This window comes from Steroidobacteraceae bacterium (genome assembly GCA_041395505.1).
Taxonomy (GTDB): domain Bacteria; phylum Pseudomonadota; class Gammaproteobacteria; order Steroidobacterales; family Steroidobacteraceae; genus JAWLAG01.
The window spans coordinates 2,647,551-2,704,626 of sequence record JAWLAG010000001.1; the positions used below are offsets into that span (position 1 = coordinate 2,647,551).

General features: G+C 62.6%; 56 protein-coding genes (2 of these 56 only partly in view). 14 read left to right on the top strand and 42 right to left on the bottom strand.

Translation table 11 applies throughout. The features are described 5' to 3' along the window. The 4 genes from R3E77_12300 to R3E77_12315 all read right to left on the bottom strand — a co-directional run. A protein-coding gene (locus R3E77_12300; GenBank protein ID MEZ5500195.1) for an exonuclease domain-containing protein crosses the window boundary here: on the bottom strand, positions 1-97 show its 5' portion. The gene continues 1,382 nt to the left of window position 1, outside the view; the window shows 97 of its 1,479 coding nt (coding positions 1-97); the start codon lies at positions 95-97; its stop codon lies beyond the left edge, outside the window. Continuing rightward, on the bottom strand, positions 94-795 hold the full coding sequence (locus R3E77_12305; GenBank protein MEZ5500196.1) for a TorF family putative porin: 702 nt from the start codon (positions 793-795) through the stop codon (positions 94-96). The genes R3E77_12300 and R3E77_12305 overlap by 4 nt, the downstream gene beginning before the upstream one ends. 149 nt (positions 796-944) lie before the next feature. Next, positions 945-1,310: a cupin domain-containing protein gene (locus tag R3E77_12310; protein MEZ5500197.1), complete on the bottom strand. Its 366-nt coding sequence runs from the start codon at positions 1,308-1,310 to the stop codon at positions 945-947. Continuing rightward, the gene (locus R3E77_12315; protein MEZ5500198.1) at positions 1,307-2,815 is read right to left on the bottom strand and encodes an aldehyde dehydrogenase; all 1,509 of its coding nucleotides are present in this window, start codon (positions 2,813-2,815) and stop codon (positions 1,307-1,309) included. Before R3E77_12315 ends, R3E77_12310 begins: the two co-directional genes overlap by 4 nt. Before the next feature lie 71 nt (positions 2,816-2,886). Between R3E77_12315 and R3E77_12320 the strand changes: the two genes are divergently transcribed. Further along, positions 2,887-4,200, top strand: a complete 1,314-nt coding sequence (locus tag R3E77_12320; GenBank protein ID MEZ5500199.1) for an aspartate aminotransferase family protein — start codon at positions 2,887-2,889, stop codon at positions 4,198-4,200. Positions 4,201-4,247: 47 nt separating this feature from the next. Here the strand turns inward: R3E77_12320 and R3E77_12325 are convergent, their stop codons facing one another. From R3E77_12325 to R3E77_12365, 9 genes are all read right to left on the bottom strand, one after another. Continuing rightward, a complete protein-coding gene (locus R3E77_12325) occupies positions 4,248-4,952 on the bottom strand; it encodes an OmpA family protein (protein MEZ5500200.1) in 705 nt (234 codons plus the stop codon). A gap of 156 nt (positions 4,953-5,108) precedes the next feature. Further along, complete coding sequence (locus R3E77_12330; protein ID MEZ5500201.1) at positions 5,109-6,386, bottom strand: copper oxidase; 1,278 nt, start codon at positions 6,384-6,386, stop codon at positions 5,109-5,111. Beyond that, positions 6,383-7,738, bottom strand: coding sequence for a TolC family protein (locus tag R3E77_12335; protein ID MEZ5500202.1), 1,356 nt, complete (start codon positions 7,736-7,738; stop codon positions 6,383-6,385). The genes R3E77_12330 and R3E77_12335 overlap by 4 nt, the downstream gene beginning before the upstream one ends. A 41-nt stretch (positions 7,739-7,779) precedes the next feature. Further along, positions 7,780-8,451: a hypothetical protein gene (locus tag R3E77_12340; protein MEZ5500203.1), complete on the bottom strand. Its 672-nt coding sequence runs from the start codon at positions 8,449-8,451 to the stop codon at positions 7,780-7,782. 97 nt (positions 8,452-8,548) lie between these two features. Continuing rightward, positions 8,549-9,949 carry a hypothetical protein gene (locus R3E77_12345; protein ID MEZ5500204.1) on the bottom strand — a complete coding sequence of 467 codons (1,401 nt, stop codon included), beginning with the start codon at positions 9,947-9,949 and terminating at the stop codon, positions 8,549-8,551. Beyond that, complete coding sequence (gene nhaA, locus R3E77_12350; GenBank protein MEZ5500205.1) at positions 9,946-11,130, bottom strand: Na+/H+ antiporter NhaA; 1,185 nt, start codon at positions 11,128-11,130, stop codon at positions 9,946-9,948. The genes R3E77_12345 and nhaA overlap by 4 nt, the downstream gene beginning before the upstream one ends. Before the next feature lie 80 nt (positions 11,131-11,210). Then, positions 11,211-11,759, bottom strand: a complete 549-nt coding sequence (locus R3E77_12355) for a DUF2799 domain-containing protein (protein ID MEZ5500206.1) — start codon at positions 11,757-11,759, stop codon at positions 11,211-11,213. A 93-nt stretch (positions 11,760-11,852) separates the two neighbouring features. Then, complete coding sequence (locus R3E77_12360) at positions 11,853-13,154, bottom strand: cystathionine gamma-synthase family protein (GenBank protein MEZ5500207.1); 1,302 nt, start codon at positions 13,152-13,154, stop codon at positions 11,853-11,855. Between the two features lie 65 nt (positions 13,155-13,219). Continuing rightward, a complete protein-coding gene (locus R3E77_12365) occupies positions 13,220-14,164 on the bottom strand; it encodes an NADPH:quinone oxidoreductase family protein (GenBank protein ID MEZ5500208.1) in 945 nt (314 codons plus the stop codon). Between the two features lie 160 nt (positions 14,165-14,324). On the opposite strand from R3E77_12365, the gene R3E77_12370 reads away from it, so the two are divergent. The 3 genes from R3E77_12370 to R3E77_12380 are packed head-to-tail and all read left to right on the top strand — an operon-like array spanning position 14,325 to position 16,817. Continuing rightward, entirely contained in the window at positions 14,325-15,437 is a 1,113-nt protein-coding gene (locus R3E77_12370) for a hypothetical protein (protein ID MEZ5500209.1), read from the top strand. Beyond that, positions 15,427-15,699, top strand: coding sequence for a MoaD/ThiS family protein (locus R3E77_12375; protein ID MEZ5500210.1), 273 nt, complete (start codon positions 15,427-15,429; stop codon positions 15,697-15,699). The genes R3E77_12370 and R3E77_12375 overlap by 11 nt, the downstream gene beginning before the upstream one ends. Positions 15,700-15,701: 2 nt before the next feature. Beyond that, positions 15,702-16,817 (top strand): HesA/MoeB/ThiF family protein, encoded by a 1,116-nt coding sequence (locus R3E77_12380; GenBank protein MEZ5500211.1) that lies wholly within the window; start codon positions 15,702-15,704, stop codon positions 16,815-16,817. Between the two features lie 3 nt (positions 16,818-16,820). Here R3E77_12380 and R3E77_12385 read toward each other — a convergent pair whose 3' ends face one another. From R3E77_12385 to R3E77_12395, 3 genes are read right to left on the bottom strand one after another with little or no spacing between them, the layout of a single operon-like run. Beyond that, positions 16,821-17,438 (bottom strand): ChuX/HutX family heme-like substrate-binding protein, encoded by a 618-nt coding sequence (locus R3E77_12385; protein MEZ5500212.1) that lies wholly within the window; start codon positions 17,436-17,438, stop codon positions 16,821-16,823. Positions 17,439-17,464: 26 nt separating this feature from the next. Then, entirely contained in the window at positions 17,465-17,881 is a 417-nt protein-coding gene (locus R3E77_12390; GenBank protein MEZ5500213.1) for a pyridoxamine 5'-phosphate oxidase family protein, read from the bottom strand. A 58-nt stretch (positions 17,882-17,939) separates the two neighbouring features. Beyond that, on the bottom strand, positions 17,940-21,356 hold the full coding sequence (locus tag R3E77_12395) for an indolepyruvate ferredoxin oxidoreductase family protein (GenBank protein ID MEZ5500214.1): 3,417 nt from the start codon (positions 21,354-21,356) through the stop codon (positions 17,940-17,942). 124 nt (positions 21,357-21,480) lie between these two features. Between R3E77_12395 and R3E77_12400 the strand changes: the two genes are divergently transcribed. Next, positions 21,481-21,960: an Lrp/AsnC family transcriptional regulator gene (locus R3E77_12400; GenBank protein MEZ5500215.1), complete on the top strand. Its 480-nt coding sequence runs from the start codon at positions 21,481-21,483 to the stop codon at positions 21,958-21,960. A gap of 12 nt (positions 21,961-21,972) precedes the next feature. On the opposite strand, the gene paaZ is transcribed toward R3E77_12400, so the two are convergent. Genes paaZ through paaA form a run of 9 tightly spaced genes read right to left on the bottom strand, consistent with a single transcriptional unit; the run spans position 21,973 to position 30,208 of the window. Continuing rightward, positions 21,973-24,054: a phenylacetic acid degradation bifunctional protein PaaZ gene (gene paaZ / locus R3E77_12405; protein MEZ5500216.1), complete on the bottom strand. Its 2,082-nt coding sequence runs from the start codon at positions 24,052-24,054 to the stop codon at positions 21,973-21,975. A gap of 18 nt (positions 24,055-24,072) precedes the next feature. After that, positions 24,073-25,275 carry a 3-oxoadipyl-CoA thiolase gene (gene pcaF / locus R3E77_12410; GenBank protein ID MEZ5500217.1) on the bottom strand — a complete coding sequence of 401 codons (1,203 nt, stop codon included), beginning with the start codon at positions 25,273-25,275 and terminating at the stop codon, positions 24,073-24,075. Positions 25,276-25,293: 18 nt separating this feature from the next. Further along, entirely contained in the window at positions 25,294-25,737 is a 444-nt protein-coding gene (paaI, locus tag R3E77_12415) for a hydroxyphenylacetyl-CoA thioesterase PaaI (GenBank protein MEZ5500218.1), read from the bottom strand. A 14-nt stretch (positions 25,738-25,751) separates the two neighbouring features. Then, positions 25,752-26,540, bottom strand: a complete 789-nt coding sequence (paaG, locus tag R3E77_12420; protein MEZ5500219.1) for a 2-(1,2-epoxy-1,2-dihydrophenyl)acetyl-CoA isomerase PaaG — start codon at positions 26,538-26,540, stop codon at positions 25,752-25,754. A 6-nt stretch (positions 26,541-26,546) separates the two neighbouring features. Continuing rightward, entirely contained in the window at positions 26,547-27,626 is a 1,080-nt protein-coding gene (locus tag R3E77_12425; protein MEZ5500220.1) for a 2Fe-2S iron-sulfur cluster-binding protein, read from the bottom strand. An 18-nt stretch (positions 27,627-27,644) separates the two neighbouring features. Beyond that, on the bottom strand, positions 27,645-28,160 hold the full coding sequence (paaD, locus tag R3E77_12430) for a 1,2-phenylacetyl-CoA epoxidase subunit PaaD (protein MEZ5500221.1): 516 nt from the start codon (positions 28,158-28,160) through the stop codon (positions 27,645-27,647). Further along, the gene (paaC, locus tag R3E77_12435) at positions 28,147-28,911 is read right to left on the bottom strand and encodes a 1,2-phenylacetyl-CoA epoxidase subunit PaaC (GenBank protein MEZ5500222.1); all 765 of its coding nucleotides are present in this window, start codon (positions 28,909-28,911) and stop codon (positions 28,147-28,149) included. Before paaC ends, paaD begins: the two co-directional genes overlap by 14 nt. Then, on the bottom strand, positions 28,908-29,195 hold the full coding sequence (gene paaB / locus R3E77_12440) for a 1,2-phenylacetyl-CoA epoxidase subunit PaaB (protein ID MEZ5500223.1): 288 nt from the start codon (positions 29,193-29,195) through the stop codon (positions 28,908-28,910). Before paaB ends, paaC begins: the two co-directional genes overlap by 4 nt. A gap of 17 nt (positions 29,196-29,212) precedes the next feature. Beyond that, on the bottom strand, positions 29,213-30,208 hold the full coding sequence (gene paaA / locus R3E77_12445) for a 1,2-phenylacetyl-CoA epoxidase subunit PaaA (GenBank protein ID MEZ5500224.1): 996 nt from the start codon (positions 30,206-30,208) through the stop codon (positions 29,213-29,215). A 109-nt stretch (positions 30,209-30,317) separates the two neighbouring features. On the opposite strand from paaA, the gene paaX reads away from it, so the two are divergent. Continuing rightward, positions 30,318-31,232: a phenylacetic acid degradation operon negative regulatory protein PaaX gene (gene paaX / locus R3E77_12450; GenBank protein MEZ5500225.1), complete on the top strand. Its 915-nt coding sequence runs from the start codon at positions 30,318-30,320 to the stop codon at positions 31,230-31,232. Here paaX and R3E77_12455 read toward each other — a convergent pair. Continuing rightward, positions 31,176-32,276: an AraC family transcriptional regulator ligand-binding domain-containing protein gene (locus R3E77_12455; GenBank protein MEZ5500226.1), complete on the bottom strand. Its 1,101-nt coding sequence runs from the start codon at positions 32,274-32,276 to the stop codon at positions 31,176-31,178. The two genes, paaX and R3E77_12455, sit on opposite strands and share 57 nt — an antisense overlap. A gap of 121 nt (positions 32,277-32,397) precedes the next feature. Between R3E77_12455 and R3E77_12460 the strand changes: the two genes are divergently transcribed. The 4 genes from R3E77_12460 to R3E77_12475 are packed head-to-tail and all read left to right on the top strand — an operon-like array spanning position 32,398 to position 40,629. After that, positions 32,398-33,735, top strand: a complete 1,338-nt coding sequence (locus tag R3E77_12460; GenBank protein MEZ5500227.1) for an aminotransferase class III-fold pyridoxal phosphate-dependent enzyme — start codon at positions 32,398-32,400, stop codon at positions 33,733-33,735. 40 nt (positions 33,736-33,775) lie between these two features. Further along, entirely contained in the window at positions 33,776-34,954 is a 1,179-nt protein-coding gene (locus R3E77_12465; GenBank protein MEZ5500228.1) for an MFS transporter, read from the top strand. 52 nt (positions 34,955-35,006) lie between these two features. After that, entirely contained in the window at positions 35,007-37,325 is a 2,319-nt protein-coding gene (locus R3E77_12470) for a TonB-dependent receptor (GenBank protein MEZ5500229.1), read from the top strand. 43 nt (positions 37,326-37,368) lie between these two features. Continuing rightward, positions 37,369-40,629, top strand: coding sequence for an amidohydrolase family protein (locus R3E77_12475; GenBank protein ID MEZ5500230.1), 3,261 nt, complete (start codon positions 37,369-37,371; stop codon positions 40,627-40,629). Here R3E77_12475 and R3E77_12480 read toward each other — a convergent pair. From R3E77_12480 to R3E77_12535, 12 genes are all read right to left on the bottom strand, one after another. Further along, positions 40,623-41,651, bottom strand: a complete 1,029-nt coding sequence (locus tag R3E77_12480; protein MEZ5500231.1) for a phosphotransferase — start codon at positions 41,649-41,651, stop codon at positions 40,623-40,625. The two genes, R3E77_12475 and R3E77_12480, sit on opposite strands and share 7 nt — an antisense overlap. A gap of 22 nt (positions 41,652-41,673) precedes the next feature. Next, positions 41,674-42,954 carry an aminotransferase class III-fold pyridoxal phosphate-dependent enzyme gene (locus R3E77_12485; protein MEZ5500232.1) on the bottom strand — a complete coding sequence of 427 codons (1,281 nt, stop codon included), beginning with the start codon at positions 42,952-42,954 and terminating at the stop codon, positions 41,674-41,676. 43 nt (positions 42,955-42,997) lie between these two features. After that, positions 42,998-43,813: an SDR family oxidoreductase gene (locus tag R3E77_12490; GenBank protein ID MEZ5500233.1), complete on the bottom strand. Its 816-nt coding sequence runs from the start codon at positions 43,811-43,813 to the stop codon at positions 42,998-43,000. A gap of 8 nt (positions 43,814-43,821) precedes the next feature. Continuing rightward, on the bottom strand, positions 43,822-46,101 hold the full coding sequence (locus R3E77_12495; GenBank protein ID MEZ5500234.1) for a TonB-dependent receptor: 2,280 nt from the start codon (positions 46,099-46,101) through the stop codon (positions 43,822-43,824). A gap of 148 nt (positions 46,102-46,249) precedes the next feature. Continuing rightward, a complete protein-coding gene (locus R3E77_12500; GenBank protein MEZ5500235.1) occupies positions 46,250-47,476 on the bottom strand; it encodes a cytochrome P450 in 1,227 nt (408 codons plus the stop codon). After that, complete coding sequence (locus R3E77_12505; GenBank protein ID MEZ5500236.1) at positions 47,469-48,404, bottom strand: phytanoyl-CoA dioxygenase family protein; 936 nt, start codon at positions 48,402-48,404, stop codon at positions 47,469-47,471. The genes R3E77_12500 and R3E77_12505 overlap by 8 nt, the downstream gene beginning before the upstream one ends. Continuing rightward, positions 48,308-48,736: a PaaI family thioesterase gene (locus R3E77_12510; GenBank protein MEZ5500237.1), complete on the bottom strand. Its 429-nt coding sequence runs from the start codon at positions 48,734-48,736 to the stop codon at positions 48,308-48,310. Before R3E77_12510 ends, R3E77_12505 begins: the two co-directional genes overlap by 97 nt. After that, positions 48,733-49,554 (bottom strand): hypothetical protein, encoded by an 822-nt coding sequence (locus R3E77_12515; protein ID MEZ5500238.1) that lies wholly within the window; start codon positions 49,552-49,554, stop codon positions 48,733-48,735. The genes R3E77_12510 and R3E77_12515 overlap by 4 nt, the downstream gene beginning before the upstream one ends. Further along, entirely contained in the window at positions 49,554-49,868 is a 315-nt protein-coding gene (locus tag R3E77_12520; GenBank protein MEZ5500239.1) for a hypothetical protein, read from the bottom strand. Before R3E77_12520 ends, R3E77_12515 begins: the two co-directional genes overlap by 1 nt. After that, entirely contained in the window at positions 49,868-51,394 is a 1,527-nt protein-coding gene (gene hpaE, locus R3E77_12525; protein MEZ5500240.1) for a 5-carboxymethyl-2-hydroxymuconate semialdehyde dehydrogenase, read from the bottom strand. The genes R3E77_12520 and hpaE overlap by 1 nt, the downstream gene beginning before the upstream one ends. Continuing rightward, positions 51,394-51,876, bottom strand: coding sequence for a homoprotocatechuate degradation operon regulator HpaR (gene hpaR / locus R3E77_12530; protein ID MEZ5500241.1), 483 nt, complete (start codon positions 51,874-51,876; stop codon positions 51,394-51,396). The genes hpaE and hpaR overlap by 1 nt, the downstream gene beginning before the upstream one ends. Next, a complete protein-coding gene (locus tag R3E77_12535) occupies positions 51,851-52,273 on the bottom strand; it encodes a 5-carboxymethyl-2-hydroxymuconate Delta-isomerase (protein MEZ5500242.1) in 423 nt (140 codons plus the stop codon). Before R3E77_12535 ends, hpaR begins: the two co-directional genes overlap by 26 nt. Before the next feature lie 85 nt (positions 52,274-52,358). Here R3E77_12535 and dapA point away from each other — a divergent pair, with 85 nt between their 5' ends. From dapA to mauD, 4 genes are read left to right on the top strand one after another with little or no spacing between them, the layout of a single operon-like run. Next, positions 52,359-53,258 carry a 4-hydroxy-tetrahydrodipicolinate synthase gene (gene dapA, locus R3E77_12540; protein MEZ5500243.1) on the top strand — a complete coding sequence of 300 codons (900 nt, stop codon included), beginning with the start codon at positions 52,359-52,361 and terminating at the stop codon, positions 53,256-53,258. 3 nt (positions 53,259-53,261) lie between these two features. Further along, positions 53,262-54,128: a fumarylacetoacetate hydrolase family protein gene (locus R3E77_12545; GenBank protein MEZ5500244.1), complete on the top strand. Its 867-nt coding sequence runs from the start codon at positions 53,262-53,264 to the stop codon at positions 54,126-54,128. Further along, entirely contained in the window at positions 54,125-54,664 is a 540-nt protein-coding gene (locus R3E77_12550) for a MauE/DoxX family redox-associated membrane protein (GenBank protein ID MEZ5500245.1), read from the top strand. Before R3E77_12545 ends, R3E77_12550 begins: the two co-directional genes overlap by 4 nt. Next, positions 54,657-55,250, top strand: a complete 594-nt coding sequence (mauD, locus tag R3E77_12555; protein ID MEZ5500246.1) for a methylamine dehydrogenase accessory protein MauD — start codon at positions 54,657-54,659, stop codon at positions 55,248-55,250. The genes R3E77_12550 and mauD overlap by 8 nt, the downstream gene beginning before the upstream one ends. On the opposite strand, the gene R3E77_12560 is transcribed toward mauD, so the two are convergent. The 4 genes in view from R3E77_12560 to R3E77_12575 are tightly spaced (at most 20 nt apart) and all read right to left on the bottom strand, a layout consistent with a single transcriptional unit that may run on beyond the window. Next, on the bottom strand, positions 55,247-55,717 hold the full coding sequence (locus R3E77_12560; protein MEZ5500247.1) for a hypothetical protein: 471 nt from the start codon (positions 55,715-55,717) through the stop codon (positions 55,247-55,249). The two genes, mauD and R3E77_12560, sit on opposite strands and share 4 nt — an antisense overlap. After that, positions 55,705-56,214: a hypothetical protein gene (locus R3E77_12565; GenBank protein MEZ5500248.1), complete on the bottom strand. Its 510-nt coding sequence runs from the start codon at positions 56,212-56,214 to the stop codon at positions 55,705-55,707. The genes R3E77_12560 and R3E77_12565 overlap by 13 nt, the downstream gene beginning before the upstream one ends. Next, positions 56,211-56,717 (bottom strand): methylamine dehydrogenase light chain, encoded by a 507-nt coding sequence (locus R3E77_12570; GenBank protein MEZ5500249.1) that lies wholly within the window; start codon positions 56,715-56,717, stop codon positions 56,211-56,213. Before R3E77_12570 ends, R3E77_12565 begins: the two co-directional genes overlap by 4 nt. A 20-nt stretch (positions 56,718-56,737) precedes the next feature. Beyond that, on the bottom strand, positions 56,738-57,076 hold the final stretch of the coding sequence (locus R3E77_12575; GenBank protein ID MEZ5500250.1) for an amine dehydrogenase large subunit. The gene runs 807 nt beyond the window's last position; the window shows 339 of its 1,146 coding nt (coding positions 808-1,146); the start codon falls outside the window, past its right edge; it ends in the stop codon at positions 56,738-56,740.

Sequence of the window (57,076 nt, forward strand, 5' to 3'; positions counted from 1 at the left end):
CGCCCGTCGTTTCGACATCGACGAAAACAATGTCCGCATCAGCGAGCGATGCCGCCTGTTCGACGGCAGCGCTGCTGATGTCCGACCGCGAGGTTATTCGTCTTTACCCCAGGGCAGCGTGGTCGACACAGCGACAATCACGCGACCGTCGGTCGAGAAAAGGTCCTCACCGGACGGTGGCAGGTCGATGGAATCGACCCACTTGATGCTGAAATCGAACTTGCCAAAACTGCGGGCGACGCCGACAGACCAGTCTTCGTACTCGCCGCCATTGGCGTCATCCCAGAACGGCCCGGTGCTGACGCCGGCATGCACCTGCAGGCTCCAGTCCTGCGGCAACGGGAATTCGCCATTGGCTTCGAGGTACCACGCGCTCTGGTCGGCCGCGACGTAGTCCCAGGAATACCAGAGTTTCGCGCTGAACCAGCCTCGCGACAGTCCGACCCAGGCCTCCGGGTAATTGAAGTCGCTCTCGCCAGGATAGGTGTACCAGACAAGCCCCGAGTCCCAGGAAATACCATTGGCCAGTTCCTGGCCATAGCCGATGGCCAGGTCGAGCTCGACGTCGCTGTTTGAATCGGGGCCAAAATCGATCTTGCTGCCCCAGGCATATGCGTAGAAACCCGAATCGTGGGCGTAATCGAGACTCAACTGCGGCGCGAAATCCTTGGCAGACTGACTCACGCCACGAAAATCGTAGTCATTTGTCAGTGTCGGAGTCACGGAGAACTCCGCGTGAGCAGCCGTGGCAACCAGCGCCGCCGATAGCAGGAATCCAAGCGAAAATTTGCGCATCACACACTCCTGTGGTCAGAACGACACGGCCTGCGACCGGAATTCGCCGGGGCTCAGGGCCGATGCCCGAAGTCTAGCAGCAGAGCCTTTTGGCAACCATAGGGCCATCGCTGGCGGGACCCGCCAGTGCCCGATGTTGTGTCGATGCATCACCGGCTTTGGGTGGACTCATCGAAAATCGCATAGAGTTTTTCGCAAGGTTCGAGCACCTCGAAAATGCCGTTGAATCCCGCCGGGACCACGAAGCTCTCGCCGGCGCCGAACTCCTGCACCTTGCCCGCCGCATCGTACAAACGCACCCGCCCGCCAAGGAGGTGGCAGAACTCATGCTCGGTATAGCTGACCCGCCACTTGCCCGCCGTACTTCGCCATCGGCCGACGTGGAACTGCTGGCTCGCATCGCTGTAGTAGTTGGCGACCGACTGCAGGGGCTGCCCCGCCAGCAAGCGCTCCGGCGCCGGTCGCGTTTCCTCCTCCGCAACCGGCTCGGACAATGAGATCACGGCCCGTTTCATGACAGGTCGATCCAGGTGGTCTTGAGTTCCGTGTACTTGTCGAACGCGTGCAATGACTTGTCACGCCCGATACCCGATTGCTTGAAACCGCCGAACGGTACGGTGATGTCGTCGGCATCGTAGCAATTGACATAGACCGTACCGGCGCGCAGCGCGCGCGCCACACGATGCGCCCTCGTGACATCGCGGGTCCAGACGGCAGCGGCCAGGCCGTAGATGACATCGTTCGCGATACTGACCGCCTCGTCCACCGAGCGGAAACTGATGGTCGACAACACGGGTCCGAAAATTTCCTCGCGCGCGATCTTCATGTCGGGCATCACCCGGTCGAAGACCGTCGGCTCGACAAAATAGCCGCCGCTCTCCGCGCGCGTGCGATTACCGCCGAAAGCCACGGTCGCGCCGTCCTTGCGGCCGGCGTCGATGTATTCGAGCACCCGTCGCATCTGCATATCGTCGACGATCGCGCCAAGACGGGTGCGTTCGTCCAGCGGGTCACCCGGTTGCAATTTGGCGCCGACCTTGCGGATGGCATCGAGCATCGGCTCGCGAATCGATTCCTCGACCAGCAGGCGCGAGCCTGCCGAACACATCTCACCCTGGTTGAAGAAAATGGCGAAAGCCGCCGCAGTCGCGGCTTTTTCGAGATCGTCATAGTCGGCCATCACGATATTGGGCGACTTGCCGCCGCATTCCAGCGAGACGCGTTTGAGATTCGACTGCCCGGCATATTGCATGACCTGCCGGCCGGTCGCCGTCGAACCCGTGAACGCAATGGCATCGACATCCATATGAAGTGCCAGCGCCTTGCCGGCGGTCGCACCGAAACCGGGCACGACATTGAATACTCCGGGCGGAATGCCCGCCTCGACGGCGAGCGCGGCGACGCGAATTGCCGTCAGCGGTGACTTTTCCGACGGCTTCAGCACCAGCGAGTTGCCCGCAGCAAGCGCCGGGCCAATTTTCCAGGCAGCCATGAGCAGCGGAAAATTCCATGGCACGATCGCACCGACGACGCCCATCGGTTCGCGCGTGATCGTTGCCAGTGCGCCGGGGCCGGTGGGCGCGATTTCGTCGTAGATCTTGTCGATTGCCTCGGCATACCAGCCAATGGCGTTGGCCGATGCCGGGATATCGACGGCCAGACTGTCCCTGATCGGCTTGCCGACGTCGAGCGTCTCGAGCAATGCCAGTTCTTCGCGATTCGCCAGCAGCAGCTCGGCAAAGCCGCGCAGGATGCGCTTGCGCTTGGCCGGGGGCAGGTCTGACCAGGCGCCGCTCGCAAACGCGCGACGTGCGCTTGCGACTGCCAGGTCGACATCCGGTTGATCGCAGGCAGCGACCTGGGTGAGATTCCTGCCACTCGCGGGATCAATGCAATCGAAGACCGCGCCAGCGCTCGCGTGGCGGTACTGCCCATCGATGAAAGCCCGCCCTTCGAATTTGACTTCTGCGGCGCGCGCGCGCCAGTCGATGGCGGCCTGTTGCGGTTTTGGTGGGGTCATCGTGCTTTACTCCTTGCGGATCAGCGTATCATTACGGCGCTGACAATCTCAAAACATCGGCTCGCGAAGCAATGCAAACCCATCAACTCGACAACTACTGGATGCCGTTCACGGCGAATCGTCAATTCAAAAAGGATCCGCGACTCGTCGCCCGCGCCGAAGGCATGCACTATTACACCACCGACGGCAGGAAAATTCTGGATGCTGTCGCCGGTTTGTGGTGCGTCAACGCCGGCCATGCGCGCCCCGAAATCCGCGCTGCGATTGCAGCGCAGCTCGAAACCCTCGATTATGCGCCGGCCTTCCAGGTCGGTCACGAGGCGGCGTTTAGTCTCGCGACACGACTCGCTGGTCTCGCGCCCGGGGACCTCAACCGCGTGTTTTTCGTCAACTCGGGTTCCGAAGCAGTCGATACGGCACTCAAGATCGCACTTGCCTACCACCGGGTACGGGGCGATGCTGGACGCACGCGCCTCATCGGACGCGAGCGCGGCTATCACGGCGTTGGTTTTGGCGGGATATCCGTCGGTGGCATTTCACCCAATCGCCGGATGTGGTCGAACAGCCTCATCCCGGGCGTCGATCATCTGCCGCACACGCACGATCCAAAACGCAATGCGTTCTCGCGCGGGCTGCCAAAGCACGGTGCGGAATTGGCAGAGGAGCTCGAGCGTATCGTCAGCCTGCACGATGCGTCTACGGTCGCGGCCGTGATCGTCGAGCCGATTGCCGGCTCGACCGGCGTACTCCTGCCGCCCGTCGGTTACCTGGCCCGCTTGCGCGAGATTTGCGATCGCCACGGCATCCTGCTCATATTCGATGAAGTCATTACGGGTTTTGGCCGCACCGGTGCGCCATTCGCCGCCGAGGAGTTCGGCGTGACGCCCGATATCATCACCATGGCGAAAGGCCTGACCAACGGCGTCGTACCCATGGGCGCGGTCATCGCGCGTCAGTCGATCCACGATGCCTTCATGCAGGGCCCGGAGTCCGCGATCGAATTGTTCCATGGCTACACGTATTCGGCGCATCCGCTGGCTTGCGCTGCTGCCCATGCCAGCCTCGATATCTACGAGCGGGACAATTTGTTTCGCCGGGCGCGCGATCTGTCTGCCAGCTGGGAACGCTCGGTGCATGCGCTACGCGACCTGCCCCATGTCATCGATATCCGAAACTACGGCCTGGTGGCAGGGATCGAGCTCGCACCGATCGCCGGTCAGCCGGGCAGTCGCGCGTTCTCGATTTACCGCGAGTGTTTTCGCCGCGGCCTGTTGGTGCGACAGACCGCAGATATCATCGCCCTGTCGCCGCCACTCATAATCAGCGACGAGCAAATAGCGCAGATTTTCGCCGTGCTCGGCGAAGTCCTCGCAGCCGCCCGTTAGTAGCGACGGCCCGGACGCCTGGCCGCGCCGGACCGTCGCTCGATCGCTCAATCGACCCGCATCGCCACTCGCGGCGCCGACGCGGTATCGCCGGCCGGCAGATGCAGAGTCACTTGCACCCGGCGCTCCAAAGCCAGGCCGTCGGCATCGCCTTCCGGGCTCACACTGGCCGACTCACCGTGGGCAGCGATGCGAATGCGCTCGCGCTCGACGCCGGCCAGAGCGAGTTCGTCGGCAACCGACTGGGCTCGCGCCCGTGACAGCTCCAGGTTGTAATGCTCATCGCCGCGCGCATCGGCGAAGCCATCGATGTCTACAGTTGCGTCCGGGAGCACGGCAACCAGGGCCCCCAGTCTGCGCATGGCCATCGCTTGCTCGTCACGCAGCTCGAAGGAACCGGTGCGGAATCCGAGTTGCGTCGTCAATTGGTCGGCTGTTTGCATCGCCTGGCCGAGATCTCTCACACGGGCCTCGCTTGCATCCAGTCGGGTCTCATTGCCGGCCAACTTGACTGCCAATTGCTGCGCGGACTCGTGGCTGCGATTGAAGCGATCGCCGAGCCATGCACCCGTTGCAGCGCCCAGGACCGCGCCAAATGGACCAGCCGCTGCGGCCCCTACCACCATCCCGGAAACCACTCCGGTCGACTCCGGTCTGGACGCCTTGCTCGCAGGTTCGCCTGCCAGCACATGCGGTGCACAAATCGTGGCGGCAACGGCCAGCGCTATCGTGTTTCGAACTGTTGCTTTCATCGCTCTATCCTCCGGTGGGCCGCGAAGCACTGCGCTTCGCACGATGTGAGCTTGAACGGAGGGCGGGCGCCGCTCAGGGCAGGATGCTGGCGTGGCCGCTGCAGAAAATGGCAAAAAATGTATCGGTGGCTCGCTACGACATGCCGCAGCCATGCGTCAGGGCTTGAAGTCGGGATCGGTGCTGATGCGCCGCGCCGTGGTGCCGGCCGGCGCCTTGTACCAACCAGGATCATCATAACTTGCGAGCTGATCGCGAACTTTCATGACCGTGAACATCCCGCCCATCTCGAGATTTCCGTAGGGTCCGCGACCCATCATCATCGGCAAGGTGTTCGGCGGTCCCGGGTGGTGACCCATGTCGGTATGGTCCTGGTGCTCGGCCATCCCGCTCTCGCCCATGGACATATAGCCCGGCAGGTGCTTGCGAATTTCGTCATCGAGGTCGCGCTGCTGAACGCCCAGCGGATTCGGCAGGTCGTGGCCCATGGTATTCATCGTGTGGTGCGATTTGTGGCAGTGAAACACCCAGTCACCCGCCAGCGTGGGCGTGAATTCCATGTCGATCGCGCCGCCCACGGGCACCAGCGCTGTCGTCGTGCGAATCTGCGCAGCACGTGCGATCGGCCCGGCGTCGGTTCCTGCGACGCGAAAATGGACGCCATGCAAGTGCATGGGATGATCGTGCATCGACAGATTGCCAACGCGTATGCGCACCTTCTGTCCGGTGCGCGCGATGAGCGGATCGATGGCCGGGAAAACCTTGCTGTTCATGGTCCACAGGTCGAATTCCGTCATCACGGCCGGATCCGGGCGGTAGGTACCGGGATGCACCGCCCAATTGTGCAGCAGGATGGCGAAATCGCGGTCGACCTGGCTCGCGGCATCGCGCCCATGAATGATGAACATGCCCATCATGCCCATGGCGAGCTGGGTGTTCTCGTCGGCATGCGGGTGATACATGCGCGTGCCCTGCTCACGCAGCGTGAATTCATAGACATAGGTCTCGCCGGGCAGGATATGCGGTTGATTGAGTCCGCCCACGCCATCCATGCCATTCGGCAACAGAATGCCATGCCAGTGCATGGAGGTATGTTCCGGCAAGCGATTGGTCACGAACAGGCGTACCCGATCGCCTTCATCGACTTCGATGGTCGGGCCCGGGGTCGTGCCGTTGTAGCCCCAGGCCTTGATCTTCTGGCCCGGTGCGAATTCGTGCTCGATGGGCTCGGCGACCAGATGAAACTCCTTGGCGCCCCGGCGCTGCCTGTAGGGCAGCGACCAGCCGTTCGGCGTCACGATGCGTCCCCTGCGGCCATGTGCCGCATCAGCAGCCGCCGCCGTACCGGTCACGGCATTGCCCGCGAGGAGTCCGCCGGCGGCCAGGGTCAACAAGTCGCGCCGGCGAATGACGGCGGGCAGGTCACCGGCGTTCACGGCGCGCCCAGCATCGCTTCGCAATTGCCGCACAATGCGGCCAATTGTGCACGGGCTGCCCAATAGGCACCCACCTCGGCGATGAATTGCTCATAGCCTTCGAGCTCGAGCTGGCGCGCTGCGAGCGGCGCGAACGGACCCTCCAGCATGAAGAACTGGCGTCGTTGCTCGCTGTCGCGCAGCCGCTCGCGCGCAGGCAGCAGCTCATCGCGCAGCATGACGACATTGCGGCGATGTTCGACGAGCCGCGCAAATGCCAACTCGAGTTGTTCACGCAAATTGAGTGCTGCCGCCTCGGCCTCGCGCATTGCCAGGCGCGCCACCGCATCGCCCCGTGCGACCTCGGCCTGACGTTGGGAGAACAATGGCAGGGGGAACTCCACATCCGGGCCCGTGAGACGGGTGCCGTCGGGATCCTGTTCGGTACTCACGCCGACCGACAATTCATCGAGCCAGCGCGTACGACGTATCGCCTGGCGGCCCGCCGTGCGCGCATCGACCTCGCGCCGATAGGCGTCGATCTGCAGATTCTGCTCGAGCGCGCGGGCCAGCAACGGCGCGAACTCGGGATCCTGCGCCGGCACCGGCGCGAGTCGGTCGGACAGCTCGACATCCGCGATCGACAGTCCGCCGAGCAAGCGCTCCAACACCGCGGTCGCAGCCGCAAGTTCGCGTTGCGCCGCGGCCTGCGCGTGGCGGCTCGCAACCGCTGCGTCGCGTTGCTCTTCGCGCTCGGCCGCCGCAATGTTGCCGGCCGTGTAATAGCGTTCGGCCAGCTCCAGGCGCAAACGGCCGGCGTCGGCATGCTGATCGTGCAGTCTGGCGAGCCGTCGCTTGGCCGCAAGTTCGTAGTAGGCAACCCGGGTATTTGCGGCGAGCGCGATCACGGCGTTGGCCATGTGGAGCTTGGCCGCCTGCAGTTCGAAACTCGCAACGCGGCGCTCGATGGGCAGACGGACCAATGCCAGGATGTTTTGCACCAGGCCATACTCTGTCTGGTGGCCATCGCCATCCTCGACGCGACGCCGCGATGCAAACACGACCGGATTGGGCAAGGTGATAGCGTCGATATATTCCGCCCGGGCAATTCCAAGCCGCTCGAATTCGATCTGCAGATCGGGATTCGCGAGAAGAGCTACCTGGACGGCCTCTTCGAGACCCAGGCCATCGGCGAGCAATGCCTTGGCCTTCTCGAGCGCCACACGCTGCGCGTCGGCATCGCGGTGCCAGCTCGCCTCGACATCGGCGCGCGTGCGCACGATCTGCCGGACATCCCTTTCGAGCCGCTCGTCCGGAATGTAGGCGCAGCTTGCGATTGCAGTGGTCGCGAGGAGTATCGCCAGGTACTTCATGAGCTCAGGATAACAAAGCCAGGTGGCGCGCGTCCCGCAAGTCAGTCCTCCGGCGGCTCGGCCAGTTGCTGCGCCCGCGTGAACAACACGAACGCGAGTGCCACTGCCCACAGGAACACCAGAATGTAGCAAAGCGGGTAGTACGCCTGGCTGCGAAACAGGTTCAGGTTCGCAAGCCCGGTAATCAACCCGAACAGCGTGAACAGGTATGGCACTCGGGTACGCTTGCGAAGTGCCCAGCCGAGCTGCACGATGAACCAGCCAAGCAGTATTGCGCCCAGTGTCGTCACGGCGTAGTTCACGATGACCAGCGTGCCGACAAATGCGGCGTCATTGCCGGGATTGGCGGCGGCGAAAGCGCCCGGCAACAGTGCGCCCGGACCTGAAAGTATCGCGACGAGCATCGTCGTGCCGCCGCACAAGCCGCCTGCGACGGCAGTCAGACCGGCGCCAACGGGCCGGCGTTCCCGCACCAGTTGCGCGACGACCTGACCCAGGAATATGAACGCAAAGCCGGCCAGCAGTTGCCCCCAGGCGTTCAGCTGCCAGGCAGTCGACGTCAACGCCGGTTGAAGTTTCGCGGTATCGAAAAAATCTCCGACCGTCGCGAATCCCATGCGTGGCTCGAAATAGAACATGTTGGCCAGCTGCAGTGCATACGCCGCAGCCACGATCAACGCCGCAAAGCCGGCGCGTCGAATCAATCCCGCCATGGCAACCTCCAGATGACTACCACACCATTATGGCCTGCCGGTGCACCGCCAAACGCCACCGCGATGCAACGGCGCCCGACGGGCGGTTGCCGGCCGCCTACTGCTGCCGTGCATCGTCGTGGAGCCGCTGCAGAAACCTGCGTACGGCACTTTCAGCCTCCTGCGCGCCAAGCAGTCGCTGCTCGGTGAGCAACTGCGCCATGTCGCGCAATGAGCGCCGGCCATCGATCAACGACATGAGGTGCGCCTGAACACGAGTCGCCACGACGATGTGCCTCAGCTCCTCGCCATAGGGTACCGGTAAGGTCGCATCGACGAGCCAAGGCGGTGCATGCGAGTGTTCGACAGGCTCGCCCGCCGTGGCACGTTTGCGTGCAAGCCAGCTGACAGCACGTTCGCGTCGCGCGTGCCGGCTGAGCGGCGAGCGCATATAGTCGATTTCGTCCTCGTCGCATCGCTCGATCTCGAAACCTTTCGCGCCGAGTATTTCGCGTGCCTCCTCGAGTGAAATACGTTCGGCAAGAGGTCCAGCCGTGTAGGTCAATGACCCGAAATTGATCCAGACAGCGTCGTCGGCCAGAAGATGGTTGACGCGTGTCGCGAAGTCGCTGAGGCGCTCACCGACCACATCGACCAGCCACGGCGTGACGACAGCGCCCATGCTGCCGGGAGCCACCGGCGGTCGCAGCGCGTCGCCGGCGATGGCATGTAACCCGGCGCGTGACTCCGCCGGAGAGCGTAGTCGCTGCGTGACGGCATGATTCTGGATGCTGCTCGGGGCAATTGGAAATTCCATGAGTTCGAGTTCGCGTCCCGCAAACATTTCGCGCGCCACGAACAGCAGCATCGGATTGAAATCGAGCGCGAGCGTATACCGCGGATTGAGCGCCTGGTGCAGATCGTAGGCAAGCCGCCCGGCACCAGCGCCGAGAACCAGTACGTCGCGATCCTCCAGGCAATTGCCAAGCCCGCGGCTCACGATGTCGATTGCGGCTCGATTTTCCGCATCGCCCCAGCACCAGTCGCGATGCAGGTTGGCGTAGTAATTCGTGAGGCCTTGATCGGCCGGCAATTGCGTGCGCAATGCGAGCAACGTCTCGTAGGCCGCGGTCTGCTGCGTCAGCTGCAGCGGCTCGAGCAAAGCGAGGAGCTGCCGCGCGTGCGCGAGCTGCGCATCCGCAAGGAGCTGCAGCCGGCGCGCGGTTGCACTGCCCGCGACGGCGTTCTCGCCTGCGATACGGGCCGCATGGGATCGCCTTTCGATGTCCGCCAGCAGCAGACGCAGGCGCGCCTGCCACTCGCTCAACGCTGCCTGTGGCTCGGCGAACAGCCAGGGAATGCCGCCAAGCATCGGGAAACCGCTGCCGCAGGCTTCGCATATCAAGCCCTCGTTGCGCATACGCAGACCGCCGCGCCGGCAGCGCGTGCAATGCAACGGCGGCGGCGCCAGTTCCGGCTGGGCCTTCGGCGGCACCTCGGACCGTCCGGATCCGCTCATCGCCGTGGCAGTGCCCAATGCAGCAGGAGCGCGCCGAGCGCGCCAGCGAGCAGCGATCCCGCGAGTACACCCGCCTTGGCAGCCTCGAAATACTGCGCAGGCGCAGTTTCGAAGGCGAGGCTCGCAATAAAAAGACTCATCGTGAAGCCGATCCCGGCAACGGCACTCAGCGCCAGCAATTGCAGTACCGGAATCGCGCTGCGCTTCGTGACAGGCATGAGCGCGTTGACGATGATCAAAGCGAGAAAGATCCCGAGCGACTTGCCGACGACCAGTCCGGTCGCGGCGCCCGTGGCAACACCGGCTGGCAACTCGGCACTCTGTAATGCGCCAAGATCAAGGCCAGCGTTGGCCAGCGCAAACAGGGGCAATACACCATAGGCCACCCAGGGATGCAGCAGGTCTTCGATCAGGCTGGCGGGCGCGGGCGCGCTGCCCTTGTCCGGACGCAGCGGCAGCGCGAAGGCGGTTATCACGCCGGCGAGTGTCGCGTGAACGCCCGACTTGAGCACCGACACCCACAGCACGACGCCGAGCAGCAAATAGGCACCGGGCCGCATCACCGACGCGCGATTGAGAATCAACATGACGAGCACGACGATGGCTGCAACCGCGAGCATTCGCGCAGACAAGTCTTCGGTATAGAAAAGGGCGATGATCACGATCGCCGCGAGATCGTCGATCACTGCGATAGCGGTCAGCAGGACCTTGAGTGCAAGCGGCACCCGGGCGGCAAAAAGCGCCAACACCGCCAGCGAGAACGCAATATCGGTCGCCGCCGGAATGGCCCAGCCGCGCAACGCAATTGGATCGGCGCCGGTCCAATAGCTATACACCAGGGCCGGCAGCACGATCCCGCCCACGGCACCGGCAAATGGCAGAATGCGCTGCTGGAGGCTCGCTAGCTCGCCGGTCAGGAACTCGCGCTTGATTTCGAGGCCCACTAGCAGGAAGAACACGGCCATCAGGCCGTCGTTGACCCACATCAGCAAGGGTTTGACGAGCTGGAAGTCGGCAAAAACAAAACCAACCCGCGTGCGCCAGAAGTCGTCGTAGATCGCGCCCAGCGGCGAATTGCTCACCAAAAGCGCCAACGCGGCGGCGCCCATGACCAGGAGTCCGGCGGAAGACTCCAGTTTGAGAAATTTGTTGAGCGCGCCTTGCAAGACCATGGCACGCATGGTACCGCGAATATGCGGCAGGATGCCCGGGATCAGGGACTGGCTGCTTGAATCCCTCGTGCCACCTGTGCAGAGCTTGCCTAGATGCTCTGCGCCTGGTATTCGAGTTCCTCGAGTTGACGCGCGGCAATCACGCGATCACGAGTCAGCTCGATGCGCCGCAGCACTGCGACGGCGCGTTCCTTGTCGCTGGATTCCTTGTCAGCGATCACGCCATCGACAGATCCCAGTTCGTGGTCGATCTGATTGAGTCGGTAGCGGGCGCGGTAGAGCGCCTGGCCAAGCGCGTAGGTCGCATGAAAACCGTTATCCGGGTCGTCGTCGCATACACCGTAGTAGCGCGAGCCTGAATTGCCGACCGCGAAACCGTTTTGCGCCGTGCAATAGGCCCCGAGCCCTGCGGCTCGTCCATCCAGATAGCGTGTGCGATCGGGTGCTACGCCGTGTTCGCCACAGGCCTTGGCGTGCGTGACGAGCCGGTCACCTGGAAATCCCTGCCGGCCATCGCGGTAGCCGATGTCGTACCAGTCGGCATAGCGACACTCGTCCTTGGACAGACTTGCACAACCTGTCTGCAGCAGCGTCGCGGACAGGACCAACAGACCCAACATGGATTTGATGTTTCGCATGGGGCATAGCTTGCTACCGCTGCAATGAATGGTCAGTGAACCGCAGCGGCTCAACCACGGTCCAACCGTGCCTGCGTCACAGCTTGGCGTCGTTCAGATTTTACTTAAACCGAGCTCGAGGTCCGCGATCAGGTCGTCCGCGTTTTCGATGCCTACCGAAATGCGAATCAGCGCATCCGTGACCCCCAACCGATCTCGCGTCTCCTTCGGCACGCCGGAGTGAGTCGTCGACGCCGGGTGAGAGATGAGTGTTTCCGTGCCACCCAGGCTCACTGCGAGCTTCATGACCGAGAGCGAGTCCAGGAACTGAAATGCCTCGCGTTCTCCGCCTCGAACAGTGAACGAGAAGGTTGATCCGGCGCTCTGGCATTGCCGCTCGAATACCTTGCGCCGTGGATCGTCGGCGGCGAGAAATCCGAGGTAATTCACCGCAGCGATCTTCGCATGATTGCGCAGATATCCGGCAACCTGCTGTGCATTGTCGGCCGATTTGTGCATGCGCAGCGCAAGCGTTTCCATCGAACGCATGATCATCCACGCGGTGTTCGGATCGAGCTGAGTGCCAAAACTCGAACGCAGCGCCCGGATCGGCCCGAGCGCCGCTTTCGAACCCACCACCCCACCTGCCACCAGATCTGAATGACCACCAACATATTTGGTGAGTGAATAAATCACGATATCGGCGCCATGCTCGAGCGGGCGCTGGTAAACAGGCCCGAGAAACGTATTGTCGACCGCGAGCATCGGACGCTCCCCGCCCTGCTCGGCCTGCAGCCAGTCTGCGCTCTCACGCCACAATGCCAGGTCCACCAGGCCATTGGTCGGATTCGCAGGCGTTTCGGTCATAAGCAGGCTCACGCGACCACCGTTGTTGCGAGCCATGGCGAGTGCCTTTTCGGCGCCGCGTCGCACGGCCTTTGCATCGCAACCGTCACTCACGCTGACGCTGTGGATTCGATAATTGGGCAGCGTCTTCTCGAGCAAGGTCTCCGTGCCACCATACAAGGGTTGACTGCACAGCAGAACATCACCCGGCCGCGCATAGCTCCAGATCGTCGTCGAGATCGCGGACATGCCGCTGGACAACACCATGGCCGTCTCACCGCCCTCCCACAACGCCAACCTGTCTTCGAGCACCTCCAGGTTGGGATTGTTGAAACGCGAGTAGACCAGCCCTGCTTCCTTGCCCGGCGGTGGCTGGCGCCGGCCGGACGTGTAGTCGAAGAAATCCTTGCCATCCTGCGCACTGCGGAACACGAAGGTGGAAGTCAGGAAAATGGGCGGCTTGAGCGCGCCTTCGGACAGGTTGGGGTCGTAACCGAAACCCATCATCTGGGTCTCGGGCGCCAGCGTGCGTTCGCCGACCTTGCGCTTGTGGTAGCTATCGTATGCCATGCGATCCTCGCTCAAATAAGGTTGGTCGTGTAATCGACCGATACCTCATTGTCGCGCAATGGGGATCAGATCGTCACGACGATCTTGCCGATGGCGCGTCGCTCGGAAAGCTGCGCAATTGCATCACCGCCGCGCGCGAGCGGGAATCGCGCTTGAATGCGCGGTCGGATGCGGCCATCTCGATACAACTCGAGCAGCTCATCCACCAATCGTGCCGCGGCCTGCCGTTCACGCTGCAACCAGGCGCCGAAGGCGACCCCGACGATCTGACAGCTTTTGAGCAAGGGCAGATTCAGCGGTATGGCCGGGATGCCGGCTGGAAAGCCCATGACCAGAAAACGACCGCCCCAGTTGAGGCAACGCAGCGCGGGCTCCGAATAGCTGCCACCGACGTTGTCCGCCACCAGGTCGCAACCGCCGCCTGTGGCCAGTTTGAATTGCGCCGCGAGTTCGCGTTGTGCATTGCGATCGAGCGGGCCCGCCGGATAGATCAGTACCTCGTCAACTCCGAGATCGCGAACGAAATCCGCCTTGGGCATCGATGAAACAGCGCCGATGATGCCGGCACCGTGGGCCCTGGCAATTTCGATGCTTGCAACTCCGAGCCCCCCGGCAGCACCCAGCACGAGCACGGATTCTCCCCGGCGTAGCTGACCGCGCCGCGTCAACGCATAGTGAGCTGTGCCGTAGGTCATCAGCAGGGACGCGGCCTCATCCATCGGCATGCCCGGGGGCACATGCAGGCACTCCGCTGCGGGCAGACGGAGGCGCTCGGCCAGAGCGCCGCTCACGCACCACCCGAAGACCCGATCGCCGGCTTTGAACTTCTGTACGCCCGCACCTACTGCTACGACTGTGCCTGCGAACTCGCCGCCGGGCGCGAACGGCCGGGCAGGCCGACGCTGGTAGCGATCCGCGATGATCAGCACATCGGGGAAGTTGATGCCGACGGCCTCCACGGCTACGAGAACCTCGAGTACATCTGGCGCACCCGGGTCGGGTATGTCCATTAGGCGCAAAGTCTTGGGACCTCCGGGAGTCGTTGACATGAGTGCGCGCATTCGCTCATTAAATCGCCTGCGTTGCGCCCGCGCCACCCCAATTTGCCGTCGCATGCGGGAAGTGACGAACGGGATTGACAGCCATTCGCACGAGGCAGATTCTCCGCGCATGACTCAAACACTCTGGATAGGCACGCGCAAAGGCGTATTCACCTTGCGTCCGGATGCGCGCCGCCGCAGCTGGCGACTCGCTGGCCCGCAATTCTTAGGCCATGTCATCCACCACGTCGTCCAGGATCCACGCGAACCCAGGCGTCTGGTGATCGGCGCGCGCACGGGCCACCTGGGTCCAACGGTTTATCACTCGGCCGATCGCGGCCGCAGCTGGAAAGAATCCGCTGCACCCCCGGCTTTTCGCAAAGCGGGTGATGGCGAAGCCGGCCGCGCGGTGCAGCGTGTTTTCTGGTTGACACCGGGCCACGCGGACGAACCGGGGGTCTGGTATGCCGGCAGTTCGCCGGCCGGCTTGTTCCGCTCGGCCGACCATGGGGATCATTGGGAACCCGTAACCGGATTCAACGATCACCCGATGCTCGCGCAATGGGCACCAGGCTCCGGTACACCAGACGGAGAGTTCCTGCACTCGATCCTGGTCGACCCACGCGACCCCGCACACCTATATATAGGGATCTCGGTCGGCGGCGTGTTCGAGTCGACGACGGCCGGCCGCGACTGGATGCCTCTCAATCTCGGTTGCGACGCCGACTGGCTGCCGAGCCCCGATACGGAGTTCGGTCACGACCCGCATTGTGTCGTGCAGCACCCGAAGCATCCGGACCGGTTGTACCAGCAAAACCATTGCGGCATCTATCGGCTGGATAGACCGCAACAGCGCTGGCAGCGAATCGGCCGCGCCATGCCGAAGAAGATCGGCGATATTGGGTTTCCCATCGTTTTGCACCGCGATGATCCGGATACTGCCTGGGTCGTGCCGATGGATGGCACGACCGTGTGGCCACGCACCTCCATCGCTGGCCGACCTGCTGTCTACATGACGCGCAATGGCGGTCGGAGCTGGCAGCGCCAGGATCGCGGCCTGCCGCGCTCGAAAGCATGGTTGACCGTGCTGCGACAGGCCATGTGCCGCGACGACCACGATAACACCGGACTCTATTTCGGCACGACCAGCGGCGAGATCTGGGCGAGCACCAATGCCGGCAGGAACTGGCGCTGTATTGCCCGTCACCTGCCGAGCGTGTTTTCAGTCACGCATGGGCGCTGAGTGCAAGGTCAACATCCCTAGTCCGTTGCGATCGTACACCCACGATGCAGCAACCGTCGCGGCGCGCGGCGATAATGTCGATGCGATATTGCGTGATCTCGATGCCCGCTACAGTGGACTTCGCTTTCGCATCATCGATGAGCAGGACGCGATTCGCCCCCATATTCGCATCTATGTGAACGAGACGGTTGCATCTGACATCGGCATGTCGGTTCGACCGGGCGCTACGCTACACCTGATCTGCGCGCTGTCGGGCGGTTGACCGTGGCGCTGTCGACGGATGACCTTGCGCGCTATCAGCGCCATCTGTCACTCCCGGAGATTGGCGCCGAAGGACAGGAGCGGCTCGGTAACGCGCTGGTCGGCATCGTCGGCATGGGCGGCCTGGGCTCCCCCGCGGCGCTCTACCTCGCGGCTGCCGGCATCGGGCGATTGCGGCTCATCGACCACGATGCAGTTGACCTCAGCAATCTGCAGCGTCAGGTTCTCTACGCAACCGCAGATATTGGCGCGGCCAAGGTCGAGTGCGCCCGTGCACGCCTGCAGGCGCTGAATCCTGCCATCGAGGTCACGGCATGCAACGAGGCCGTGGGCGCGCTGAATGCCGGGCGACTGCTCGGCGACTGCGACGTGGTCGTCGACGGCACGGATCGCCTTGCCGCACGCTACCTCGTCAATGATGCCTGCGTGCTGTTGGGGCGTACGCTGGTGAGCGCGGCGATTCATCGCTTCGAAGGCCAGATGCTGACGGTCGTTCCGGGAAAGGGACCCTGTTACCGCTGCCTTTTTGCGGAATCAGCCGACGGCCTGGTACCGAACTGCGCCGATGCGGGTGTGCTCGGCGTATTACCCGGGGTCATGGGATGCCTGCAGGCAACCGAGGTCATCAAGCTCATCACCGCAATTGGTGAGCCGCTGGTCGGTCGGCTGCTGGTTTTCGATGCACTGGCCATGAGTTTCAGGCGATTTGCCGTCGAGCGACGGGTCGATTGTGCCGTCTGCGGCGATTCGCCGAGCATACGCACGCTCCGTTCCCATGCCGCTGCGACAGTTTCGCGCATGTCAGCGAGTGAGTTGTCACGATCCGCCGAACGGATCAGGCGCGGTGATCTCGCCGTCGTCGATGTTCGCGAAGAGCATGAATTCGTCGCAGGACATCTGCCAGGCGCGATCAATATCCCACTGGCGCAACTGCCGACGCGATTGCACGAATTGCCGGTCTGCGAAGCGTTGGTGATGCTGTGCCGCAGCGGCGGCCGCAGCGAAGAGGCCTGTCAGGCCGCCTTGCGCGCCGGCGTGAACGGCGTATTCAATCTCGATGGAGGCTTGCTCGCCTGGGCCCGCGACATCGACCCCTCGCTGCGCGTTGTCGATCCCTAGAAACTACGGTCCGGTCGCGCAGAGCCTCGGCATTTCCGCGATCCTGTTCCAGGTCAGATCGAATTGGGCGATGGCCGCCTCGTCGGGTTCCTCGCCCTCGCCGCGCAGGAACACGGCGAAAACGCCTTCTCCAGCCTGGTCGAAAAACTGCACCCCGCGCACCGTTCCCTCGCGACCTTTCAGACGAACGGCGTAAATCGCGCCGAGCAGGTCGGGCCGGAGGTGACCGCTGAAATTGGCATGGCCGAGGTTGAAGTACTTGCTCTTGCTCGATGGCTCGCCCGCGACGATATCACTGCTGATCTCGAATACGTTGCCTGCTTTGATGATAAGCACCAGCGCGTGGTCCCAACCTGCCAGCGACGACCAGACGTCGGCGAAGTGCTCGCCCGCCACGCCGACGCTCATGCCCGGCGGCATGCCCGCGGCGACCTGTGCTTCGGACAGCTTCAACTGCGGCGCCGCGGCAAATGTCATGGGCGCCGGGCCGTCACCGTAAACAGCGGCTACTCGTGTCCTGTCGCCAGGCGATGGACACAGCGCGTCGGCCGCAGACTGCGCAAACAACGGGCTCGAGGCAATGACGCCAACTGACATGATGCAGGCAATGCTGATTCGCATGTTTATCTCCCCCGACCGGCTGTTGATCAATTGCGTTCCTCGATACCGTAAATACGCCAATGTCGAGGTGTCAGCAAGCCAAGCTGCGTGCCCTCGGCGGACAGGCCGCGCTGGCGCTGTTCGAGACCGGCATCACCGAAGGCATTGCGTATCATTTCGTCCCACAGAACCTGCGCTTCGGCATCATGGCGCACTGCGACCGTGCCCCAGACGATGACGTGCGCCATGGATCCGGGTCTGGCCATTGACACGCAGGCACGAGGATCACGCTCGAGATTGCGCACCTTCTGCTTGCCGGTGAGACTGAACAGCAGGTGATCGGTCGACAGCCCCATCATCAGCGGCGTGACATGCGGCGCGCCATCCCGGCCGATGGTGGCGAAATGAACCCAATCGGCCGGCGCATGAATTGCCTCGATGGCCTTGCGTAACTTGCTGTCCAAATCCGCAACTCCTGTCGTAATCCCATGTGCGCCGCATCAACCGCGGCGCTGTCGAGCATCAGGATTGTAGCGTGGCGAGCAATTGATCGCTCTGCGAGCGCACCTGCGCTGCAGCCTGCGCCTTGACCTGGCCGTAGCCGCGGATCTCCATCGGCAGCGCCAGCAGCCGCATCCAACCGTCGCGAGTGGCAAGCGTCGCCTCGGCAGCGCAGTGGCCCAGCAGCTTTTCGTACCAGTCGATCAGCGCACGCTCCATCCGTCGCTCCACGGTATGGCCGAACGGGTCGAACACCGTGCCGCGAAGTCGCTTCATTGGCGCGAGCAGGCGAAATGCCATGCGCATCCAGCCGCCGAACTCCCGCTTCAGCGGGCGACCACGCGCGTCCTTGCCACGAGCGAATAATGGCGGCGCCAGGTGATGTCGAATCCTGAACCCGGGGGCAAATTGCGAGCCGAGCTGCCCACGAAAGCCCGCATCGAGATGCAATCTCGCCACTTCGTATTCGTCCTTGTACGCCATCAGCTTGAACAGGGACCTGGCAGCCACTGCGGCCAGGTCATTGGCCAGCTCGCCGGGTAAGCGCGTGTACAGGTCATCGATCCGCGAACGGAAGCGCAGCGCGTAGCTCCCGCTCTGGTATTTCGCGAGAAATTGTGCGCGCTTGTCGACGAGCTCTGCGACCGTCGGGACCGATGTCGTTGGCAATTCGGCCACAGGCGCAAGTGAGGGATGATTCGCCGCGATGAGCCGCCCGGCCGCGAAGGCCGCGCGATTGGCTGCCACCGCTACCGCGTTCAATTCGATCGCGCGCTCGATGGCATCGAGCGGCACGGGCACGAGGCCCTGTTGCCAGGCGAAACCGAGCATCAGAACGTTGGCAAAAACACTGTCGCCGAACAATTTTTCCGAAATCTGGTTCGCATCGATCGATCGGAGGCAGTCCTGCCCGACCGCAGCGGCAATTGCCTGTTCGCGTTCGGCGACGCGCAACATTGCATCGCGGTGGCGCACCAGGTCGCCGGTGGGCATCTCGGCGAGATTCAACGCGATTCGGGTACCGGATCGGTAGCAGCAGGATGCTTTGGGCGAGGATGATACGACGATGTCGCAACCAATGACGGCATTGGCCTGACCCGGATCGATGCGCACCTGATTGAGCAGGTCGGTGCTTGATGCAATGCGGATATAGCTCAGTACCGGGCCAAACTTCTGCGCGAAACCGGTGAAATCGAGCACGCTGACCGAATTGCCCGAAATATGCGCGGCCATGGCGATCAATGCGCCGACTGTAATAACACCCGTGCCGCCGACGCCGGTCACCAGCAGATTGTATGGCTCATCGATATCTGCCAGGGCAGGTTGCACCAGCGTCGCCGCGATCGATTGAAAGTCCTGCGCAATCGCGCGGCGCGCCAGACGCTCGCCCTCGATGGTGACGAAACTCGGACAGAATCCGTCCAGGCAACTGTAGTCCTTGTTGCAGGTGGACAGGTTGACGCGTCGTTTGGTGCCGAACTCGGTCGCAATGGGTTCGACACTCAGACAATTCGACGCCACCGAGCAGTCGCCGCAGCCTTCACAGACCAGCTCATTGATGACGACATGACGCTGCGGGTCTGGGACCAGAGCTCGTTTGCGGCGGCGCCGTTTCTCCGTGGCACAGGTCTGCTCGTAGATGAGGATGCTGACGCCCCTGCACTCGCGCAGTTCGCGCTGCAGCGCATCGAGCTCACGTCGATGATGCAGCGTGGTGCCGGACGGAAAATCAGCGAGAGTAAACTTGCCTGGCTCATCCGATACCACTGCAATGCGTTGCGCACCCTCTGCGCGCGATATGCTCGCAATGGCCTGGACCGAGACCGGACCATCGACGGGTTGCCCTCCGGTCATGGCAACCGCGTCGTTGAAGAGTATCTTGTAGGTGATGTTGGCGCCGGCTGCGATCGCCTGGCGAATTGCCATCGAACCTGAGTGATACCAGGTTCCTTCGCCGAGATTCTGGAATACGTGCCCGCGACCGGTGAATCGCGACGAGGCTGCCCAGTTGACGCCCTCTCCGCCCATCTGGATCAGCGAAGTGGTATTGCGATCCATCCAACTCGCCATGAAATGGCATCCAATGCCCGCGAGCGCCTGCGATCCTTCGGGAACACGCGTCGAAGTATTGTGTGGACATCCCGAGCAGAAATATGCCGTGCGCGTCGCGCCGGGGATCTGCAGGGTGATCGCGTGTTCCGGCATGGCACGTTTGGCGCGCGCAGGGAACCCTTCATCCGGAAAGAGCCTGTCGAGCCTGCGGGCGACGATAGGCAGGAGCATCTGCGGCGTCAGTTCACCGACCCAGGGCACGAGCCGCGACAGGGACTCATCGTTCTTGCCGACCATGCGCTTCGGCTTGTCCCCTGGCCAGTCATAGAAATACTCCTTCAGCTGACTCTCGATGATGCCGCGCTTCTCCTCGACGACCAGCACCTCCTCCTTGCCGCGAACGAAGTCGAGCGCCGGACGTCGCGGCAGAGGCCAGACCAATCCCACCTTGTAAATGTCGATTCCAAGGCGGCGACACTCGCAGCCATCGAGGCCAAGGAGTCGCAACGCTTCCATCAGGTCCAGATGCGCCTTGCCGGTCGTGACGATACCGAAGCGGGCGTTCGACACGTCGTAGATGGAACGATCGATCGGATTGGCCTCGGTGAACGCGTAAACAGCGTTCTTCTTCGCTTCCAGTCGTTCCTCGATCTGCGGACCCGGCAGGTCCGGCCACCGGTAATGCAATCCGTCCGGTGGCGGCTGGAACTGCGGGGCAATGAACCTTCGATCCGCTGCGAGCTCGACCGATTGCCCGGACTCGACGGTCTCGGCAATCGCCTTGAAACCGACCCACATCCCGGAGAAGCGCGACAAGGCATATCCGTACTCGCCGAAAGCAAGGTACTCGGCAACGTTGGCGGGATTCAGCGTCGGCATGAACCAGCTCATGAAGGCGACATCGGATTGATGCGGCATCGACGAGGAAACGCAACCATGGTCATCGCCCGCCACAACCAGAACACCACCGTGGGGCGACGAGCCATAGGCGTTGCCGTGCTTCAACGCATCGCCGGACCGATCTACGCCCGGACCCTTGCCATACCACATGGCAAATGCACCGCGTACCCTGGCGCGAGGATTCGTCTCTACCTGCTGAGTGCCGAGGATGGCGGTCGCCGCCAGGTCCTCGTTCACGGCAGGGAGGAATTCAATGTGTTGCGCGCGCAGTTCATCGGAAACGCGCCACAGCTCCAGATCGAGCGCGCCGAGGGGCGAGCCGCGATACCCGGAAACGAAACCGCCTGTTGCGAGGCCCGCCTCGCGATCGCGGCGGGCCTGATCGAGCAACACCCGCACCAGCGCCTGGGTGCCCGTCAGGAAGACGCGGCCATCCCTGCGCGTGTAGCGATCCTCGAGACAGTATGCGGGCAGCGCAAGCGACATTCAGGGCCTCGGTGAGCAGGAAGGAAAATGGATATTCTGCCCGGCTCAGTACAAATATTCTGTCTAACTCACCTTTCTATTGGCTATGATTGGTCATATATTTCATCGAATATAGGTTTTCTGGATGAAACCACCGAACGCCCCCCTGGTGCTCGAGGCCCAGGACAAACGCATCCTGGAGATGCTGCAAAGAGACGGGCGTATGTCCAACGCCGACCTTGCCGAAGCGACCGGCATGTCGGCCTCCGCCTGTTGGCGCCGCGTGCGCCAACTCGAGGCTGTCGGGGCGATTCGCGGCTATCGCGCCGAGATTGACCCGCGCGTGTGCGGCCTCGGCTTTCAGGCCATCGTGCATGTGCAGCTCACCCGACACGATCCGGACCGGCTGGCCGAATTCATCAGCGCAGTCCAACACCGACCCGAAGTGCTCGAGTGCTTCGCCACTACGGGCGATGCGGACTATCACCTGCGAGTCGTCAGCGCGGACATCGACGCCTACAACCGCTTTCTCGATGAATTTCTGTTCCGTGTTCCCGGTGTCGCCAGTGCGCGCACGAACGTGATCCTCAAGGAACTGAAGCATCACTCGGCACTGCCATTGTGAGCGGTCAGCGCCTCAGGACGCTCGTGACTCACCGCCCTGCTCGACCACGGAATCCGGCACTTCGCGCACACTCACCATAGTCAGGACATCGTACGAAGCAACTGTTTCGTTGTCCTGGTTGGTGATCTCGGTGTCCCAGGCAACTTCTCCCCAGCCCTTGTCGGCGCGCAGACGCTTCGATTTGCAGGTCAGTCGCACCTTGATGCGATCGCCCGGCTTGGCGGGTTTTACGAAACGCAGGTTGTCCAGCCCATAGTTGCCGAGCACCGGACCGTAGTCCGGATCGACAAACAATCCTGCCGCCGCGGAAATCAGAAAATAACCATGCGCCACGCGTCCGCCAAATAGCGGATTGCGTGCGGCCTGCTGCTCGTCCATGTGGGCATAGAAATTATCGCCAGACAGCGCGGCAAAAGCCTCGATGTCATCGATCGTGACTACGCGTTCACGCGAATTGAAACTGTCTCCGATGCGTAGCTCCGTGAGGGGTTTGCGAAACGGATGCCTGCCCGGATCGAGCTCGCGGCTCCCTCTCACCCATCGGCCGCCTACCGCAGTCAGCGTGTCCGGACCACCCTGTACCGCGGTGCGCTGCATGTAGTGCAGCACGCCGCGTATGCCGCCCATTTCCTCGCCGCCGCCCGCACGCCCTGGCCCGCCATGCACCAGATGCGCAAGTGGCGAACCGTGGCCGGTCGACTCCTTGGCGCAGTTCCGGTCGATGACCAGAAGTCGGCCGTGATAAGGCGCGAGCCCAAGCACCAACTCACTGGCGATTTCTGCATCCCCGGTGAATACGGAGCCGGCCAGGCTTCCCGCGCCCAGCCGCGCAATCTCGATCGCCTCCGCGTTCGAATCGAAGGGCAACAGCGTCGCAACCGGCCCGAAGGCCTCAACGCTGTGCACCAGACGCGCCGAGCGTGCGTCCCGGCACTGAAGGAGTATGGGGAACACGAATGCGCCGCGACCGTGATCGGCATCGATGAGCTCGCCCTCCTGGCCATCGCCATGAATCACCGCTGCCTCGCTGCGCAGCTGCTCGACGCAGGAGAGCACTTCGCGCCGCTGGTCGAGCGTCGCGAGTGGACCCATGCGCACGCTCTTGCTGCGTGGATCGCCGACCACGATCTTGCGGAGCGCCGCCTGCAGGGCACCCGCAACCGCAGCGAGCTGTTCGCGCGGCACGATCGCCTTGCGGATGGCGGTGCATTTCTGCCCGGCCTTGGCGGTCATCTCGCGGACGACTTCACGCACGAACAAGTCGAATTCCGCCGTGCCTTCGCGCGCGTCGGCCCCGAGTATCGAGGAGTTGAGCGAATCCGTTTCGGCGATGAATCGCACCGCATTCGCCACCACGACCGGATGGGTGCGCAACTTCTGCGCCGTCGCGGCCGAACCGGTGAATGACACGATGTCCTGGCAAGTCAGATGATCGAACAGGTTGCCAAGGCTGCCGCAGACGAGCTGCAGCGAGCCCTCGGGCAGCAGTCCCGTCTCGATGATGCGGCGCACGACACGTTCGGTCAGAAACGCCGTTGCCGTTGCCGGCTTGACGACGACCGGCACACCGGCGAGCAGCGCAGGCGCCAGCTTCTCGAGCATCCCCCAAACAGGGAAATTGAAGGCATTGATATGGACAGCGGCACCCTCCAGCGGCACGCAGATGTGCTGACCCAGGAAGGTTCCGCCGCGCGAGAGGATCTCGGTTGCGCCATCGAGGAAGACGTTGCTGTCAGGTAGTTCGCGAGCGCCCTTGCTCGCGAAAACGAGCATCGTGCCGATGCCACCCTCGATATCCGGCCAGGAATCGGCACGCGTCGCCCCGGTGGCATATGAGGCTTCGTAGAATTCCTCCTTGAAATCCATCAATCGCTTGCCGAGTGCCTTCAACATCGATGCGCGCTCGCGGCAGGTCATCGCGCGCAACGCGGGCCCGCCCACGCCGCGGGCATGAGCCAGAATAGCGGCAAAATCGAGGCCTTCCGACGAGGACAGCGCGATGATGTCGCCGGTCGTGGCGTCTCGCAGCGCCACACCTTCGCCGCGTCCTGTGCGCCACTGCCCCGTAACGAAACTTGCAAGTCTTGTTGTCATCTCGACCTCTGCTCTGCTTCAGACACGTTCGATAATCATTGCGATTCCCTGACCGACACCAATACACATCGTGCACAACGCCAATCGTGCATTACGCTTCTCGAGCTCCAGCGTCGCCGTCGTGACCAAACGCGCGCCGCTCATGCCAAGTGGATGGCCAAGCGCGATCGCGCCACCATTCGGATTGACATGCTCGGCGTCGTCGGCAATGCCAAGCTCGCGCAAGACGGCCAGCGCCTGCGCCGCGAACGCCTCGTTCAGTTCGATGACGTCTAGCTGGTTGATCTTGATTCCCGTTCGGGCCAGGAGCTTGCGGGTCGCGGGTACGGGACCCAGCCCCATGACGCTGGGTTCGACGCCCGCCACGGCAGCACTGCGCACGCGTGCGCGCGGCCGAAGCCCATGGCGTTTTGCCGCGGCTTCGCTTGCGATGATCAGCGCGCAGGCGCCATCGTTGACCCCGGACGCATTGCCCGCCGTCACCGTTCCATCCTTGCGAAACGGCGTGCCGAGGCGGGCCAAAGACTCCAGGGTCGTGGCACGCGGATGTTCGTCCTCGCTTACAACCCGAGGATCGCCCTTGCGCTGCGCGATGCTGACCGGAACGATCTCCTCGGCCAGGCGCCCGGCCGCCTGCGCTGCCAACGCACGCTGCTGGCTGCGCAGGGCGAACGCGTCCTGATCGGCTCGCGATATTGCGGCACGCGCGGCGACGTTCTCGGCCGTCTCCGGCATTGAATCCGTGCCATATTGCTTCGCGAGCGCCTGGTTGATGAACCGCCAGCCGATGGTGGTATCGAAGATCTGCTGCTCGCGACCAAAAGCGTTTTCGGCTTTGGACAACACATAAGGCGCCCTGGTCATGCTCTCGACGCCGCCCGCGACCACCATGTCGGCATCGCCCGTGGCGATCTGCCGCGCCGCCATGGCAACCGCGTCGAGCCCCGAGCCGCATAATCGATTGACGGTGACACCCGCCACGGTCTGCGGTAATCCCGCCAACAGCGCCGCCATGCGCGCGACATTACGATTATCCTCGCCTGCCTGATTCGCGCAACCGAGTATCACATCGTCGAGCGCCTGCCAATCGACGCCCGTGTTGCGGGCCACCAGCGCACGCAGCGGGACCGCCGCAAGATCGTCAGTTCGCACGGCTGCCAGCGCGCCACCGTGGCGCCCGATAGGCGTACGCACCGCGTCGCAAATGAATGCATCAGCCATTGATCGAGACCCCCTGTTTCAATCGTCGATGATTTTCTCTTCGCGCGCACGGGAACGGCCGCGGAACATGGCGACGGTGCGCTCATCGCCATTCGTAACTCGCACGTCGTAGATGCCGTTGCGACCGTCGTGGGTTTTCTCGACGGCCTCGGCGGTGAGCACATCGCCTTCACGCGCCGGTGAAACAAAATCGATACTGCAGGCCGCCGCAACGGCAACGCGGTTGTGCGAATTGCAGGCGAAGGCAAAAGCGCTGTCGGCCAGCGAGAACACCATCCCGCCGTGGCAGATGCGGTGACCATTGACCATGTCCGCCCGCACCAACATCCGCACACGCGCGAAACCCGGCCGCACCTCTTCGATGACCATCTGCAGTGCCCGCGAAGCGCTGTCGCGTTCGAACATTGCAGCAGCGACGCGCGATGCGAGAGACTGATCTGCTGCCTTTTGCGTGGGGGTCATCGTGAAGCGGCCGATCAGCGGCCGCGAAAATTTGGGCTGCGCTTTTGCGCAAATGCGGCAACGCCTTCGGCATAGTCCTCGGATGCGCCAAGCTCGCGCTGCCAATCGCGCTCGCGATCCAGTTGCTGGCGAAAATCATGATTCCACGACTGGTAGATCGCCTGCTTGGTGCGCGCGAGCCCCAGCGTGGGTGCCGCTGCGAGCTCGGCAGCCAGCTCATCGACTGCTCCTGACAATTCGCTGTCCTCGACGCAGCGCCAGATGAGGCCCCACTCGGCTGCACGCTCGGCCGTGAGCTTCTCACCCAGCAATGCGAGCCCCATCGCGCGCGCATTGCCAAGCAGCCGGGGCAGGATCCAGGTGCCACCCGAATCGGGCACGAGCCCGAGTCGGCAGAACGCCTGCACGAAACTCGCCGAGCGCGCGGCGATGACCAGGTCGCAGGCGAGTGCGACGTTCGCCCCGGCACCTGCTGCAACGCCGTTGACCGCTGCGATGACCGGCATTGGCAACTCTCGCAGGGCGAGCACGAGCGGATTGTAGTTGCGCTCGATCGACTCGCCGAGATCGACGCGGGGTCCGCCGGGCGCAACAGCGCGATCACCCAGATCCTGGCCGGCACAGAATCCCCTCCCGGCGCCGGTGATGACCAGTACGCGCGCCGCCGATTCCTGCAAGGAATGCAAAGCGCTGCGGATTTCCGCATGCATCGCCGTCGTGAAGCTGTTAAGGCGCTCAGGGCGATTGAAGGTCAGGCGCGCAATGGCCCCTTGAATCTCGAACAGGATGTTCTCGAATCGCATCACTGTTCACTTCTCGTCATAGCTGATGACTACACGTGGACTCGTTGGGCGCGCCTGGCAACAGAGCACGAAACCGGCTTCGACCTCCCAATCCTCCAGGGCGAGGTTGCGCTCCATGCGCACGCTCCCCTCGACGACCCGTGTGCGACAGGTCGAGCATATGCCGTCACGACAGGAAAATGGCAGCTCGAGACCCGCCTGCTCGGCCGCTTCGAGCAGGGTCGCGTCCTGGCGCAACATGCGAAAGGTGCGCCGGCGTCCATCCTGTTGCACGATGACTTCGGCGCCCGCGCCTGCCGCGGCTTTCGCCGCCGATGGACTCACCGCGACGCCTTGTCCCGTGCCTGTCGTGCCATTCGCCATGGTGAATCGTTCGACATGGATCTGGCCCTGGACACCCTGCGCCTTCAGCGCTGCCTTGACCGTGTCGATCATGCCTCCCGGGCCGCAAATGAAGAATTCGTCGACGATGGAGAAATCGACGACCCGATCCGCAAGGTCCTTGATCTTCTCCGAGTTCAGCCGGCCGTTGAAGATATCGGCATCCTGCGGCTCGGCAGTCATCAGAAAGTGAAGCGAGAATCGTTGCAGGTAGCGATTCTTGAGGGACAGCAGTTCATTGACGAACATGCTGCGCGCGCTGTCGCGATTCAGATAGAAGATGGTGAAATCGCAATCGGGGTTGCGCGCCAGGCACGTGGAAGCGATCGACAGTATCGGTGTAATACCGCTACCAGCCGCGAACGCCACATAGCGCCTGCCGGGTTCGGCACCTTCACGCGGACGAAACCTTCCGCCGGGAGTCATTACATCGAGTGTGCCTCCGATGCGCAGTTCCTCGGCAAGAAAGCGCGACATTTCGCCTTGTACGCGCACTCCGATCCGCAAACCATCCCCCTCTTCGGCAGCCGCCGAATAGGTCCGGCGCAATTCACGGCCGGAAACTGTTGCCCGCACCGCGAAGTGCTGGCCGCAACGGAATGCGTACTCGTCGCGCAATTCGGCCGGGACATCGAAAGTCAATGCGACCGCGTCGGCTGCGATGGTTTCACGATTTTTCAGAACCAGCGGATGAAATTGGAGCATGGCGCGAACTTTATGAGTTTAGAAGCATTTGAAATATTCGAAGGGTTCACGGCAATCTTCACAGCGGTACAGCGCTTTGCACGGGGTCGAGCCGAATTCGCTGATGCGGCTGGTGTGTACCGATTCGCAACGCGGACAGGCGATTGCCGCCTGCGGGTGCAACAATGCCCGCGTACTGCCAACCGGCCGCTGCGGCGGCGCGATTCCATAGGCTCGTAGCTTGTCGCGCCCTGCCTCGCTGATCCAATCGCTGCTCCAGGGCGGTGACAAAACGCTGCGTACCTGCACCGGCGAATATCCTGCCTCCTGCAGGGCTTCCTCGATACTCGCATGAATCACGGCTGTCGCCGGACAACCCGAATAGGTCGGACTGACGGCGACCCGCAGACCGTGATCGCCCTGCGGCTCAATCGAGCGGATGATGCCAAGATCGACGACGGTGAGCACAGGGATTTCCGGATCGGGCACGGTGGCGACGACGCACCAGGCGCGCTCGAGTCGCTCATCCGATTGGGCCCGGTTACCAGCTTGCACCAGGATAACTTCGCTGCATGAACTGCATTTGCGCAAGCAGATGTCCCAGGTGCTCGCCATGTTCGCCGCGCTTGCCCATCAGGGCGGGTCGGGTATCGGGCGGCTGGGCGAGCGTCGCTTGAGAAAGTACATCATCCACGCATCGCTGCCACGCCGCCCGCAGCGTGCGTGGATCGGGACCGATGCCGGCGGCAAGAACGGCCTCGTCGAGCTCATCGGCAACGAACAACTCGCCGACGTGGCGCCACAGGAAGTTCAGTGCCCTCTGGACCCGGTCGTGACTCTCGTCGGTTCCGTCACCGAGACGAACCAGCCAGCCACCGCTGTAGCGAAGGTGGTAGCGCGACTCCTTGAGTGATTTTGCCGCTATCTCCGCAAGACGCGTGTCGCTCGATTGGCAGAGGGCCTGATACAGCTCGCACTGCCAGGCATCGAGCAGGAATTGGCGCACGATTGTGACGCCGAAATCATCGTTGGGCTGCTCGGCAAGAATTACATTGCTGTACTCGTGCTCGGCGCGCAGAAACGCGAGTTCGTCTTCCCCGCGCCCGGCGCCTTCGAGTTCACCGGCATAGGCCAGAAACAGTCGGGCCTGCCCAAGCAGATCGAGCGACAGATTCGCGAGGCCAAGATCTTCCTCGATGGCCGGCGCGTGCCCGACCCATTCGCCAAGCCGCTGGCCAAGCACCAGGCTGGTGTCGCCCAGGCGCAGCACATAGCGGAAGTGATCCTGATTTGCCAATGGTTTCAAAGTGTTTCGACCTCGTCCGGGATCTGGTAGAAAGTCGGGTGCCGATAGATCTTGTCACGCGCCGGCTCGAACAATGCGTCGGCTTCGGCGGGATCGGATGCGGTGATCTGCGCAGACGGAACCACCCAGACGCTGACTCCTTCGAGGCGCCGCGTATACACATCGCGCGCATGCTCGATCGCCATCTGCGGATCGGTGGCATGCACGCTGCCGACATGCTTGTGATCGAGACCACCGCGGGCCCTGATGAATATTTCGTAAAGAGGCCAGTCCTGTTTTGCCACGAGTGTCGCTCCGTAATTCACGCCGCGCGCGCGGCGGCGCGTTCGCGCTGTTTGGCTGAAAAGGCGCTGGCCGCCTCGCGAACCCAGCGGCCCTGTTCATGTTTGGCGCGTTGCGCCGCCATTCGCTCGGCGTTGCATGGCCCGAAGCCCTTGAGCACCTGCTTGAACTCTGCCCAGTCGATCGCGCCGAAGCGGTAGCATTTCGCCGCCTCGTTCCATTGCAGATCGGGATCGGGCACGGACAGGCCAAGGAACTTTGCCTGCGGCACGGTGAAGTCGACGAACTTCTGACGAAGTTCATCGTTGGTGAATCGCTTTATCTTCCAGCGCACTGACTGCGCCGTGTGTTGCGAGTCGGCATCGGAAGGACCGAACATCATCAACGATGGCCACCACCAGCGATTGAGCGCACCCTGCGCCATGTGTTTCTGTTCGGCAGTGCCGCGAGCGAGCCGAAGCATGATTTCATAGCCCTGCCGCTGGTGAAAACTCTCCTCCTTGCAGATGCGGATCATGGCGCGCGCATAGGGTCCGTAGGAGCAACGACACAATGGAATCTGGTTCATGATCGCCGCACCGTCCACCAACCAGCCGATCGCGCCAATGTCAGCCCAGGTCGGCGTCGGGTAGTTGAAGATGCTCGAGTACTTGGCGCTGCCGTCCAGCAGCTGTTCGATGAGCTCATCCCTGGACACTCCCAGGGTCTCCGCCGCGCTGTAGAGGTAGGCGCCATGCCCGCCTTCGTCCTGAACCTTGGCGGTGAGGATGCACTTGCGCAAGAGAGTGGGTGCGCGGGTTATCCAGTTGCCCTCGGGCAGCATGCCGACGATTTCCGAATGTGCGTGCTGGGAAATCTGCCGGATCAGGGTCTGCCGGTAGGCGGCCGGCATCCAGTCCTTGGGTTCGATCTTCTCCTCGGCGTCGATACGCGCCTGGAAGCGGGCTTCGAGCTCTGCAGGCTCGGCTGTGCCGCCCTGCCCCGATCCGGCCTGGTCCAAACCCTGGGTATACATGAGCTCGCCCTCGGTCCAAGAACCGGATCATTCTGACACGTAAAATTTTGCTCTACAATATTTTTGTGTCACGATAGTTTTTTTCAACTCCATCAGGCCCAATCCTGCGATGACAACCACCGTCGAGTCGACGACCCGCAGCCTGGTGAGGAATTTCGGCCGGCAGCGGCCCCTGCGCGCCGGCTCGCTGTTGGTCACGATTTTTGGTGACAGCATTGCGCCGCGCGGCGGCGTCATCACGCTTCGAAGCCTGATCGAACTGGCGGCGCCTTTTGGCCTTACCGAGCGCCTGGTGCGCACCTCGGTGAGCCGCCTGGCGGACGACGGCTGGCTCACAAGCCGGCGCCGCGGCCGCCTCAGCGAATATCGCCTGGCCCGCACCGGAGCGGACCGGTTCGCCCGCGCGACCTCGCGCATCTACGCAGCACCGCGTCGACAATGGGACGGCCGCTTGACGGTCGCCATCGCGCACCGCGAACGCCGCGGCGTCAATGCGCAACTGGCGCAATCCCTGTCGTGGGAAGGATTCGCCCAGATCGCGCGCGGCGTGCTCGTGAGCGCGGCGCACGATGCATCAGCAACCCGCCAGATCATCGCGAGGGCCGGCCTTGCGGGCGATGTGCATGTCCTGACGGCATGCGACGAGCGCTCGCAGGAACTCGCGCAAATCGTTCGCAGTGGCTGGAACCTCGACGAACTGGCCGCGCGTTATCGCAGTTTTCTGAAGCGCTTTGCACCGCTTGCACGCACCGTCGCGCATGAGCGGTCCGTCGACCCGCGCTGTGCATTCGTGCTGCGCACCTTGTTGATACACGAATTTCGCAAAGTCGAATTGCGCGATCCGCTCCTGCCCGCTGCTCTCCTGCCCGACGATTGGGCCGGACACGATGCCTACGCGCTGTGCCGGCGAGTCTATCGGTGGGCACTTGCTCCCGCGGAACGATTTCTGTCTGCGACCGCGTGCCGCCTAGACGGAAGCTTGCCACCCGCCGACCCTGCCCTGTTCCGGCGCTTCCAGCGTTGAGCGCAACACGAACCGTCGGTATCGACGGGGCGTCATGCCAAACCATCGCCTGAAGGCCCGCGTCAGGCAAGCGGACTCGGCGTAACCCAAACGGCGAGCGATGGTCGCGATACTGATGCTTGGCTGGCGTATCCAGCGGCCGGCAAGATCCTTCGCGGCCTCGTCCTGCAGTCGTTTGAAGCTGGTCCGCTCGTTGCGCAATCGCCTTTGCAGGGTGGATTCCGACAGCCCCAGCTGGCGCGCGATGTCCGGCGCGCGCGCGCCGCCTTGCATCTTGTCTTCGGAGAGGCAGCTGCGCACCTGCCACGTGAAACTGTCCGCATGGCCATACTTCGCCGCATGTTCGCGTACGTGCGCTTCGAGAATCGGAAACAGGTGCGGATCGAGGCGGCGGGACGGGGTACGCAAAGCGTTGCGGTGGATATAGAGGCGATTGGCAGGTTGCCCGAACAGGACAGGCGCCTCGAAAATGCGTCCATAGGCAGCAACCCCGAGCGCAGGCTTTTCCTGCTCGAAGTCGACGCGCGCCAACGGACAGCTCCGTGAAGAGAACAACTGCACCAGACGCCACACAAAACCGATCGAGAACTCGACGTCCTGGCGACGGGGTTCGAGCTGCTGGTCGGCAATTCGATACGTAAATTGCAGATGATCATCGACGATGTCGACGTCATGCACCGAGGCGTCCTGGATCGCGCTGGTGTAACGCGCGAGATTGCGCAGGGCAACCTGCAGATTGACGGCACTGAGAAACAGGTAGCCCACTGCACCCATCATTTCCGCGCCCACCCGTTGCGACAACTCCAGTCCGAGCAATGGCTGGCGCAGCTCCTGCGCCAGCCAATCGAACCAGGCGAGATAATTCTTCATCGGTACGCGTTGCACGCTCACGCCGCGCGCCGGCATCTGTGCTGGATGCGGTATGGCGAATTTCTCCAGCCCTTTGTTCACCATGGGCGAGTGCGACTGCAGGGCATCGCACAGGGATCTCACCACCGAGAGTTCGATCGTCGGGACGGGGGCCGCGAGGCTGCTGGCTGGCATGTTGAAACGGCCTTGGTGCCTTGATTTATCAATATTATGCCTGTTTTTGTCAATAATGCGGCCATCCTGGGAGCCATACTCATTAGATAGGCCCATGGCACGGGTCACCTGGATGCAATCGATGACCAACCCATACGCGAAGTCGTTCTGGCACCCGATGATCCACCCGGCGGAGGCGCGCGCCCGCGAGCCGATCCACATCACCCAGGGTGATGGCGTCTACGTACGTGATGATCATGGCAAGACGCTGCTCGATGGTGTCGCGGGACTGTGGTGCGTCAATGTCGGCCACAACCGCACCGAAGTGAAGGACGCCATCAAGCAACAGCTCGATACGCTCGAGTACTTCCAGCTGTTCGACGGCGTCTCCCACCCGCGGGTCGTTGAGATGGCGGAGCTGGTACTCGATTTCACTGCCGAAGAACGTATGCGCCGGGTGGTGTTCAACTCCGGCGGATCCGATGCAATCGAAACCGCGCTCAAATTGGCGCGCCAGTACCATCGCCTTGCAGGCCAGCCGGAACGAACCAAGTTCATCGCCCTGAAGCAGGGCTATCACGGCACCCACTTCGGCGGCGCATCGGTCAATGGCAATTCCGTATTCCGCCGCAACTACGAACCGCTGTTGCCGGGCTGCTTCCACGTCGACTCGCCATGGCTTTATCGCAACCCATGGACCGACGACCCGGTCAGGCTCGGCGAGATCTGTGCCGAACAGCTCGATCGTGAAATCCAGTTCCAGGTTCCCGACACCGTCGCTGCCTTCATTGCCGAACCTGTGCAAGGTGCGGGCGGCGTCATCGTGCCGCCGCCGAATTACTGGCCGCTGGTACGTGAGGTCTGCGACAAGCACGGCGTATTGCTCATCGCGGACGAAGTCGTCACCGGCTTTGGGCGTTCGGGCTCGATGTTTGGCGCGCGCGGCTGGGGCGTCAAGCCCGACATCATGTGTTTCGCCAAGGGAATTTCCTCGGGCTACATTCCCTTGGGCGCCACCGTCGTCAACGACAGGATCGAACGCGCCTTCGAGGATAACCAGACCTTCGATGGCGCCATCATGCACGGTTATACCTACGCGGGCCATCCGGTCGCCTGCGCGGCCGGCATCGCCGCGCTAGGCATCGTGCGCCGCGAGAATTTGCCGGACAATGCCCGCGTGCAGGGCGAGTACCTGCTGGGTGCGCTCAAGTCATTGGAAAAGTCCAGGTCCGTCGGCGATGTTCGCGGCAAGGGCCTGATGATCGGTATCGACCTGGTGGTCGACAAGAAGACCCGCCAGCCAGTTGATCCGCAGGATCCGCTTGCCGCCAGGCTGGCTGCGGTTGCGCGGCGCGAAGGTGTGCTGGTGAGACCCGTGGGCACCAAGATCATCATCTCGCCGCCTCTGGTGTTCCAGCGCGAACATTGCGACCAGATGATTGCAGCGCTCAACACGGCATTCAAAGAAATCGACAAGTAGCCGGACAGGCTCGCTGAAATAAAGGGGGAACTGCCTGCGTATGGCCCAAGCGCCGAGCAAAATTGCGGCACCGCCGATCGATCTGAACAGCCGCCGAACACTGGCGGCCATCCTCTACCTGTCGGTCATCGGCCCTTGTGTATTCATTTTGCAGCCGGGATTCGTCCAGGGACTGGTCGAACAACTCGGCATGACCGAACAACAGGCCGGGTATGTCGCCTCCGCGGAGATGTGGGGCATCGCCGTGACGACCCTGGCGCTCATATTTGCCGCACACCACTACTCCTGGCGCCGGTTGATTGGCGCGTTCGCCGTGCTGTCCGGCGTCGGCAACCTCCTGTGCATCGGGCAGAGCGACCTGCAGGTCCTGATGTTGTTGCGATTCATCGTCGGCATCGGCTCGGGCGGCATTATTTCGCTCACCTTTTCGCTCGCGGGACTCACCGCGAATCCCGACCGGAATTTCGGTTACATCATCGTCTGGGTACTGACCTATGGCGCGCTGGGTCTGGTCGTCATGCCGACCGCCTATGCACATATAGGCATGGCCGGAGTCCTCGTTTTCTTCGGTCTTTTCTGCCTCTCGGGCCTGTGGTTCGTGGGCGCCCTGCCGCACTCCGGCCTCGAACATGCTGACACGTCAGGCCACTACGAATATGCGAAATGGCTCAGCCATGCAACGCTCATCGCCATCCTGATCTACAACGTCGCGGTCGGCATCATCTGGGCCTACTTGTTCCTGGTTGGCACCAACGCCGGGATGCCAGAGCAGCAGGTCGCCAACGTATTGATGGTGTCGCAGATCGCGGGAATCGCGGGCGCATTCGTGGTCGTCGTGTTCGAGAAGCGATTCGGCCGGTTGCTGCCGCTCGCCGTCGGCGTGCTGGGCAGCGCCGCAAGCGCCTATCTGCTGGTGGGTCAGATCGGCGCCCGGGAATACTGGCTTGGGGTCTGCGGCTTCAACCTGCTTTGGAACCTGAGCATGCCCTATATGCTCGCCACCGCCGGCGACTTCGATGCGAAGAAACACACCGTCGTATTCGCCATCGCAATGCAAATGCTGGGTCTCGCGGTGGGCCCGATGATCGCAGCGCGCCTGCTCGGCGAGGCGAACTACGACGCGGTCAACAGGACCGCCGCCATCGTTTTTGTTCTTTCTGCGTTCGTGATGCTGCCAGGTGTGCTGGCACAGCGGCGCGCACATGGCCATTCACAGTAGACCGCGACGTATCGACAAACCTAATCAGGGGGATAAACAAATGAGTTGCCCGGTGAAAAACGCACGAATCTGGTGGCGATGCAGCTTGGCACTGGCCGCGGCCTCGCTGGTCGCGAACTCGGCGCTGGCGCAAACGCTGGAAGAAGTAGTCGTTACCGCGCAAAAGCGCGCGGAATCGCAGCAGGATGTACCCATTGCGATCGATGCCTTCACGGGCGAGCAGCTGTCGCGCCTGGGCGTTCACTCAGCACAACAGATCCTCTCGCTCGTACCAAACGCAATGGTTGTCGATCAGGGTGGTGGTAAGCAGAATTTCTTCGTTCGCGGCGTCGGCACAGCTGATTTTCATCTCAATGTCGTGGGTGCAGTCGGGGTCTTCCTCGATGATGCCGCGCTCAACTCGCCCTTTGCCGTCTCGTTCGCCACTTTCGACATGGAGCGTGTCGAATTGCTGCGTGGACCGCAAAACACCTTGTTCGGCAAGAACACGACCGGAGGTGCCGTCAATTACATAAGCCACAAACCGAATGTCGCCGATGGCCTCAACGGCTATCTGCAAGCCGGGTTCGGCCGCTACTCCCAGGTCGACCTCGAGGGTGCTGTCGGTTTCCCGCTGGGCGAGCGCGCCGCCGTGCGCTTGGCCGCGGTCAGCAATACACGCGACGGCGTGTTTCACAACGTCACGCTCGGGCAGGATGTCGGCGAGATTGATCGCCAGGCGGCGCGGATCCAACTGCTGGTAGATGCGACCGAGAACTTCACCTTGCTTGCCAATATCCATGGCGGCCAGTCGGGCGGCGATCCGCAGCCATTCAAGGGAGTCGGATTTCTCGACCCGACCGATCAGACACTGCCCTGCGCCGTACCGCTCGATCAAATCATTCCGCAGAATAATCCGAACTGCGCCAACGGTGCCGGATTCGTCTACCCGAACGAGAAATGGGAAAACGTCTATGGCAACCTCAAGCACCGCCAGGATCTCGATACGCACGGCGCGGGCCTCAACATGGAGTGGCGCCTGGCCTCGATGACGATCACGTCGACGACGACCTGGGAGACCCTCAAGGTCGACTACAACGAGGATGCCGATGCCTCGCCGACGACGATCTTCCAGTTCTACCAGGGCGGCGACTACGATCAGTGGTCGCAGGAGCTGCGCGCAGCCTCGACGAGCGAGGCGAGCCCGCGCTGGATTGCAGGTCTTTACTACTACAGCGAGGACGCGAGCTATACGACAGCGGTACGCCGCACGCCAGATCCGCTCGCGCCTTCAGGTCCTGACCAGTTCAACGTAACGCCGAACACCATGGTCGACCAGGAGGACCGTTCCTTCTCGGCCTTTGGCCAGCTGGAATTCGATCTGCAGGATGACCTCACATTGACCACCGGGTTTCGCTGGACCAACGAGACCAAGAAAGGCCAGAACGCTGTTTCGGTGCGCTGCGTGGGTCCAAACGGTGGTCCGCCATTTTGCCCATCGCTCCCGGACAGCGCCTTCCTCAGCCGGAGCCTGCTGTTGAGCCTGCCGGTGCTCGCCGAGCCACCCGTCGAAACACTCGATGGTGACTGGAGCGAATGGGGCGCGCGCGTCGCGCTCGATTACAAGGTCTCGGATTCCGCAATGCTCTATGCCAGTGTTTCGCGTGGCTTCAAGGGTGGCGGTTTCAGCATCGCGGCGCTCCAGGCGCTGCTCGGCCTCGCTGCCCAGGACGTCGAACCGGAAATCCTCTGGGCCTATGAGTTCGGCATCAAATCCGACTGGGCCGATGAGACCGTGCGGCTCAATGCGGCCATGTTCTACTATGATTGGAAGGGCCTGCAGTCGTTTCAGCCTTTGATCGTTCCGGGCACGGGCACGGCAGTACCGCAGCTGCTGAACGTACCCAAATCGAGCCTGCAGGGCTTCGAGGCCGAACTCACCTGGTTGCCAAGCCCCGGTTGGTATCTGCAGGCCGGAATCGGCCTGAATGATTCACGCATCGAAGATGCCGGTCTGATCGCGGGTATATCCGCTGGCAACAAGCTGCCGAATGTTCCGGATGTCACGTTCACCGGCATGGTGCGACGCGAGATTCCCATGGCGTCGGGGACGCTTGCCCTGCAGGCGAATATCCGCTACCAGGGCGATGTGACCTACGACCTCGCCAATGCCCGCAACCTGAGCCAGGATGCCTACTGGACAGCCTCGGCGCGGGGCAGCTATCGCTTTGGCGAGCGGCAGCAATTCGAAGTCGGTGTCTGGGGCGAGAATCTCACCGGAGAGAAATACTGCAATGGCATGACCAGCCTCGCCGGTCTTTCTGAGTCGAATCTTTGCGTGGCGGCGCTTTCGGAGCCGACCTACGGAATCAATGCCACGATTCGCTTTTGAACCTGCTGCAAGTCGTCGCAGAGCGCCGCAAACTGCCAGCACGATGCTGAACCGACTCGGCATCGTGCTGGTGGCCGCGCTCATCGCAGGCGATGGTGGTGCGGGGACACCGCCTGCGGCCGAAGCCATCTACGTCAATGGCGCGGTCTACACCGTTGACGACAATCGCCCATGGGCCGAGGCACTGGCCGTCAGTGGCGGCAAACTGATCGCTGTCGGCAGCAACGAGGAGGTCACGAAACTGCGGGTTGCTGGCACGCAGGTCGTGGATCTCGGCGGTCGCATGGTCATGCCCGGCATTCATGACATGCATGTGCATCCGCTCGATGCCGCCATACCGGCTTTGTTCGAATGCAGCTTTCCATTCTCATTGACGTTGGAACTGATTCTCGGGCAAGTCGCCCGGTGCGCGGCCGAGGCGCCGGCAGGAGCCTGGGTGCGCGGCGGCCAATGGCCGACCTCGCTGCTCGATGCGCCAACGCCGCCAACCCGCCAGATGCTGGACGCGGTGAGCGGCGATCATCCCGTATTCCTCATGGACTGGGCGGTGCACAACGCCTGGGTCAATACCCGCGGCCTGCAGGCACTCGGCATCGTTGCCGAAACGGCGACCGGCATCCTGCTCGATGACGCGGCCTATCGCGCACAGCGACAGCTTCCCGCCTACAGCCCGGGGCAATACCAACAGGCAGCAGGCTGGGCAATCGAGCAGATGCTCGCCGTGGGCATCACGTCGTTCAAGGATGCAATGACGACCGACGACAACCTCGCTGCGTATCACGAACTCGGGCGCAGCGGGGCACTCAATGCGAGAGCGCATACTTGTCTCGCCTGGAAGAGTGCGTGGTCGAAATCGCGCGCCACCGAGGTGAAAACGCTCGCGCGGCGCGGCGCGCTCAGCGGGCCGATGTTGCGCACCGACTGCGCGAAGATCATGCTCGATGGCATTCCCGTTGCGCGCACTTCGGCATTGCTCGAGCCCTATCTTCCCGATGCCAAACACGGTGACGACTACCGCGGCACGCTCAATTTCGAGCCTGCCGAACTTGCCCGGGACGTGATAAAGCTCGACCGCATGGGGCTGACGGTGAAAATCCATGCGACGGGCGATCGATCCGCGCGCGTGGCACTGGACGCCTTTGCGGCTGCACGCCAGCGCAATCCAGGCGGGCGCGCCATCCACGAGGTATCGCACGCGGAACTCATCAGCGACGCCGACCTGCCCCGCTTCAAGGCATTGAACGTCGCCGCCGAGATGTGCCCGGTCCTTTGGTATCCCGGTCCGTCCGATGCGGCGCGCATCGCCGCGATTGGCGCGGAACGCGCGGGTCGATTCTGGCCGACACGCAACCTGCTCGACAGCGGCGCACTCGTGTTCTATGGCTCGGACTGGCCGGCCGTCGCGCCGAATCCGAGTCCATGGCCGGGTCTCGAAGCCATGGTGACGCGACGCAATCCCTACGGCGCGATGCCGGGTCGGCAGTGGCCGGAACAGGCCATCGATCTGGCGCAGGCAATTCGCATTTTCACGATCAATGGCGCGATCGCCGGCAGGAGCGAGGAGCTCACCGGCTCGCTGACGCCGGGCAAGGCGGCGGATTTCATCGTGCTCGATCGCAATCTTTTCAAGATTCCGGCCGATGAAATCAGCGACACGCGGGTACTGAAAACCGTCGTTGCCGGCAAGCTCGTACACGATGAGCCGGCCGCGGCAGCGCAGACCCGACGGCCGAACGTGCTGCTCATCGTCGTTGATGACATGGGCAATGCGGATCTTGGCGCATTCGGCGGTGAAATCGACACACCCAATCTTGATGCGCTTGCCATGCAGGGTCTGCGACTGACGAATCTGCATACGGCCTCCATGTGCTCGCCGAGCCGCGCCATGCTGCTCACCGGCGTCGACAGTCATCGCGCCGGACTCGGCAACATGCTCGAGGAGCTATCGCCCAACCAGAAGGGACAACCCGGCTACGAGGGGTATTTGAACGATCGCGTCGTTACGCTGGCCACTTTGCTGAAGAACGCCGGTTACAGGACCTACATGACCGGCAAATGGCATCTGGGCGCGGCGGAACACGGCCCGGCTTACCGGGGTTTCATGCGCTCATTCACGCTCGATGCGGGCGGTGCCAGCCACTTTGCCGACATGCGACCAGCCTATGCACCCTCGCCGGACGTCAAGGCGAGCTATCGCGAGGATGGCGTGGCCTTGCAGTCGCTCCCGGAGAATTTTCACTACTCGTCACAGTTCTATGTCGACCGGCTGATCGACTATCTCGAGGAGGGCCGCGGTTCGGACAAACCATTCTTCGCCTATCTGGCATTCACGGCACCCCACTGGCCGCTGCAGGCACCGGATGCAGCGATTCAGAAGTATGCGCACCGCTATGACGCTGGATACGACGTGATTGCGGCGAAGCGTCTCGCGCGACAAAAAGCGCTCGGGCTCATTCCCCGATCGGCGCAGCTGGCGCAACGAGCGCCGAAGGGAAAGCCATGGAACACTCTGTCCGCCGCAGAGCAGAAAGTCGAGGCCCGCGCAATGGAAGTCTACGCGGCCATGGTTGACCAACTCGACGTGAATACCGGCCGACTGATCGATTACCTGCGTCGAACGGATCGGCTGGATGACACGATCATCATTTTCCTGTCAGACAACGGACCGGAAGGCCACGATCTGGATGAAACCTGGCCCGCCGAGAGCTTTCCGGAAATCCGCCATACCATCGATACAACTCACGATTTCAGCTTCGAGAACATGGGGCGGCCGGGTTCCTATGTTCTATATGGTCCGAACTGGGCGCGCGCGAGTTCGCCCGCACTGCGCATGTACAAGGGCTTTCCCACGGAGGGCGGCACGCGCGTGGCGGCTTTCGTGCGCTATCCGAAGCTGGTTCAGCAGGCGGCCATCAGCAACGAGTTCATCGCAGTCCGCGATATCGCACCGACTCTGCTCGACATGATCGGCATCGCACAACCTTCGGACGGTCGGAATGAGCCCATGTCGGGTCGGTCGGTGCTGGCGGCGCTCGCTGGCAAGCCATCGGACGGCACCCTGCGTGTCATGGCCGACGAATTGCTCGGCAAACGCTACGTTCGCCAAGGTCCGTGGAAAATCCTGCACATGCCGGAGCCCTGGGGCAACGATGCCTGGCAGCTCTACGATCTCGACCAGGATCTCGCCGAACAACACGATCTCGCGGGCTCGAGGCCTGACAAAGTCCAGGAGCTGGAAACCCTCTGGCAGGATTACCAGCGTGACAACGGCGTCATTCTGCCTGACTGGGTGAGCGGCTACTGACCGAGATATTCCTGCGCCGCATCGCAAGCCATCTCGATGAGTTGCGGCGTGAGCTCCCGGGCCGTCTCGGTCTCGCGGCGCGTATGGACCCATCCCAGATACGTGAAGCCCCGGGCGGCCGTCAACATGGGTAGCTGTGCAAGAGCGCCGGTGGCCAGCGCCCGCTCGTCGCGATAGCCCGCAATCAATGCGTCTTGCAACGCCCGGTACGACGGGTGCTGGCGATAGAAAAAAAGAGACGTTGCGATCTCGAACATGTGCCATCCGAAACCCGCGTCGTCAAAATCGAGCAACCGCACGCGATCGCCGTCGATGAGGAGATTCTCCGGCGCGAAATCGGCATGGATCAATCCATAGCTCGAGGACGAACGATCCAGGACCGCGAGGTCCGCACGCAGGCGGTCCCGGGCCGCGAGCACCAACTTTCGCTGCGGCTCATCGAGCGCCTCGAGTTCCCAGAACCTGCCCCAGAAAGGCTGTTCGCCGACCAGGCCATCGCAATCCCAGGCATGGCGCTTGAATCCCGGCGGCAGGACCCATTGACTAGCATGATTGTGCAGCTTCGCGGCGAGTGTCCCGGCGATCCTGAAGGCGCGCACGAGGTCCTCGGCTGCCGTGGTGCCATCGTCGTTGCTCGCCTCGACACTGCCGAGCTGCCGGCCATTGACCCAATCGAAGACATCGACCTGACGGGCCTCAGGCACCTCGGGGTGGGACACTGTATTGAAAAGCGCCCCGGACCGGTCGGGCAGGACCCTCGGCACTTCAAAACCGTACTCATCGAGCGCGCGCATCCATTGCAATTCGGAGCGCAATTCGTCGTCGTCGTGATAGCCCGGGCGATGCACGCGCACTGCGTAGCGAGTTCCGTTCGCGAGCGTCGCGCAAAAAACCGCATTCTCACGAAACTTGATGAGACTCAAGGATGCCGGAGTCAGTTGCCACTTCTGCAACGCCTTGGCAACCAGGCCAGCCAGGCGTTCTGCCTGCGCTTGCGGATCGAGTGAGTAGAATTCGTGCATGGATTAGTCGAGCGGGCACTGGCTAGCCAGCCGCCAGCACCTCATCGAGTGTCGCCAGCAACTGGTCGGCATGTGCCCGGCCGAATGGCATGGGCGGTCTGATCTTGAGCACGTTATCGTGCGGACCGATGCGGCTGATGAGCACTCCGCGCTCGCACATGCCGTTGATCACGCGCTTCGCAAGTGCACTCGCGGGCGTCTTGCGCTCGCGGTCATCCACCAGATCGACCGCGAAGAACATACCGAGCGAGCGCACGTCGCCGATCGCCTCGTGCCTGGTTGCGAGCTCGCGCAATCCGCCGGCCAGGTAGCTGCCGATCGCGACCGCGTTGGCCTGCAGCTGCTCGGATTCGAGCACATCGAGCACCGCATTGGCCGCAGCGCAGGAGACCGGGTTGCCGGCGAAGGTATTGAAATACATGACACGATCGCGGAACCCCTGCACCAGATCGGCCCGCCCGACGACACCGGCAACAGGATGGCCATTGCCCATTGGCTTGCCGAGCGTGACCAGATCCGGCGTAACGCCGAAGCGCTGATGACCCCACATATGCTGACCGGTGCGACCGAAACCGCCCTGCACTTCGTCTGCGATGAACAGACCGCCCGCCTTGTGCACGGCAGCAACAGCCCGCGGCATGAATCCGGCGGGTACGATGGGCAGGCCCTCGCTTGAATACATGGTGCAGATCAACATCGCCGCAAGCCGGATGCCCTGTGCATTCAGTGACTCGATTGCGCCTTCGATCCGCGCCACATAGGCATCCTCGAGCGCTTGTCCGGTCAGGCCGTCGATGCCGCGATAGCTGTCCGGTGGATCAACCGCACGTATATGGGGGCCAAATCCTTCCGGCGGCGTGAACATCGTGCTGATCTGCGCCACTGCAACGGTATTGCCGTGGTACGAGCAATTCGTGCAGATCACGCCTTTGCCGCCGGTTGTCACATTGGCAATGCGCAGCGCCAGTTCATTGGCTTCGCTGCCGCTGCAGGTCAGCATCAACATCGAAAGGTCCGGATCGAAGGTGCGGGTCAGGCGCTCGGCGTAGGAGACGACGCCCTCATGCAGGTAACGCGTGTGGATGTTGAGCAGGGCTGCCTGGCGCGCCATGGCCTCGACGACATGCGGGTGACTATGGCCGACATGCGGAACATTGTTGTACGCATCGAGGTAGCGGTTGCCCTCGGCGTCCCACAGCCACACGCCTTCGCCACGCACCAGATGCAACGGGCGATCATAGAACAGCGGCGAGTTGCGCCCGAGCACGCGATAACGTCGTTCAAGCAGCGACTCGGCTGTCATGCCACACCATGGTCAGGCCGAAAAACCAGTACGCCAGGAGAGATCAACTGGAACCTGCCAGTTGCTTGACGCCATCGAGCTCTTCCATGAACACGGGACTCTCGGGCAAGGTTGAACCGCCGTCAATGCAGATCGTCTGACCGGTGATGTAACGCGACTCGTCACTCGCCAGGAACCGCATCGCATAAGCAATGTCTTCCGGCATGCCCATGTACCCGAGCGGAATATATCGCGCCATCTGTTGCATACCGGCTTCGTCGGCCAACAGTTCCATGGCGGCAGTGCGGATGTATCCAGGTTCAATGCCATTGACCGTGATCTTGTCGCGCGCAAGTTCCAGGGCGAGCGTGCGGATAAGCGCGTTGACGCCGCCTTTCGACGCGGCGTAATAGGCAGTACCAGGCATTGCAACGCGCGGCCCGGTCACCGACGAGGTGAACAGGATGCGGCCACCGCCCTGCCGACGCATGTGCGGTATGCAGGCTCTGCTCAGGCGAAACCCTGCCTTGAGATTGACCGAGAGCACGGTTTCAAGGTCACCTTCCGAGAACGACTCGACCGGGCCGCCCAGGAATGACGCGGCGTTGTGCACCATGATGTCGATGCGGCCGAATTCACTCATCGTTTGCTCGACGACCTCGGCAGCGGATGGTTCATCGCCGATATCCACCGTGGCAAGCGCCGCCTTGCCTCCGGCTGCCCGGATCCTGCGCAATACATCTTCGCCGTGTTTGGCGGTACGCGTCGCGATGAGGACGCTGGCGCCGTCAGCCGCAAAGACTTCGGCAATGCCACGACCGATACCCTGCCCACCGCCAGTGACCAGGGCGACCTTGCCTGCCAGGCTACGCGAGGACATCGCTGCGGCTACCTGAAGTTATAGCGTAGTTCGACACCGGCCCAGCGTGGCTGCGCATACGCCTGCTGGTTGAAACCGAAACTCGCCGTGAAATCGAAGGTGTAGCTGAGGTGCGCCTTGTCGGTGACGTTATGCACGAAAGCCGCAGCCTCCCAGCGATCATCCGCGGCGGTATAGCCGAGGCGAAGATTGCCGATGGCATAGGCTCCCTGGCGGGACACCGGCACGTTCTGGATGTCGAAATATTGCGCACTCTGGTAATTGGCCCAGGCCTGGACGGACATGCGTCCCGTGCCCACCGGCCAGTTGTAACGCACCAGCGCGTTGGCCGACACTTCCGGCGAGGCCACCATCCGGCGTTCGCGCAACACACCCGCCGGACTTGGAATGTCCTTCGCCTTCGCATCGAGCAGGCTGAGGCCCAGGGACAGATCCCAGTGCTCGCTCGGCGAGGATTGCAGTTCGAGATCGACTCCCGAGACCTTCGCATCGGTATTGAAGATGACCTGGTTGAGCAACTCGAAGCGGAAAGTCTGGAAGTCCTTGTAGTCATAGTAGTAGGCGGCACCGTTGAATCGCGTCGTACCGCCGGCGAAGGTCGACTTGAATCCCAGTTCGTAGCTGGTCAGTGTTTCCTCGCCATAGGGTATGGTCGCGACCGTGTTGCTTGCGAACAGGAACGTCTCGTCGAGGAAGCCGACATTGAAGCCGGCTGACTTCGTGCCGCGCGAGATCGAACCGTAGAGCAACAGGTCGTTGTGCGGCTTGTAGTCGAGCTCGATCTTGCCGCTCACGGAATCATCGCTGTGCTTGGCCAGGTCTCCTACCGTAGCGGGACTGAAGTCGAATGCGACATCGGTCGGCAGGCCAATGACATTGACGAAGAAGCCTGATGTGTCACGGTTGAGGTAATTGAGGTCTTTGGTGTCATGCGCGTAGCGCGCACCGGCGATGAATTTCCAGGCGTCGGCCAGCTGATATTCGACCTGCCCGAACGCCGCGATCGAATCCGACTTCTGGGTGTAGTTGGCATCGAAAAAAACGAACCCGAGGTTGGTCAGATCCAGCGTGTAGTGGCCTTTGACCTTGTTGTCGAAGTAGTAAAGGCCCGCCAGCCAGTTGAGACTCTCGCTACCGCCCGCAAGACGCAGTTCCTGGGTGAAGGTATCCGTCTCGGCCTGAAAGGTCGGCAGCAACAGCGGGAAAGGACCCGCGTCGGTGTCTTCGGACTGCAGGCGGTCGACATTCTGGTAGGCCGAAATGGAGGTCAGCGTGGAATCGCCCAGCTTCCAGTTCATGTTGAGCGACAAGCCGTTGGTCTTGACCTTCACCTTGCCGTTGCGGTCGAACTCACCCGAGTAGGGATCGCCATCCGTATCGACATAGCCGAAGCAGTCGGTGCCCGGCGGGCGATCCGTCGCGTCGACCGTGCCATCCAGATTGCAGTCGACGCCAACGCCTTGCTGGGTGGGGCCGAGCGCGACACTTTCGCCATTGACGATATCCGTCGACTGATGCTGCCATGCACCGACCGTCGCGTCATTGTTCGAATAATAGGCGCTGACCAGCGCATCGAAATTCTCGGACTTCTCGAACAGCAGCTGTCCGCGCGCGGCAATGGCGTCTGTCTCGTTGTAATCGGGTGCTCCGGGCACACGGTTCTTCGTCCAGCCGTCGTTCTTGTTGGTCGCGACTGACAGGCGACCGGAGACGCCATCGGTCAGTGCGCCGCCGACGGCCGCTTCGAGCTTGATCTGTCCGTACTGCCCGCCGGTCACGTTTACATAGCCATCGAATTCCTGTGATGGCCGCTTGCTGATGAAATGCACCAGTCCGCCGGTGGTGTTGCGACCGAACAAGGTTCCTTGCGGACCGCGCAGGACTTCGACCCGTTCCATGTCGAACAATTGAAAACTCAAACCACCCATGGCGGGCCGGTACACTTCGTCAACGTAGACAGCGACCGGATTTTCGTTGGCGTCGGCGAAATCGTTGAGGCCCACGCCGCGAAGGAAGAAATTGATCTGACTCGATTCACCATTGGGTACGGTGTAGTTGAGCCCGGGCGTCATGGCGACGACATCGGTGGTATTGGTAAAGCCGAGTTCATGGATTTCGTTGCCCGTGAATGCAGTAACAGCAATGCCGACGTCCTGCAGGCGCTGTTCGCGCTTTTGGGCGGTGACGACCACTTCCTCGAGTCCACCGGTGGCTTGCTGTGCTTGCACCGCAACGGGCAGAACGGCAAGGGCCAGTATGAGTGCTATGCCTGGTGACTTGGCTTTCATGGATCTCCCTCCGACCGTGGGTTCGGTGCTACAGGTTGTTTTGGTAATTTTCGGCTCGGCAGCGACGTTATTCTAGGCGGAAAATGCAGAGTAATTGTACTTGAGCGCACATAGTGGCTTTTGTGCAACAACGACCCTGGCGCGATTCTCAAGCCGCGGGCCTGACTCGTCCAACATGAACCGGCATCCCCTGTACGCCGCGAAATCGCGCGCGCGGCGCGCGCAGCGGGGGACCCGCATGGCGCAATTCCGGGCAGCGCGTAAGGAGCACGCTGAGCGCAATCTGGGCTTCCAGTCGCGCGAGCGCCATGCCAAGGCACATGTGCGGACCAGTGGCAAATGCCAGGTGCGGATTGGGGTCCCGGCGGATATCGAACGATTCCGGGTCGTGGAATCTCAGCGGATCGCGGTTCGCGGCGCCAATCACCAGCGTTACCTGGGCGCCTCGCGGTAATCTTGCGCCGCCGACGTCGACGTCCGAAGTAAGTTCCCGATTCCCGAGCTGATTGGGACTTTGAAAACGCAGTATTTCCTCGATAGCTGACTTCATGAGCGAGGGCTCGGTCCGCAACTGCTGCAATTGCCCGGGACGGATCAGCAGTTCGTAGACACCGTTCGCGAGCAGATGCCCAGTCGTCTCGTGGCCGGCATTCAAAAGGAATATGCAGTTGTGCAGGAGCTCTTTCTCGCTGAGATCACCACGAGCATGGCTCGCAAGCAGACTGCCGAGCAGGTCGCCGTCCCGAGGCGCGCCCACGACCTTTCGCCGGCTCACGAGCGAGCGTAGATAGTCAATGAATTCGCTCACTGCGCGTTCCCCGGCGGAGCGGCCACCCGGACCGAGGTCGAACTCGAGCGCACCGAGGATGCACATCGACCAGTTGCGCAACGGCGCGCGCTCATCGAGCGGCACCGTCAACAGATCGCCGATGATCGCGAGCGGAATTGCACCTGCGTATTGCGTGACAAAATCGATGACCGGCTCGCCCCGCGCGGCAATGTCATCGAGCAGCGCGTTGACCAGGTGGCGCAATGAGTCTGCCATGGCGCGCACTGCCGCAGGCTTCAGTGCATCCGCCAGCAGCGCTCGGACACGCGTGTGGTAGGGCGGATCACAGAACACCAGGCTCGAGGTATGATGTTCATAGAGCAATCCATCGCCAAACAATGGTTTGAACAGCTTCTTCTTGTCGGAGCTTGCGGCGCTCTCGCGGTAAACCTGCGCGCAGTCGGCGTAGCGCGTGAGCAGATAGGAGCCGTCAGGCGACAGATGCACGGGCCTTGATTCGCGCAGCTGGCGATACCAGGGATAGGGATCGTCGTGAAAGCCAGCCGGAGGGTGGCGCAAATCGAATTGCGCAATGGACTCAGTCATCGCGGCGCCAAACGCAAGGGAAATAGTCATCGTCGGCCGGTGCAGCGCCCGGGGCGAGTCTCACCTGTTCGTTCGTGACCGTCGGATCGGCGCCGGGATGCGGCATCCAGCGCGCGTCGTCGCCAAGCCAGCGTGTCGAGATCGCGGCGCGGCGCCGATCGGCGCTGCTGTTGCCACGGGCACTGTGCAATATCCACGCGGAAAAAATCACCGCATCGCCGCGTCGCATGTCCCAGCCAACGATGTCGTAGGATGCGCGATCGCCCTCGATGTCAGGCACCGGTTCCCCCTGGCCAGCGAGCGTCCAGGCCGCCGGGTGGTTCTTGCGCTCGCCGAATTGCCGTGGCATGTAGACCTTGCCGGTGCGATGCGAGCCGCGCACGAACTCCATCGCGCTGCCGGCAATGCTCGCATCGGTGAGCGCAACCCACACCGAACAGACCTGCCGGCCCGAGAAGGGCCAATACGGCAGATCCTGATGCCAGGGCGTCACGGCCTTCGTGCCCGGTTCCTTGATCAGCAAATGATCGAAATAGAAACGGACGGCGTCCGAGCCCATGGCCTGACCCGCAAGTTGAGCACAGGCCGAATTGAAGACAAAGTTTTGAACATCTTCGTCAGCGCGCCAAAGGTAGCGATCGGTGAACAGGCGGTCATGGCGCGCGCCGGGATTGCCGTCATTGGCCCAACGGCTTGGCGCGGCGAGCTGCCGCTGCACGACCCGGTCGATCGACTGCAGATGCTGCTCATCGCAGGCGCCCGCCACGTGCACGACGCCGTCCTCCCGGAACCGGCGAATTTCCTCCCCACTGAGCTCACGATGGGCGATGATCAGGCACTCCCGGGCGCCGCGCCTAGCACATAGGTCGCTGTCGCGGATGCCAGCAATTTGCCGGTGCCACTCGAGGTGAGTTCGGCACGGCAGAATGCGAGCGTGCGCCCTGCCTGCAGCACCTCGGCCCTGATCAGCACGTCGCAGCCGATTGCGGGGCGGATGAAACTCGTCGCGAGGTCCACTGTACCCGGTGTGATGCCTGCGCCGCGCGCGGCGACGACCGCCAGGACCATCGCCGTATCCGCGGCGGCCGCCAATGCCTGGCCGCACAACACCTGACCGACCCGGTCCAGTCGCGGCGCAGCCGGCAGGCGCATTTGAACGGAGCCGGCATCCGAGCCGGTTACGTGCAAGCCAAGGTCGATGACCCAGGGTGCGAAATTGTCGTGCAGAAATCGTGTCAATTGCTCCATGGACTCGCTCATGCGGCGTGCAGGATGGCAGCGGTGCAGCCCACTGCGAATATCGGAATCGGCGCGTAGAACAAGAGCTCCCCGCCGCTGTGTCGCGCGGCACCAGCCAATGCAACGAACGTCCTGATCTCGAAGCCACCCTGCCCGCCATCTCGATAGGTCTCGGCATCGGTGTACCCAACGAGTGCCTCACGATCGTTGCACAGCCAGCGCTCGAGAAATTGCCGATCCCAGGCTTCGTTGATCTTTCCCGAATCGGGGGTCGCCGGCCAATGGGAGATGCCGCCGGTTGCCAGTACAGCCAGCCGCTGCGGCATTGCATCGGCCGCACGCCGCAGCGCCGCGCCGAAAGCGTAGGCACGATGCAGTGGCGTCAACGGCGGACCCTGGCAGTTGATGTTCGTTGGAATGACCGGCAGATCGTAATTCGGCGTCAGAAAGTGCAAGGGCACCATGATGCCGTGATCGAAGCGCCACTCCTGCGCATAGGCAACATCGACTTCATGCAGCAACCGCCCGATCAGGCGCTCCGACAAGGCCGCATCGCCAGGCACGCGGCGCCGCTTGATTCCGAGCCAGGCTTCATCCTCGATGGGACCTTCATAGTGATCTGCCATGCCGACGCAGTACGCCGGCATGTTGTTCATGAAGAAATTGGCGAAGTGTTCTGCCGCAATGACCACGAGTGCATCGGGCCGCGATTGATCGAGGCGGTCCCGCAATTGGGCCAGGCTGGCGTAGAACGAGTCGCGCAACTGCGGATCGGCACGTTCAGCACGGCCGGTGATGCCCGGCGCATGGCTGACCGCAGCGGCGAACACCAACGGCACTACACCGCCCCCTTGCCGTCAGTCATGGCATAAAGGCCTGCGCGCACGGGACCGTGTTGCGCGATGCCCTCGCGCATTGCCCGAATGTAGCTGTCCCAGGTCATGCCCAGGAGCGCCGCATAGTGCATGAGGATCTGACCGTTCACGCCCATGACATAGAGGAGGCCGATATCGCCGTTCTCGATGGCCTGTCGCTCGTCCTTGTCGAACTCGTAGTCATCGAGCATTGCATCGCGATCAACCGCGAAGCGCTGACGGACCTGCGGGTCGCGATTGAGCTGATACAGGAGTTTCTGAACCTGGTACAGACTCATCAGCCTGTCTTGCCAAGAGTTGGTATCTGGTGCGTACCCAGGGCGATACAGACGTTCTTGGTCTCCATGTAGAACTCGAAACTATAGTCCCCGCCATCGCGACCGATGCCGCTCGCCTTCATGCCACCGAAAGGTGTTGGCAAGTGACGGTTGTTCTCGGAATTGACCCACACCATGCCCGCATCCAGCGCCTGCGCAATGCGCAGCGATCGTCCGACGTCCCGGGTCCACAGGTAAGCGGCAAGGCCATAGCGCGTATCGTTCGCGATGCGAAGCGCATCGTTCTCATCCGCAAACGGTATCGCCGTGAGCACCGGGCCAAAAATCTCCTCCTGCGCGATGCGCATGGAGTTGTTGGCATCGACGAACAGGGTTGGTTGTACGAAATTGCCACCCGCTTGCGGGTAATGGCGTGCACCCCCGACGAGGACCCTGGCGCCTTCGGCACGCGCCAGGTCGGCGTAACCCAGGACCTTGGCCAGATGGCGCGGATGTATCAACGGTCCGATTTCGGTGGCAGGATCGAGCGGATGTCCCACGCGGAGCCTGCGCACGCGCTCGGCCAACCGCGCCGTGAATTGCGGGTAGATGGTTTTTTCGATGAGCACCCGGCTCGAGGACGTGCAGCGCTCGCCATTGAGGCTGTAGATCATGAAGATGACCGCATCGAGTGCGCGATCGAGGTCGGCGTCGGCAAAAACGATGACCGGATTCTTGCCGCCCAATTCGAAATGCACTCGCTTGAGCGTAGCTGCACCCTGCGCCATGATGTGACTGCCGGTCGATGATTCACCGACGAATGCAACCGCCTTGATCAAGGGGTGCTCGGTCACGGCCTTGCCGGCGCCCTCGCCGATGCCCTGTACGGTATTGAGCACGCCGGCCGGCAGACCGCAATCGTGACAGATTTCCGCGAGCAACAATGCGGTGAGCGGGCTCCACTCGGCGGGCTTGTGCACCACCGTGCAACCGGCCGCCAGTGCCGGCGCGATCTTCCACGTCGAGAGCATGAACGGGGTATTCCATGGCGTGATCACACCCACGGGGCCGATTGGCTGGCGCAGCGAATAGTTGAGATGCTCGGCAGCGGGATGCGACTCACCGGCATTGGCAAGCGGTGCCCGGTCGGCAAAGAAACGAAAGTTCTCGGCACCGCGCGCTGCTGCCTTGCTCATGAAGCGCAGTGCCTGCCCCGTATCCATCGACTCGACGATCGCAATCTCCTCGGCCCGCTCCTCGATCCGGTCAGCAATCTTGTGCAGGAGCGCGCGGCGGCGCTCGCCGGACCAGGCGCGCCACGCAGCGAATGCGTCATCGGCCGCGCGGGCAGCCAGGTCGACATCGATGGCCTCCGCTTGGGCGACCTTCGCCAGCAATCGCCCGTCGACGGGCGAGGTATTGTCGAACACGGCGGCATTCGCGCTGTCGCGATGCGCGCCATTGATGAAATGCCTGACGGCTGCGGATTCGTAGCGCTGCAGATAGGCTGCTGCGCGGTCCAGGTTCGCCTCGTGTCGTTCGCTCATCAGGGCTGGGCTCCGGGGCGCGATCTGCGCCGGCTGTCGCGATGGTTGGCCGTGGGCGCGCCCAAGGCAACGAACTCCTTCAGCAAGGCATAGAGCGAGTGCAGATGCTCTGGCGGCAGACGGTCGCGCATCAACTGGTACTGGCGTTCGCTCTCGGGCCCGATGCAGGCGAGGAGCTTGCGACCACGCTCGCTCAGGCTGACATGCCGCTGGCGCTGATCGCCCTGCTTGCGCGAGCGAATGAGCTTGGCTGCAGTCATCGCCCGCAGGATCCGGGTCATGCTGGGTGGCAGGATCAGACAGCTCGCGGCGAGTTGCGCAGCGGTCATCGAGCGCGACTCGTTCAGTGCCCTGAGCACACGCCACTGCTGTTCGGTGAGGCCGTGGCGATACAGGCTCGGACGGAAGTAGTCCATGGCTGTTTCGCGGGCGCGCAACAACAGCATGGGGAGCGAATCATTGAAACTTCGGATTCGGGCCATCGTCGCCGGTTTTCTTCGCAGCCAGCCGCTCGTGCAGGTTATTGCGCCTGAGGCTGAAATCGGAGTCTATCTCGTGCAACTCGAAGGAGATTGCAAGAGGACGATCGCCGCATGCAGCTGAAAGATGATCGCAGATTGCAGCGAACAACTGCCGACCCACCTGCTGGCGCAACTCCGTCGAGCGCCCCTGGCCGATATGCGCATCGACATGTACGAAGGCGTTTCGCGGATCACCGTCGGCGACGATGTAGTGGTCGCGCTTCTTCGCCCGTACGCGTATGGCCGCCAGCGCGAATATGCCTGTACTGAGGGCCGCGCGGTGCAGTTGCTGCAGTAGCTCATCGAGCTTCATCTCGTTGTGGATATTGGCGGAGTATTCGACGATGAAATGCGGCATGGGCTCGGCTTGACGCAGTTAGTTAACTCGTTAAGTATATGGACCTCACCTGGAAGCGGTCAACGTCCTCAACACGGGTTTCAACATGAAATCGATAACGCGGCTGCGCGGCTCCTGTCCGCCCCTGATCACGCCTTTTCGCGACGGTCGGGTCGATCTCGAGGCCTATGCGAAGCTGGTGGAAGTTCAGGTTGCGCGCGGTTCGCATGGCGTCCTGGTCAACGGCACGACGGCGGAACCCTCGACGCTCGATGTCGAGGAGCGCAACGCACTCATCACACAGGCCGTTGCCACCGCCCGCGGCAGGATCCCGGTCATCGCCGCCACCGGTTCGCAATCACTTGCCGAGACCCAGCGGCTGACGCGACATGCTGTCGCGGCGGGCGTCGATGCGCTGCTGATCGTCACGCCCTATTACCTGAGGCCACCGCAGCGCGGGCTTGTCGAATATTATTTGGCACTGGCCGACGAGCATGACCTGCCGTGGATGATCTACCACATTCCCGGACGGGCAGCGGTCAGCGTGACCATCGATACGCTGGTTGAGATCAAGAGGCGTAGTCCCGGATTCATCGGCATGAAACACGCCGTGAACGATCTCGGTTTCGTGAGCGAGTGCCTTGCTGCACTTGGCGCGGACTTTCGCATTTTCGTTGGTCTCGAAGAACTCAGTTTTCCGATGCTGGCAGTCGGCGCCTGCGGCCTGATGAACGCCGTTGGCAATCTGCAGCCGCAATCGCTCGTGGCCATGTGCGAGGCGGTGTGGCGCAACGACCTTGCTGCAGCCCGGCAGCTGCACCAGCAACTGCTGGAGATCAATCAGGCGGTTTTTTTCGATACCAACCCGATACCCATCAAGTACATGATGCGACGGCTCGGTTTGCTCGAGCGCAACGAGCATCGCCTGCCGATGATGCCGGCGACCGCAGAACTCGAAAAGCGGCTCGACGCCGTGCTCGAACGCGCCGGATTGCTGGGCGCCTGACCGGTGCGAATCGCGAGTTTTTGCGCCAACGGCGCGGCCAGCTTTGGCATCGTCGCAAACAATGGCGTCATCGACGTGCCGCGACACCGGCCAAAGCTCCGTGTTCTCGCCGATTTGCTGTCCGAGGGCTTCGACGACCTGGCAGGTCTTGCGGCAACTGCATCGGCGGATCTGCGCCAGGAAGAAATCCAATTGCTGCCGCCTGTTGTCGCGCCGCCGCGCATCATCTGCGTGGGCGTCAATTACGCGGATCGCAATGAAGAGTACCGGGACCAATCCGGTCGGCCCCGTTTTCCGAGCATTTTCTTCCGCTCCACGGCATCCATGGTTGGCCACGGTGCAGCATTGCAACGGCCACGCGAATCGGAACAATTCGACTACGAGGGTGAAATCGCCCTCGTAATCGGTCGCGGAGGCCGGCGCATTGCGCGTCAGGCTGCCTGCGACCACATCGCGGGGCTTACGCTGGCGAATGATGGCTCCGTGCGCGACTGGATGCGGCATGGCAAGTTCAATGTCACGCAGGGCAAGAACTTCGACCGTTCGGGCTCGCTCGGCCCGTGGCTCGTCACGACAGACGAATTCCCGCGCTTCGACAATCTGCGCCTCACGACCCGGGTCAATGGCGAGCTGCGCCAGGATGACAGCACGGCGCGCCTTATTTTTCCATTCGATTATCTGATCGAATACGTATCGACATTCATGGCATTACTGCCGGGTGATATCATCCTGACCGGCACGCCGAGCGGCGCCGGCGCCCGCCTCGACCCGCCGGTCTATCTGCAGTCCGGCGACCGTGTGCAAATCGAAGTGGCGGAAATTGGCTTGTTGGAGAATACGGTCATCGACGATACGGACTCCGGCGCATGATGACGACCGACCCGCTGCTGCCCCTGCTTGCGCGAGCGACACTCGCCGCGCTCTTCGCTCTCGCCTGCTGGCACAAGTTGCGCGCACCAGCGGCGTTTGCCGCGAGCCTGAACGGCTATCACCTTTTGCCGCAACGCCTCGTGCCTGCGGCGACCGCTGCAATCATCGCCTGCGAAGCGACGGCAACGATCGGCATCGCCATTGGCAACACGCTCGCCATGGGTCTCGCGCTGGCACTGCTCGCGCTGTACACATTGGCGATTGCCGTGAATCTCGCGCGCGGTCGAAGGGATATCGACTGCGGTTGTGCAGGCCCTGCGATGCGCCAGACGCTGAGCCACTGGTTGCTCGTGCGAAATGCACTGCTGATCGGCTTCGCCCTGCTCGCATCGCAGCCGTCGTCAGGCCGGGCGCTGACCTGGCTCGACGCCGTGACCTTGCTGGTTTCCTGCTGCACGCTGCTTTTGCTCTATGCGAGCAGCAACCAACTGGCTGCCAATCACAGCCGGCTCGGCGGAGCACAGGCCCGTGGCTGACGCACTGCTGATATCCAACATACTCCTGTGGGTGCTGGTGGTGGTACTGGCTCTGGTCGTGCTGGCACTCACGCGGCAGATCGGAGTGTTGCACGAGCGCGTGGCACCAGCCGGCGCATTGATGCTCGCTGGCGGACCCAAGGTGGGAGAGCAGGCGCCGGTGCTCGAGGCCACCGACCTCGATGGCGGTTCTGTAGCCATAGGCGGCGCGAATGATGCCGGCCTAAGCAGCCTGTTGTTTTTTCTGTCGCCGACCTGTCCGGTCTGCAAGAGCCTGCTGCCGGTGCTGCAGTCAAGCCGCAAGGCGGAGCAATCGTGGCTGCGCGTCATCCTCGCGAGCGATGGTGAAATTTCCGCGCAGCGCGCCTTCGTTGCCGACTCGGGGCTCGGCGAGTTTCGCTACGTCGTGTCCACGGCGCTTGGTCTCGCCTACCAGGTGAGCAAGCTGCCCTATGCCGTACTGATCGACGATCAAGGCATTTTGCGCGCCAAGGGCCTGGTCAACAGCCGCGAACATCTCGAGAGCCTGTTCGCTGCGAAGGAAACCGGTTTCGCCTCGGTGCAGGAATACCTGTCGCGCAGCTAGCCGCGTGGCGCGATCTCGTGCGCGGTGGCGGGCGGAGGACGACCCACGGCGACTGCGATGTCCCGCAGTAATTGCTCACGATGCTTCTCGGGGTCGGGATCAGGATGGGCGCGCAAGCGCGCGACTTCAGATGCCGTATAGGGCACGAAATCCGAAGGCAATTGCGCGGCGCTGAAGCGCCGCAACAGCCAGTTGATCAACTCCGCCAGCTGCGCATCATCGAGCGGCGTACCTGCCACACCCGGCACCTGGATCACGAATGCGCGACCCTCCGCGGAATGCAGGAACTGGCCCACCACATCGCGCAGCTGCGGGACTTTGCCCGTGACCCCGCTGGCGTCGGGCAGATGGCACCCCTGGCATTGCATCATGTAATTGAAGTGCGCGCGCTGCTCGTCGGCGCGCGCCGCGCAAGCAAGACCGAGGAGCAGGGAAACGGTCGCGACGATCCGCGCTATTTCGGCCATTTGTCGCCGTGCTGCTTGGCGAGTTTGGCGCGCAGCGACGCATTGCCTGCCGCGGTCGTGGCCGGTTGGATCGCCTTCGTTGCAGCAATTTCCTCGGCCGTCACGGGCGCCACCGCGGCAATGGCCTTGCCGCAATCGGGTGCGCAATCGTTGAGATCGAAAATTGCGTGATTGAGCGCGGCGGCGAGTTGCGCATCGTCGAGCACGCTGCCCTGCGGAGGCATGATGCCGTTGAAGCTCGCGTCAGCCGCCTTCAGTGGACCGCTCAAGCCGGCAACGACCACCTGCAGCAGATAGGCGCGGCCACCATCCAGCAGGGCAATCTGCGCCGTGCGATCGCGGATGGCCGGGAACGCAAACGGTATGCCCTTGCCGTCGGCCATGTGGCAGATGGCGCAGGTGGCGAAGGCCTGCTGGCGTTGTGCGTTGTCTTCAGCGCGCACTGCGCACGCGAGCAGCGCCAGTGGCAGTATCAACGCCAGACGCGTTCGCATCATTGTGCCTCCAGCGCCGTGCCGATGACCGCGGCCACGGTGCAATGGTAGGTGACGCTGCTGGTGCCCAGGCACCAGTTGATGTCATTCGCCGTCTGCGGCCGATAAATGGGCCGATCGCGCTCATTGCGATTGCACAGGCAGTTGCCGCAGGAAGACTTTCCGCAGCAGTCGTTGTAGGAAATGATATAGCTCTTGCCGTCGCCCGGATTCTCGCAGGTGCCGATCCAGGTGATGGGCGACATCTCGGTGCCCGGCGGGCAGGAAGTCTTGGTGCCGCCGCAACAGCTGCACAGGAATCCATCGATGGCGCAATAGCGCCAGTAGTCGCATTGCGTCGGGTCACCGGGATCGGCGACCGCCTCGGCGCCGCGCGCAACCGGCAGCAACGGCAGTACCGCGCCGCCGGCAACGGCGCCGGCAATGCGCGCAAAGAAACTGCGTCGCGTCGTGCGTTGCGCAAGACTACGACTTTGATTCTCGGTGATGCGATCGAGCCACTTCATGTTGCGCAAGTCCTTTGGTGTTATCGCGCGCCCCACACCAGGAAGGGTGTCTCGGCGCCAAATCCCGAAATTTCACGGACAAACCTGCCATCCGTGGCTGAATACACAGCGAGTGTCATGTCGATGGTAGTCGCAACGAGCATCGGTGCGTCGCCGTCTCGTGTGAGCGAGATGGAAATTGCCGGCTTCTCGAGTGCGATGCGCTGCACGCGCTTCTTCTTGAGCGGATCGAATACCCACACTTCGGCACCCGGATCCTTGTGGCTGCCCTCGCGACCCTCGGGATGCATGAGGATGTAGATGCGACCGTTGGCGTCTTCGCCGATGAGCTGCATGCCTCCGGGACGCCATCCCGCCGT

What these genes read in the sequence shown, in the direction of transcription:
- R3E77_12305 (MEZ5500196.1), bottom strand. Translation starts at nt 795, where the DNA reads ATGCGCAAATTTTCGCTTGGATTCCTGCTATCGGCGGCGCTGGTTGCC.
- R3E77_12310 (MEZ5500197.1), bottom strand. Translation starts at nt 1,310, where the DNA reads ATGAAACGGGCCGTGATCTCATTGTCCGAGCCGGTTGCGGAGGAGGAA.
- R3E77_12315 (MEZ5500198.1), bottom strand. Translation starts at nt 2,815, where the DNA reads ATGACCCCACCAAAACCGCAACAGGCCGCCATCGACTGGCGCGCGCGC.
- R3E77_12320 (MEZ5500199.1), top strand. Translation starts at nt 2,887, where the DNA reads ATGCAAACCCATCAACTCGACAACTACTGGATGCCGTTCACGGCGAAT.
- R3E77_12325 (MEZ5500200.1), bottom strand. Translation starts at nt 4,952, where the DNA reads ATGAAAGCAACAGTTCGAAACACGATAGCGCTGGCCGTTGCCGCCACG.
- R3E77_12335 (MEZ5500202.1), bottom strand. Translation starts at nt 7,738, where the DNA reads ATGAAGTACCTGGCGATACTCCTCGCGACCACTGCAATCGCAAGCTGC.
- R3E77_12340 (MEZ5500203.1), bottom strand. Translation starts at nt 8,451, where the DNA reads ATGGCGGGATTGATTCGACGCGCCGGCTTTGCGGCGTTGATCGTGGCT.
- R3E77_12345 (MEZ5500204.1), bottom strand. Translation starts at nt 9,949, where the DNA reads ATGAGCGGATCCGGACGGTCCGAGGTGCCGCCGAAGGCCCAGCCGGAA.
- nhaA (MEZ5500205.1), bottom strand. Translation starts at nt 11,130, where the DNA reads ATGCGTGCCATGGTCTTGCAAGGCGCGCTCAACAAATTTCTCAAACTG.
- R3E77_12355 (MEZ5500206.1), bottom strand. Translation starts at nt 11,759, where the DNA reads ATGCGAAACATCAAATCCATGTTGGGTCTGTTGGTCCTGTCCGCGACG.
- R3E77_12360 (MEZ5500207.1), bottom strand. Translation starts at nt 13,154, where the DNA reads ATGGCATACGATAGCTACCACAAGCGCAAGGTCGGCGAACGCACGCTG.
- R3E77_12365 (MEZ5500208.1), bottom strand. Translation starts at nt 14,164, where the DNA reads ATGGACATACCCGACCCGGGTGCGCCAGATGTACTCGAGGTTCTCGTA.
- R3E77_12370 (MEZ5500209.1), top strand. Translation starts at nt 14,325, where the DNA reads ATGACTCAAACACTCTGGATAGGCACGCGCAAAGGCGTATTCACCTTG.
- R3E77_12375 (MEZ5500210.1), top strand. Translation starts at nt 15,427, where the DNA reads ATGGGCGCTGAGTGCAAGGTCAACATCCCTAGTCCGTTGCGATCGTAC.
- R3E77_12385 (MEZ5500212.1), bottom strand. Translation starts at nt 17,438, where the DNA reads ATGCGAATCAGCATTGCCTGCATCATGTCAGTTGGCGTCATTGCCTCG.
- R3E77_12395 (MEZ5500214.1), bottom strand. Translation starts at nt 21,356, where the DNA reads ATGTCGCTTGCGCTGCCCGCATACTGTCTCGAGGATCGCTACACGCGC.
- R3E77_12400 (MEZ5500215.1), top strand. Translation starts at nt 21,481, where the DNA reads ATGAAACCACCGAACGCCCCCCTGGTGCTCGAGGCCCAGGACAAACGC.
- paaZ (MEZ5500216.1), bottom strand. Translation starts at nt 24,054, where the DNA reads ATGACAACAAGACTTGCAAGTTTCGTTACGGGGCAGTGGCGCACAGGA.
- pcaF (MEZ5500217.1), bottom strand. Translation starts at nt 25,275, where the DNA reads ATGGCTGATGCATTCATTTGCGACGCGGTGCGTACGCCTATCGGGCGC.
- paaI (MEZ5500218.1), bottom strand. Translation starts at nt 25,737, where the DNA reads ATGACCCCCACGCAAAAGGCAGCAGATCAGTCTCTCGCATCGCGCGTC.
- paaG (MEZ5500219.1), bottom strand. Translation starts at nt 26,540, where the DNA reads ATGCGATTCGAGAACATCCTGTTCGAGATTCAAGGGGCCATTGCGCGC.
- R3E77_12425 (MEZ5500220.1), bottom strand. Translation starts at nt 27,626, where the DNA reads ATGCTCCAATTTCATCCGCTGGTTCTGAAAAATCGTGAAACCATCGCA.
- paaA (MEZ5500224.1), bottom strand. Translation starts at nt 30,208, where the DNA reads ATGTATACCCAGGGTTTGGACCAGGCCGGATCGGGGCAGGGCGGCACA.
- paaX (MEZ5500225.1), top strand. Translation starts at nt 30,318, where the DNA reads ATGACAACCACCGTCGAGTCGACGACCCGCAGCCTGGTGAGGAATTTC.
- R3E77_12455 (MEZ5500226.1), bottom strand. Translation starts at nt 32,276, where the DNA reads ATGCCAGCCAGCAGCCTCGCGGCCCCCGTCCCGACGATCGAACTCTCG.
- R3E77_12460 (MEZ5500227.1), top strand. Translation starts at nt 32,398, where the DNA reads ATGACCAACCCATACGCGAAGTCGTTCTGGCACCCGATGATCCACCCG.
- R3E77_12465 (MEZ5500228.1), top strand. Translation starts at nt 33,776, where the DNA reads ATGGCCCAAGCGCCGAGCAAAATTGCGGCACCGCCGATCGATCTGAAC.
- R3E77_12475 (MEZ5500230.1), top strand. Translation starts at nt 37,369, where the DNA reads ATGCTGAACCGACTCGGCATCGTGCTGGTGGCCGCGCTCATCGCAGGC.
- R3E77_12480 (MEZ5500231.1), bottom strand. Translation starts at nt 41,651, where the DNA reads ATGCACGAATTCTACTCACTCGATCCGCAAGCGCAGGCAGAACGCCTG.
- R3E77_12485 (MEZ5500232.1), bottom strand. Translation starts at nt 42,954, where the DNA reads ATGACAGCCGAGTCGCTGCTTGAACGACGTTATCGCGTGCTCGGGCGC.
- R3E77_12490 (MEZ5500233.1), bottom strand. Translation starts at nt 43,813, where the DNA reads ATGTCCTCGCGTAGCCTGGCAGGCAAGGTCGCCCTGGTCACTGGCGGT.
- R3E77_12495 (MEZ5500234.1), bottom strand. Translation starts at nt 46,101, where the DNA reads ATGAAAGCCAAGTCACCAGGCATAGCACTCATACTGGCCCTTGCCGTT.
- R3E77_12500 (MEZ5500235.1), bottom strand. Translation starts at nt 47,476, where the DNA reads ATGACTGAGTCCATTGCGCAATTCGATTTGCGCCACCCTCCGGCTGGC.
- R3E77_12510 (MEZ5500237.1), bottom strand. Translation starts at nt 48,736, where the DNA reads ATGAGCGAGTCCATGGAGCAATTGACACGATTTCTGCACGACAATTTC.
- R3E77_12520 (MEZ5500239.1), bottom strand. Translation starts at nt 49,868, where the DNA reads ATGAGTCTGTACCAGGTTCAGAAACTCCTGTATCAGCTCAATCGCGAC.
- hpaE (MEZ5500240.1), bottom strand. Translation starts at nt 51,394, where the DNA reads ATGAGCGAACGACACGAGGCGAACCTGGACCGCGCAGCAGCCTATCTG.
- hpaR (MEZ5500241.1), bottom strand. Translation starts at nt 51,876, where the DNA reads ATGGCCCGAATCCGAAGTTTCAATGATTCGCTCCCCATGCTGTTGTTG.
- R3E77_12535 (MEZ5500242.1), bottom strand. Translation starts at nt 52,273, where the DNA reads ATGCCGCATTTCATCGTCGAATACTCCGCCAATATCCACAACGAGATG.
- dapA (MEZ5500243.1), top strand. Translation starts at nt 52,359, where the DNA reads ATGAAATCGATAACGCGGCTGCGCGGCTCCTGTCCGCCCCTGATCACG.
- R3E77_12550 (MEZ5500245.1), top strand. Translation starts at nt 54,125, where the DNA reads ATGATGACGACCGACCCGCTGCTGCCCCTGCTTGCGCGAGCGACACTC.
- R3E77_12560 (MEZ5500247.1), bottom strand. Translation starts at nt 55,717, where the DNA reads ATGGCCGAAATAGCGCGGATCGTCGCGACCGTTTCCCTGCTCCTCGGT.
- R3E77_12565 (MEZ5500248.1), bottom strand. Translation starts at nt 56,214, where the DNA reads ATGATGCGAACGCGTCTGGCGTTGATACTGCCACTGGCGCTGCTCGCG.
- R3E77_12570 (MEZ5500249.1), bottom strand. Translation starts at nt 56,717, where the DNA reads ATGAAGTGGCTCGATCGCATCACCGAGAATCAAAGTCGTAGTCTTGCG.